47 protein-coding genes and 3 tRNA genes (2 of these 50 running past the window's edge) are annotated in these 57,671 nt (G+C 57.8%); 13 read left to right on the top strand and 37 right to left on the bottom strand.

Annotated elements, in window-relative coordinates; translation table 11 throughout:
• From tviB to ABNH18_RS02360, 6 genes are all read right to left on the bottom strand, one after another.
• Window positions 1-1,242, bottom strand: the 5' portion of a protein-coding gene (gene tviB / locus ABNH18_RS02385) for a Vi polysaccharide biosynthesis UDP-N-acetylglucosamine C-6 dehydrogenase TviB (RefSeq protein ID WP_349381277.1). The gene continues 33 nt to the left of window position 1, outside the view; 1,242 of the gene's 1,275 nt are visible here — the first part of the coding sequence; it begins with the start codon at window positions 1,240-1,242; its stop codon lies off the left edge, out of view.
• Between the two features lie 485 nt (window positions 1,243-1,727).
• Window positions 1,728-3,944 (bottom strand): polysaccharide biosynthesis tyrosine autokinase, encoded by a 2,217-nt coding sequence (locus ABNH18_RS02380; RefSeq protein ID WP_349381276.1) that lies wholly within the window; start codon window positions 3,942-3,944, stop codon window positions 1,728-1,730.
• 127 nt (window positions 3,945-4,071) lie between these two features.
• Entirely contained in the window at window positions 4,072-4,500 is a 429-nt protein-coding gene (locus tag ABNH18_RS02375) for an arsenate reductase/protein-tyrosine-phosphatase family protein (protein WP_349381275.1), read from the bottom strand.
• A gap of 2 nt (window positions 4,501-4,502) precedes the next feature.
• Window positions 4,503-5,630 carry a polysaccharide export protein gene (locus tag ABNH18_RS02370; RefSeq protein WP_349381274.1) on the bottom strand — a complete coding sequence of 376 codons (1,128 nt, stop codon included), beginning with the start codon at window positions 5,628-5,630 and terminating at the stop codon, window positions 4,503-4,505.
• A 20-nt stretch (window positions 5,631-5,650) separates the two neighbouring features.
• Window positions 5,651-7,120: a capsule assembly Wzi family protein gene (locus tag ABNH18_RS02365; protein WP_349381273.1), complete on the bottom strand. Its 1,470-nt coding sequence runs from the start codon at window positions 7,118-7,120 to the stop codon at window positions 5,651-5,653.
• A 426-nt stretch (window positions 7,121-7,546) separates the two neighbouring features.
• Entirely contained in the window at window positions 7,547-8,182 is a 636-nt protein-coding gene (locus ABNH18_RS02360; protein ID WP_349381272.1) for an SDR family oxidoreductase, read from the bottom strand.
• Between the two features lie 296 nt (window positions 8,183-8,478).
• Between ABNH18_RS02360 and ABNH18_RS02355 the strand changes: the two genes are divergently transcribed.
• The gene (locus ABNH18_RS02355) at window positions 8,479-8,997 is read left to right on the top strand and encodes a lipocalin family protein (protein ID WP_349381271.1); all 519 of its coding nucleotides are present in this window, start codon (window positions 8,479-8,481) and stop codon (window positions 8,995-8,997) included.
• 148 nt (window positions 8,998-9,145) lie between these two features.
• On the opposite strand, the gene ABNH18_RS02350 is transcribed toward ABNH18_RS02355, so the two are convergent.
• The 15 genes from ABNH18_RS02350 to ABNH18_RS02280 all read right to left on the bottom strand — a co-directional run bounded on the left by ABNH18_RS02350 (window position 9,146) and on the right by ABNH18_RS02280 (window position 34,856).
• Window positions 9,146-10,195: a BamA/TamA family outer membrane protein gene (locus ABNH18_RS02350; protein WP_349381270.1), complete on the bottom strand. Its 1,050-nt coding sequence runs from the start codon at window positions 10,193-10,195 to the stop codon at window positions 9,146-9,148.
• Window positions 10,196-10,266: 71 nt separating this feature from the next.
• Window positions 10,267-10,518, bottom strand: a complete 252-nt coding sequence (locus tag ABNH18_RS02345; protein WP_349381269.1) for a hypothetical protein — start codon at window positions 10,516-10,518, stop codon at window positions 10,267-10,269.
• Window positions 10,519-10,759: 241 nt separating this feature from the next.
• The gene (gene pbpC, locus ABNH18_RS02340) at window positions 10,760-13,081 is read right to left on the bottom strand and encodes a penicillin-binding protein 1C (protein ID WP_349381268.1); all 2,322 of its coding nucleotides are present in this window, start codon (window positions 13,079-13,081) and stop codon (window positions 10,760-10,762) included.
• Window positions 13,082-13,180: 99 nt separating this feature from the next.
• Entirely contained in the window at window positions 13,181-13,675 is a 495-nt protein-coding gene (locus ABNH18_RS02335) for an REP-associated tyrosine transposase (RefSeq protein WP_349381267.1), read from the bottom strand.
• 363 nt (window positions 13,676-14,038) lie between these two features.
• Entirely contained in the window at window positions 14,039-19,621 is a 5,583-nt protein-coding gene (locus tag ABNH18_RS02330) for an alpha-2-macroglobulin family protein (RefSeq protein ID WP_349381266.1), read from the bottom strand.
• Window positions 19,622-20,985: 1,364 nt separating this feature from the next.
• Entirely contained in the window at window positions 20,986-22,356 is a 1,371-nt protein-coding gene (pelG, locus tag ABNH18_RS02325) for an exopolysaccharide Pel transporter PelG (protein WP_349381265.1), read from the bottom strand.
• Entirely contained in the window at window positions 22,356-23,924 is a 1,569-nt protein-coding gene (pelF, locus tag ABNH18_RS02320; RefSeq protein ID WP_349381264.1) for a GT4 family glycosyltransferase PelF, read from the bottom strand. Before pelF ends, pelG begins: the two co-directional genes overlap by 1 nt.
• A complete protein-coding gene (locus ABNH18_RS02315; RefSeq protein ID WP_349381263.1) occupies window positions 23,902-24,912 on the bottom strand; it encodes a hypothetical protein in 1,011 nt (336 codons plus the stop codon). Before ABNH18_RS02315 ends, pelF begins: the two co-directional genes overlap by 23 nt.
• Window positions 24,905-26,239 (bottom strand): PelD GGDEF domain-containing protein, encoded by a 1,335-nt coding sequence (locus ABNH18_RS02310; RefSeq protein WP_349381262.1) that lies wholly within the window; start codon window positions 26,237-26,239, stop codon window positions 24,905-24,907. Before ABNH18_RS02310 ends, ABNH18_RS02315 begins: the two co-directional genes overlap by 8 nt.
• A complete protein-coding gene (locus tag ABNH18_RS02305; RefSeq protein WP_349381261.1) occupies window positions 26,239-26,763 on the bottom strand; it encodes a hypothetical protein in 525 nt (174 codons plus the stop codon). Before ABNH18_RS02305 ends, ABNH18_RS02310 begins: the two co-directional genes overlap by 1 nt.
• 11 nt (window positions 26,764-26,774) lie before the next feature.
• The gene (locus ABNH18_RS02300; RefSeq protein ID WP_349381260.1) at window positions 26,775-29,567 is read right to left on the bottom strand and encodes a tetratricopeptide repeat protein; all 2,793 of its coding nucleotides are present in this window, start codon (window positions 29,565-29,567) and stop codon (window positions 26,775-26,777) included.
• Window positions 29,564-30,442, bottom strand: coding sequence for a tetratricopeptide repeat protein (locus ABNH18_RS02295; protein ID WP_349381259.1), 879 nt, complete (start codon window positions 30,440-30,442; stop codon window positions 29,564-29,566). The genes ABNH18_RS02300 and ABNH18_RS02295 overlap by 4 nt, the downstream gene beginning before the upstream one ends.
• Window positions 30,405-33,065, bottom strand: a complete 2,661-nt coding sequence (locus ABNH18_RS02290; RefSeq protein WP_349381258.1) for an endo alpha-1,4 polygalactosaminidase — start codon at window positions 33,063-33,065, stop codon at window positions 30,405-30,407. Before ABNH18_RS02290 ends, ABNH18_RS02295 begins: the two co-directional genes overlap by 38 nt.
• Before the next feature lie 264 nt (window positions 33,066-33,329).
• Window positions 33,330-33,890 carry an HNH endonuclease gene (locus ABNH18_RS02285; RefSeq protein ID WP_349381257.1) on the bottom strand — a complete coding sequence of 187 codons (561 nt, stop codon included), beginning with the start codon at window positions 33,888-33,890 and terminating at the stop codon, window positions 33,330-33,332.
• 315 nt (window positions 33,891-34,205) lie between these two features.
• A complete protein-coding gene (locus ABNH18_RS02280; protein WP_349381256.1) occupies window positions 34,206-34,856 on the bottom strand; it encodes a DUF3047 domain-containing protein in 651 nt (216 codons plus the stop codon).
• Window positions 34,857-34,911: 55 nt separating this feature from the next.
• Here ABNH18_RS02280 and ABNH18_RS02275 point away from each other — a divergent pair, with 55 nt between their 5' ends.
• Together ABNH18_RS02275 and ABNH18_RS02270 are read left to right on the top strand one after the other, a co-directional pair.
• Window positions 34,912-36,507 (top strand): GMC family oxidoreductase, encoded by a 1,596-nt coding sequence (locus ABNH18_RS02275; RefSeq protein ID WP_349381255.1) that lies wholly within the window; start codon window positions 34,912-34,914, stop codon window positions 36,505-36,507.
• 230 nt (window positions 36,508-36,737) lie between these two features.
• Window positions 36,738-38,384 (top strand): beta-helix domain-containing protein, encoded by a 1,647-nt coding sequence (locus ABNH18_RS02270; protein WP_349381254.1) that lies wholly within the window; start codon window positions 36,738-36,740, stop codon window positions 38,382-38,384.
• Window positions 38,385-38,604: 220 nt separating this feature from the next.
• On the opposite strand, the gene ABNH18_RS02265 is transcribed toward ABNH18_RS02270, so the two are convergent.
• Entirely contained in the window at window positions 38,605-40,140 is a 1,536-nt protein-coding gene (locus tag ABNH18_RS02265; protein WP_349381253.1) for an adenylate/guanylate cyclase domain-containing protein, read from the bottom strand.
• A gap of 179 nt (window positions 40,141-40,319) precedes the next feature.
• Between ABNH18_RS02265 and ABNH18_RS02260 the strand changes: the two genes are divergently transcribed.
• From ABNH18_RS02260 to ABNH18_RS02240, 5 genes are all read left to right on the top strand, one after another.
• Window positions 40,320-40,877, top strand: coding sequence for a nitroreductase family protein (locus tag ABNH18_RS02260; protein ID WP_349381252.1), 558 nt, complete (start codon window positions 40,320-40,322; stop codon window positions 40,875-40,877).
• Window positions 40,874-41,326, top strand: coding sequence for a YiiD C-terminal domain-containing protein (locus ABNH18_RS02255; RefSeq protein ID WP_349381251.1), 453 nt, complete (start codon window positions 40,874-40,876; stop codon window positions 41,324-41,326). Before ABNH18_RS02260 ends, ABNH18_RS02255 begins: the two co-directional genes overlap by 4 nt.
• Window positions 41,323-41,769, top strand: a complete 447-nt coding sequence (locus ABNH18_RS02250) for an MAPEG family protein (protein WP_349381250.1) — start codon at window positions 41,323-41,325, stop codon at window positions 41,767-41,769. The genes ABNH18_RS02255 and ABNH18_RS02250 overlap by 4 nt, the downstream gene beginning before the upstream one ends.
• Before the next feature lie 91 nt (window positions 41,770-41,860).
• Window positions 41,861-41,948 (top strand) — tRNA-Ser (locus ABNH18_RS02245).
• Between the two features lie 250 nt (window positions 41,949-42,198).
• A complete protein-coding gene (locus tag ABNH18_RS02240; protein ID WP_349381249.1) occupies window positions 42,199-43,680 on the top strand; it encodes an AbgT family transporter in 1,482 nt (493 codons plus the stop codon).
• 135 nt (window positions 43,681-43,815) lie between these two features.
• On the opposite strand, the gene ABNH18_RS02235 is transcribed toward ABNH18_RS02240, so the two are convergent.
• From ABNH18_RS02235 to ABNH18_RS02205, 7 genes are all read right to left on the bottom strand, one after another.
• A complete protein-coding gene (locus ABNH18_RS02235; RefSeq protein ID WP_349381248.1) occupies window positions 43,816-44,184 on the bottom strand; it encodes a DUF4870 domain-containing protein in 369 nt (122 codons plus the stop codon).
• Window positions 44,185-44,238: 54 nt separating this feature from the next.
• On the bottom strand, window positions 44,239-45,063 hold the full coding sequence (queF, locus tag ABNH18_RS02230; protein ID WP_349381247.1) for an NADPH-dependent 7-cyano-7-deazaguanine reductase QueF: 825 nt from the start codon (window positions 45,061-45,063) through the stop codon (window positions 44,239-44,241).
• 65 nt (window positions 45,064-45,128) lie between these two features.
• A complete protein-coding gene (locus tag ABNH18_RS02225) occupies window positions 45,129-45,902 on the bottom strand; it encodes an ABC transporter permease (protein ID WP_349381246.1) in 774 nt (257 codons plus the stop codon).
• Window positions 45,899-46,831 (bottom strand): ABC transporter ATP-binding protein, encoded by a 933-nt coding sequence (locus tag ABNH18_RS02220; RefSeq protein WP_349381245.1) that lies wholly within the window; start codon window positions 46,829-46,831, stop codon window positions 45,899-45,901. The genes ABNH18_RS02225 and ABNH18_RS02220 overlap by 4 nt, the downstream gene beginning before the upstream one ends.
• 51 nt (window positions 46,832-46,882) lie before the next feature.
• Window positions 46,883-47,554 carry a histidine phosphatase family protein gene (locus ABNH18_RS02215; RefSeq protein WP_349381244.1) on the bottom strand — a complete coding sequence of 224 codons (672 nt, stop codon included), beginning with the start codon at window positions 47,552-47,554 and terminating at the stop codon, window positions 46,883-46,885.
• A 161-nt stretch (window positions 47,555-47,715) separates the two neighbouring features.
• Window positions 47,716-47,791 (bottom strand) — tRNA-Gly (locus tag ABNH18_RS02210).
• 34 nt (window positions 47,792-47,825) lie between these two features.
• A tRNA-Glu gene (locus tag ABNH18_RS02205) sits at window positions 47,826-47,901 on the bottom strand.
• A gap of 185 nt (window positions 47,902-48,086) precedes the next feature.
• Here ABNH18_RS02205 and ABNH18_RS02200 point away from each other — a divergent pair.
• Window positions 48,087-48,746 carry a glutathione S-transferase family protein gene (locus ABNH18_RS02200; protein WP_349381243.1) on the top strand — a complete coding sequence of 220 codons (660 nt, stop codon included), beginning with the start codon at window positions 48,087-48,089 and terminating at the stop codon, window positions 48,744-48,746.
• 134 nt (window positions 48,747-48,880) lie between these two features.
• Here the strand turns inward: ABNH18_RS02200 and ABNH18_RS02195 are convergent, their stop codons facing one another.
• The 8 genes from ABNH18_RS02195 to ccmA all read right to left on the bottom strand — a co-directional run bounded on the left by ABNH18_RS02195 (window position 48,881) and on the right by ccmA (window position 55,433).
• A complete protein-coding gene (locus ABNH18_RS02195; protein WP_349381242.1) occupies window positions 48,881-49,387 on the bottom strand; it encodes a GDYXXLXY domain-containing protein in 507 nt (168 codons plus the stop codon).
• Window positions 49,384-50,727: a DUF2157 domain-containing protein gene (locus tag ABNH18_RS02190; protein ID WP_349381241.1), complete on the bottom strand. Its 1,344-nt coding sequence runs from the start codon at window positions 50,725-50,727 to the stop codon at window positions 49,384-49,386. Before ABNH18_RS02190 ends, ABNH18_RS02195 begins: the two co-directional genes overlap by 4 nt.
• Window positions 50,728-50,917: 190 nt before the next feature.
• Window positions 50,918-52,405 (bottom strand): RimK family ATP-grasp domain-containing protein, encoded by a 1,488-nt coding sequence (locus ABNH18_RS02185; RefSeq protein WP_349381240.1) that lies wholly within the window; start codon window positions 52,403-52,405, stop codon window positions 50,918-50,920.
• Window positions 52,406-52,576: 171 nt separating this feature from the next.
• Window positions 52,577-53,065 carry a cytochrome c maturation protein CcmE gene (gene ccmE, locus ABNH18_RS02180; RefSeq protein WP_349381344.1) on the bottom strand — a complete coding sequence of 163 codons (489 nt, stop codon included), beginning with the start codon at window positions 53,063-53,065 and terminating at the stop codon, window positions 52,577-52,579.
• Window positions 53,049-53,303 (bottom strand): heme exporter protein CcmD, encoded by a 255-nt coding sequence (ccmD, locus tag ABNH18_RS02175; protein WP_349381239.1) that lies wholly within the window; start codon window positions 53,301-53,303, stop codon window positions 53,049-53,051. The genes ccmE and ccmD overlap by 17 nt, the downstream gene beginning before the upstream one ends.
• Window position 53,304: 1 nt before the next feature.
• Complete coding sequence (gene ccmC / locus ABNH18_RS02170) at window positions 53,305-54,063, bottom strand: heme ABC transporter permease CcmC (RefSeq protein ID WP_349381238.1); 759 nt, start codon at window positions 54,061-54,063, stop codon at window positions 53,305-53,307.
• 51 nt (window positions 54,064-54,114) lie between these two features.
• Complete coding sequence (ccmB, locus tag ABNH18_RS02165; protein ID WP_349381237.1) at window positions 54,115-54,783, bottom strand: heme exporter protein CcmB; 669 nt, start codon at window positions 54,781-54,783, stop codon at window positions 54,115-54,117.
• On the bottom strand, window positions 54,780-55,433 hold the full coding sequence (ccmA, locus tag ABNH18_RS02160) for a cytochrome c biogenesis heme-transporting ATPase CcmA (RefSeq protein ID WP_349381236.1): 654 nt from the start codon (window positions 55,431-55,433) through the stop codon (window positions 54,780-54,782). The genes ccmB and ccmA overlap by 4 nt, the downstream gene beginning before the upstream one ends.
• A 109-nt stretch (window positions 55,434-55,542) precedes the next feature.
• On the opposite strand from ccmA, the gene ABNH18_RS02155 reads away from it, so the two are divergent.
• The 4 genes from ABNH18_RS02155 to ABNH18_RS02140 form a co-directional block, all read left to right on the top strand.
• Window positions 55,543-56,115: a lipocalin family protein gene (locus ABNH18_RS02155; protein ID WP_349381235.1), complete on the top strand. Its 573-nt coding sequence runs from the start codon at window positions 55,543-55,545 to the stop codon at window positions 56,113-56,115.
• Window positions 56,115-56,573 (top strand): DUF4279 domain-containing protein, encoded by a 459-nt coding sequence (locus ABNH18_RS02150; protein ID WP_349381234.1) that lies wholly within the window; start codon window positions 56,115-56,117, stop codon window positions 56,571-56,573. The genes ABNH18_RS02155 and ABNH18_RS02150 overlap by 1 nt, the downstream gene beginning before the upstream one ends.
• Window positions 56,557-57,024: a CYTH domain-containing protein gene (locus ABNH18_RS02145; RefSeq protein ID WP_349381233.1), complete on the top strand. Its 468-nt coding sequence runs from the start codon at window positions 56,557-56,559 to the stop codon at window positions 57,022-57,024. Before ABNH18_RS02150 ends, ABNH18_RS02145 begins: the two co-directional genes overlap by 17 nt.
• A 63-nt stretch (window positions 57,025-57,087) precedes the next feature.
• Window positions 57,088-57,671 carry the 5' portion of a hypothetical protein gene (locus ABNH18_RS02140; protein WP_349381232.1) on the top strand. It continues 40 nt past the right edge of the window, so only the first 584 of its 624 coding nucleotides appear in the window; its start codon is at window positions 57,088-57,090; its stop codon lies off the right edge, out of view.

The following is a 57,671-nucleotide window of genomic DNA, read 5'->3' as shown; positions in this document are numbered from 1 at the left end:
GATGTATTTCAGATCATAGAGGACGTGCTCTGCTTTGCCGAAGCCGCGGATGTCCGCGACGCCCATGGCTTTGAACTGGTTGTGGCCGACGGCGAGGATAATAGCGTCGTAGGCGCCCTGCTCAGGCTCTGCAATGGGGCTGATGCCGTATTCGTGTTCGGACTCTGCCGCATTGATCCAGGGGTCGTGAACATCGACTTGTATATTGTAATCCTGCAGTTCCCTGACCACATCGACCACGCGGGTGTTGCGCAGGTCCGGGCAGTTTTCCTTGAAGGTGAGGCCCATGACCAGCACCCGAGCACCGTTGACTTGGATACAGCGATTCAGCATGGCTTTAACCAGTTCGCTGGCCACGTGGCTGCCCATGCCATCGTTGATACGACGACCGGAGAGGATGATTTCCGGGTGATAGCCGATTGCCTGGGCTTTGTGGGTGAGGTAGTACGGGTCTACACCAATACAGTGCCCGCCTACCAGGCCGGGCCGGAATGGAAGGAAATTCCATTTGGTGCCTGCGGCCTGGAGCACTTCTTCCGTATCGATGCCCATGCGACTGAAGATCATGGAGAGTTCGTTGATCAGGGCGATGTTCAGGTCGCGTTGGGTATTTTCGATGACCTTGGCGGCCTCTGCCACACGGATACAGGAGGCCTTGTGGGTGCCGGCGGTGATGATGGAGCTATAGAGCTGGTCGATCAGGTTAGCGATTTCGGGAGTGGAGCCTGAAGTCACTTTGGTGATGGTGGTAACTCGGTGTTCCTTGTCGCCGGGGTTAATCCGTTCCGGGCTGTAGCCGGCGAAAAAATCCTTATTAAACGCGAGGCCGGAAACGGCTTCGAGCACCGGAACACAGTCTTCTTCAGTGGCGCCAGGGTAGACGGTGGATTCATAGATGACGATGTCGCCCTTTTTCAAGGTCTTGCCGATGGTTTCAGAGGCCTTGATCAGGGGAGTGAGATCCGGGCGTTTGTGCTCATCGATGGGGGTGGGCACGGTGACGATATACACGTTGCAGGCTTTCAGAGCTTTCGGATCGGCACTGAAGGTAAGTTGCTCTGCGCTAGCCAGCTCTGCATCGTCCACTTCCAGGGTGGTATCGTGGCCGTTATTGAGGGCATCGATGCGCGGCTGGTTGATGTCGAAGCCAACCACCGGGCGGTGTTTCCCAAATTCCACCGCTAGCGGTAATCCCACATAACCCAGGCCAACAACGGCCAGTTTGATGTTTTCCAGTTCCATTTGGTCTCTCTTTACCTGATCTTTTTGCCCGCTGCCGGTGCCAATTTGCTGTTCAGTGTTCGTCACGGCCCTTGGGGCCATTACCGGGTTCGCGCCGCCAGCGACGCTCCTACGGAAAACCATCGCTTGCAGGCAAGCTCCCACAGTGAACCTTGCTGTTTGTCTTTGTGGGAGCGGTGGTTCCACCGCGATTTCCCTAGTGTTCTGCCATTTCGCGGTCGAACTACCGCTGTTACACAACATTGCCCTTCGGGTCTCTGCCTGCGGTGTTTCGCACCTCGAGAGGTGTTATTCGCTCCGCTCACCCCTTCGGGGCCGCACTTCGTGCGTTCCTTCGCTGCGCTCTGGTCCTACGTGGCGCACCGGATGTCATTGCCCGTTGCATCCCTCGTGGATCGCGCCGCCAGCGACGCTCCTACAGCGAGGCGAGTGCTGTTTTATCTTCCCTTGCTGCTTGTAGCTTGTGGCTTGTAGCTGCCTTTCGCTTAATCTGTGCTTTTCCCGTATTCGTAGGCGTAGTAGCCGTACTCATTGGTTGCGCGGCGTTCCATGCAGTTGAGGATGGCGCCTTTGATTTCCACCTTGTTCTGGGCGAAACGGGTGAGCGCTGCGTCCACTTCCTTGACTGAGTTTACGCCGAAACGCGTAACCAGCAGGCTGCTGCCGGCCAGCTGGCCGACGATGGCGGCATCGGTGACGGCCAGGATTGGCGGGGTATCCACCAAGATCAGGTCATAGTCATCACTGAGTGAATCCACTAGCGCCTTGAACCGCTCGTGCATGAGCAGCTCAGAGGGGTTCGGCGGGGCCTTGCCGCGGGCAATAAAGTCCAGCTTATCAATGCCAGATGACTGGATGATGTCTTCCCTGCTGCTTTGACCGGAGAGATACGCCGACAAACCCGGTTGACTGTCGGACTGGAAGTAACGGTGCAGATGGCCTTTGCGCATGTCCGCATCAATCACCAGCACCCGCTGACCAGTTTGTGCCAGCACTGCGCCCAGATTGGCAGAGATAAAGGACTTGCCCACTGCCGGGCCAGGGCCAGTGATCATCAACACCTTGTTGTCGGCATCCATCGTCGCAAAGTGCAGGCTGGTGCGCAGGCTGCGCAGGGCTTCGATGGCCAGATCGTTGGGATCATCCAGGGCCAGCAGAGGTATGGACGCTGCCTCAGATTGTATTTTCCGGGTTCTTCGCTGCTTGATGTTGACCAGCTTGTTGGCTTTGACCTGTTTCTCGGACAGCGGAACCGTGGCGTAGACCGCCACCCCCTGCTCTTCCAGTTTGTCTGGAGACTCAATACCTTTATTTAGTAGTGCCCTTAGCAGGACAATACCCGCCGCCCCCATGCCACCCAACATCATGGCAATGACTGCAATCAGCGCCTTCTTCGGCTTGATGGGAGCCGGTTGCACCAGGGCCTTGTCGATGATGCGCACACTGCCCACGGTGCCCGCCTTGAGAATGCGCAGCTCCTGGGTCTTGTTGAGCAGGCCCACATAGATCTGCTGGGTGACTTGAACATCCCGAGTCAGGCGAAGGATTTCCTGCTGGGTTTCCGGGAGCTCCTTGATTTGGCTATCCAGTTTTCTTTTCTGCTCTATCAAAAATGCCTTTTGGCGAAGCAGACTCTGATAGGAAGGATGCTCCCGTGTAAAACGGGTGGCAATTTCACCCTCTTTGGCTTTCAGTTCATTGATTCTCGCCTCAATGGAAACACTTTGCTGCAGCACGGATTGGGTTTCCATACTCAAATCCACGGATTCGCTTTGCAAACGATAGGCGTTGAGTTTCTCTTCAAATTCGGTGAGCTTGTCCTTGATCTTGGGCAGCTGCTCAGCGAGGAATTCCAGGCTGTTTTCCGCTTCAGCGGAACGCCTCTCGACATTTTGCAGCAAATACACTTCGCTGATGGCATCCAACGTGGTTTTAATGCGCTCTTTGTTGGGGCCAGTCATGACCAGACTGAGCATACCAGACTCACCGACCCGTTTAATTTCCAGCGCCCCCCGGAGCTGGTTAATCGCTACCACATCCTGCTTACGAATAAGCTTTAAGGGTTCATTGCCATACTCCCATTCCCCCAGGACAAGGCGAATTCTTCCTTCTTCACTTTCCAGTGGCTGCCCGCCGGGGGCCGTTGCAACAAGATCTTCACCTAAGTAAAGCGCAGGCTGCCCCTTGAGCTCAGTGAGGAGGAATTCTCTTCCTTCCAGCTCTTCAGGAACGGAAAAGTTCACAACACTGACAAACGTTTCGCTGTCTCTGTAACCCGCAAAGAGAGGACGAGGAAGAAATGCTGGCGCAGGATCTGGCGCGGTGAAACGACCAATGTAGGGTTTGCGATCAGGAGCTACAACAATGTTCATTTTCAATTGTTCAATGACATCGCCCAGCACCATTCTGGATCGTAAAATCTCAATTTCAGCACTGGCAGATTCTTCCTTGGAAAAAACCTTGTTCAACTCAGTCAAACCAGGAACACCGCCCTTTTTTTCAATCTGCAGCAGGGTGTCGCCTTGATAGATCGGAGTGGCAAACATGCCATAGAACGCTCCCAACACCAGCGCCAAAAGCGCGGTGCCGATAATCAGCCACTTGTTGTCCAGCAGCAGGCCGAAAAAGTAGCCGAAATCTATGTCATCATCGGTGGCTTGGGGCTGCTGGTAGCGCTGTACGGTAGTGCTGTTGTCTGCCATTCGTTATTTGTCCGTTGTGGTTATAACTGTAGGTGTTCCGCTTGAGGGACGAAGGGTTTTCTCTTTTTCTCTCTATAAATGACCCTCCGGCCAACGCCTTTGGAGGTTCGTGCCTCAAGCGGCGCTCCTACAGTTTTTTTGTCCATGCCCTGGTGGCCGCTTCCATCATCGGATAGATCCGTTCGTACGCACCCCGGCCACGTTTGTAGGGATCGGGAATGTCATGTTTGCCATTCCAGTGGGTCAGCAGGAAGGTCTTACCACTGGCTTCCGGAAACTTCTGGCATAGCCGATCTTTCTGGCGACCCTCCATGACCAGGATCAGATCACTGTCGCGACACATTTCGCTGGTGAGTTTGCGGGCCACATGCTCACCACAACGGAGACCATTCTGTTCGGCCACCGCTCGGGCTGTAGGTTCCATATCCTGGCCTTCCAAGCCAACCAATCCCGCCGACGATATGGTCAAGCTGGGTTTGTGCAGCCTGAGCATCGTTTCTACTGTGGGGCTGCGACAGATGTTGCCGTCGCAAATCACAAGGATTCTCTCAAACATAGTTAATCCGCCAGTGATTCCTCAGTACGCGCCCCAAGATACAGCGCGCTTACGGAGGGCAGGATCAGGCTAAGCACTCTGTTCCATTTGGCCAATGGCGCCGCAGTAACATAAACAATATCCCGTTCCTGCAACGTAAAACTGTCCGCCAGCACCAAAGCCGCGGCATCCTTTGCGTTCAGCTGGTAAATATCAATACCATGATCCGCTGCCACCGGAGCCTTACGGAAAACGAAGACGCCGGACGCATCCGACTGGCGCTGATTCAGGCCGCCGTTCTCTGCCAAGGCTTCCGCCAGCGTTATACCATTGCGCCCCATCCGCAAAGAGGTAGCTTCACCCACCTCCCCCAGTACGAACACCTTGGCATCTGTCACCGGGTTTACGTTGATAACATCATTGGGCTGCAACAGAACATTTTGACTGGTATTGCCATATTGATAGATATCACGCAATGAAAGACGGTAGTCTTTGCCATTGCGGGTAAGAACGACGCTACTCCAATCGGCAGCCTCGGTAAGACCTCCGGCCGCACCGACCGCATCTATCAGCCGAGTCGGCACGTTTGTTACAGGAAACAGGCCCGGTTCATCGACTTCACCGGTGACATAGATTTTCTTGTGCCGAAAGGCCGCGACCGACACATCGACTTGTGGATCTTCGATGTATTTAGAGAGTCGCTGGGTAAGCATGTCTCGTATTTCCGTTACCCTTTGCCCTTTGACACTCACAATACCGACATACGGATAGAAGATAGTGCCGTCGTTGTGAACCCAGTTGCCTGATTCTGCTGAGCTGCGCAGAGATCCCGCAGGAATAGTCAGCTCGGGATGATCCCAAACGGTAATTTGCAGCACATCCCCTGGGCCGACCAAATAGTGGTAGTCCTCATCGGACAGATCAATCGCTTCTGGGACCCCCCTGTCGACAGGATGTATATCCTGTTTTTTCAAAATGGCGGTCCCAATAGAATGCACTTTCACCACATCGGGCAAGGGCTCGCCTTTGGGCGAGTCATCGTCATCAATAAACCAGCCAGGCGTGGGAGAATGGTAGGACCCGGGGACAACAGTACAGCCTGCCAACATGGCAAGCAGGCTGACAGCCAGACATTTCCCGAAATGATTCATAGATACCTGCATATGCTGTGTTACCAGTTCACGTGGCGGGTCCACTGAAGGCCGGCGGTGAACCGCTCCCGCTCTTCGTATGTCACTACGGGTTCATCCGTAGCAGAAAGTAGCCAGTTCAGGCGGCCACCCAGGAAAGGGTGGCCAATGCGCAGCTCGGCCAGGGTGATGTCTTGCTCGTCAACGGCTTGAAGAATAGCGTCACCGTCTTCGGTGATGACCGCGCGTGTCCCACCTTCTTCATTTAAGGTCGCTTGCGAAAGGCTGAGCGCGACCGCCACGTCGTGGCGGAAAAACTGCTGAATGCCGAGGGTGATGGCCTGGGCGTCGCCTTCCCAGGTGCTGGCCAAGTTGCGGCCATGGTAGCGGAAACCACTCTTATAAGTGCCATGCTCGTACATGACATTGTGGCGGCGGTCACTAAACCAGCTGCCGGCAACCGTATCGGTGGCTTCGACAAAGAAACGCTGGGAGCCCTTACCCCAGCCGGTGACCACATCGACGCCAGCCAACGATGATAATTTGGAGGGCAAGCCCCCGGCTTCGTCTTCACCCATGAACTGCCCATAGATACCGAGAGGGACATTGCCGGGATTCAGAGACAGGCGAAAATCCATACCCGCGATTTGATTACTGGGGTCTTGGCCTTCCTCTAGCCCGGATGTTTCACCATTATCGCGGCCTATCAAGGCGTTCCATAAGGCGTCGAAGTCCTGCGGGCGCCCTTCACCGCCCCATTGCGCCAGACGCGACAGGCCGATTTGCAGGGAATCCAGCGGCTTGAAGACAAAACGTGCGCCGAGCAGGCGGGCATCGGGCACGGCACGGTCTTGCTCCAGCTGACCGGCGATCAGCTGCAAATCCCAGGGGCCAATCCAGCTGAGCCAAGGGCTTTCCGGTGCCAGCGGCATTTGCCTGGACAGCCACAGGCCGGGAACCGGGCGGGCGTTGTTGGACAGGGCCAGCGAGCTTTGCCAGCCCGGCCCCCACCAGCGATCAATGGCACCAACGCCCAGCTGCCAGTTGCCGATGATGCCGGCCAGGTAGGTGTCGTCCAGGCGCACATATTGGCTGTCGCGCTCACCATCCACATAGCCAATGGTCAGCTGCCCGGCCCAGCGCTCGCCCATGCCGTAAAGTGCCACCTGGCTGCTGAATTCGTCTTCTACCTGGGTATCGAAGCTGGTGTAGAGCGGCTCCTGGTTGGCGCCACCGAGCTCAATAGAAACACCACGGGTGCTTTTCTGGGCCTGGTGGAGGGCGTTTTCGAGGAAGGCCGCGTGCTGGTTTTCGCAGCGTTTGGCCTCGGCCTCCGGGAGGCTATGGCGGGCCAGGCGATAGCTTTTCATCAGCGCGGCCCAGCTGATGGGCCAGCTCAGGGTCACACCGTCCAGGCAACCCTGGGACTGGAGCGCTTCGATATGATGGCGTGCAGACAGGTCCCCGGCAGGAACCCAGGGTGAGACGGCCTGTGCGCTGGCGGCGGACATGAAGGCAAAAGCTCCAAGACACCAACGGGCGAGCTGAGACAAAAACTGCACTTAGGACATCCTATCCATGTGTTCTGACAGCGAAGGGGCAAATCATGCTACTTTTTTTTGTCATCTATATGACAAGCAGCGGCATTTTACAGCTTTTTCCCCTAATGCGAATGGGTTTCAGCAGTAACTCTACGTAATTCATACGTATTGGTGAGGCAGGCCTTTTAATACCTAGGGTTAAGGTGAGGAAAGGCGCAGGGCTTTTGTCTGACAATCGGGGAAGAGGAGGGAAAGGGGAAGAACTTCGCGCCTGAATGTCGGATTACGCCTTTCAGGCTAATTCGACCTACTCGAAAGGCTGGGTTTTGTAGGTCGAATTTACCCGAGGGCACAGAGAGGCCGAAGGCCGTAATCCGACATTGCACTTGGCGGCCATCAGAGGCGTTGCAATGCATCGCGAATGGGCGTGTCACCAGTGATCAGGTCGAATTCCCGGTTTCGGATTTCCATTCGAGCGACTTCTGCCAGCACGTTCGCCACGTCTTCGCGGGAAATTTCCCCAAAGTCGTCCATTTTCTCTGCCAGCTTGATTTTGCCCAGCGGAGGCTCTTCGGTGAGCCGGCCGGGACGGACGATGACGTAACCCAACCCGCTATCGCGCAAGTGTTTGTCGGCGTTTCCTTTCGCTTCGAAATAGTGACGCATTTTGTCGGGACCACTGCTTGGGTCGTCTGCACGCATGGAACTGACCATGATAAAGCGGTCCGTCCCCTGCGCTTTTGCCTGATCCACCAGGGAAATGGCGCCATTCTGGTCCACGTCGACGGTTTTGTCCGGGCCCGTGTGAGGGCCAGAACCGGCAGTAAAAATAACGGTGTTTTGCCCTTTCAGGGCCTCGCTGCAATCGCCCTCCAGGTCGGCCACTACCACATCTGCGGCGCCCAGCTCCTTGAGTGACTGGGCTTGAGCTGCATCGCGCACCATGGCGGTGACGTGGATGTTGTCTGCTGCCAGATGTGAAATCAGCCGGCGACCAATTTTGCCGTTTGCGCCTGCGATAAGAACGTTCACGCGGGTCTCCTTTTCCGGTTCGGTATTAACAGGGGTTGTGATGACGTGGAGGACTTTCAAGGGTAACGGGTGTGTGTAGATCAGATTTACCCAAGGGCACAGAGAGCCTGAAAGGCGTAATCCGACATTCAACCTCTGGGACGGCAGCGACATTGAATGTCGGCTTACGGCTACGCCTAAGTCGACCTACAAAAGAACAAAATGGCGGAGTGTGCAGGCGACGGTAACGCGACTGGCGCCCAGCTTCACCTGGTGTTGCACCGGTTGATGCGATGCTCCGGGTTATGGAGAGACCTATGCGCCCAATATTGTTGATAGTGAGCCTGATTATGCTCAATGCCTGCCAGACCACGCCGACTGCCCCGATTGAGGTGGCTGACAACGTCGATCTGGACCGATTTATGGGCCAGTGGTATGTGATCGCCAACATCCCCACTTTCCCGGAAAAAGGCGCCTATAACGCCATAGAGACATACCGTCGTGTGGGCCCACAGGAGATCGCCACCACCTTTACCTTCCGTAAAGATGGCCCCGACGGTGACCTGAAGACGATGACGCCCACCGGCTTTGTCAGCGACGAAAATCCTGCCATCTGGAAGATGCGCTTTCTCTGGCCATTCAAGGCGGATTTCCGGGTGCTGTATGTGAGCGAGGATTACCAGACTACGATCATCGGTCGGCAGAAACGGGATTACTTGTGGATCATGGCGCGCAGTCCGCATATAGATGAGCAGACCTATGCGCACATGCTGGATATCGCCCAGGCGCGAGGATACTCGCTGGATAAGCTGCAGAAAGTGCCGCAGGTGTGGTGATGGCTATCGTCTGGGCTGATGTCGGATTACGCCTTTCAGGCTAATTAGACCTACCGGGAAGGGCCGCAGGTGTGGTGATTACTTTTGTAGGTCAGGTTAGCCTAAAGGCGTAACCTGACAGCCCCGGCCGGAAAGAAGCTAGCGGGCGCTAGAAGCTTTCCCCCAGCTGAATAAAGAAAACCGTATCGTCTTCCGTAAACGCCACATCCACGCCGATGTGCAGGGGCTTGTCGCGGGTGGTTTGCCAGCGCAGCCCGGTGCCGATGCTGTGGGCGGTTTCGCCATCAAAAATCTGCTTATCACCGTTATTGACCCAGCCATAGTCGTAGAACCCGACCCACACCCAGCGCGGCAAAATGGAATAGCGCCCTTCGATGCTAGCCTTCAAGGCATCGTCATCCATGTACTCCCCGCGATTGTAGCCACGCACACCCGGTGACGCCTGATTAAAGAACGGGGCCCGACCGGAGGTATTTTCCAGGGCGGCATTGGTGGCCAGCACAAAATCCGGAAGCAATTGCCGGTAGTGACTCAGGCTCAACCGGGTTTTGCCATAGTCAAAATCACTGCCCAAGGCGTCACTGAAATCGAAGTAGGTGGCGCTGAAATTGATACCTTGGGTGGGGAAATAATGGTTATCGCGGGAATCGTAGGTAAGCACCAGCCCCGCTCCACCCACGGCAATGCCTTTGCTCAGCCCCGGCAACACCGGGCGTAGCCGGTCAAATTCCATGGCCACATCACCTTCACCGTAGATCAGTGCCGGGCCCAGGAACCAGTGATCGGAATGCGGCAAACGCCATTGTGCCCGGGCAAAACCCATTGCCATGTCGATGGTGTAATCCAGCGGATTGTTAGCGAAAAAGCCCTCGCCTCCGGCACCGTAATATTTGAGTTTTAATGAACCGGTGCCGGCCGCCGCCGTTACCCGTAAGCGGTCATTAAACAAATAATCCTGATGGAAGGCGCCGACGACCCAGCTGTCCGTGTCGGTATACATCGCCCCAAGGCCACTGGTGGGATTAGGGCTACCGTTATCATCACGGGAGGGGTGCAAGTACAGGGTCGCCAGCTGCAGGCCGGTTCCCATGGTGGGGTTGGACACCGGGATCGGTGCCACGACCCAGTTGCCGGTTTCCAGGTTGGGGCCACTGGCGCCCTTCTCCACGTTGGAGACGAACGCATCGGTCTCGGTCACGGCGGCCCTGAGTGACGCAGGCAACAACAACACAACACACACTGCCGGCCAAAACAGGGGGAGCCTTGCTCTCATTTCGCCGCCGAGATCCGCATGAATGGGGTGCCGTTGAGCGTCGCAACGGGGGTTAACGGGCTTGCTCGATTAGCATCGATAACATCGTTAATACTGCTGTCGCCGGAGGACCGGACGATGCCATCCAGTGCCCTCGGCATACCGCCATCGGCAATGCGAATGGCTTGCCTCTCATCTCCGCATTGCCCGGCTTTGGCACCGCACAGGGCGCAGTAACCGTTACTGGTGTGAAAGTGCAGGTGCTTCACCTTTAGCCCCGCTCCCGTTCATTGTGCAAGGAGTCCTTGTTTATCAGATTAACGGCAAAAAGGCGCGGTGGATGTGTACAGCCATCTTGATTCACTGCGCCCGGATGGTTTGTCGGATTACGCCTTTCAGGCTAATTCGACCTACTTGAAAGGTGAGTTTAGTCGATCGAATTTACCCAAGGGCACAGAGAGGCCGAAGGCCGTAATCCGACAATAAACACAGATCAAAGCCATTTTTTCGTTACTTGCCCAGTACCTTGAAGCGCTGCTTGAGGCGAAAGCCCTGATCATCCACCAGCGTCAGGGTATGCCAGCCGGGCTCGGCGGTGAGTGCCCATTCGTGGAAATGCCCGGTCTCTCCCAGATAAGCAGAATCCAGATGCCAGTACAGCGTGGCGTCAGCCCGTTGATGGACTGCACGAAATACCGCCCGCCCCAACCGGCCATTCAGTTCCACCGGAATATAAATCGCCGTGCCAGCATGGGGGTAAATCAACGCCATGGGCGGTGTGCTATTCATGGCCCGCGCGCCCGCCAGGCAATCGTCGCGCCAGGTGGGTAGCGGCCGATAGTGCGGGTGGCGGCTCTGGTAGAACCAGGCTTGGCCCGGCGGCAGAACGAACCAGTCCTGGTGGCGCATGGCACTGACCGGTTCGCACTGGCTATGAACCCGCTGGCCGTTTTCATCCAGATGCACACGCACGTGATACGGGGTTACCGTTTCGAAGTGGCTATGCAATGGGGCCAGCCGCTCCACGGTGGGGCAGCGGCCGCCGGCCAGGTAGCCATCGTCGCTGCATACGCGCACGGTTTTCAGATCGGCCAGTGGCGGTTCTGGCCAAGCCGCCGGCCCCAGCAGGCTGAACACATCCAGCATTAGCGGCGCCGCCGTGGCGGCGCCGCCCAGGCTGGGGGCAGGTTCGCCGTTACCGTTGCCTGCCCACACGCCCACCGTGTAACGCCCGTTACTGCCGATGGCCCAGGCGTCACGCAGGCCATAGCTGGTGCCGGTCTTCCAGGCGATGGGCTGGCTGGAACTGAATAGCCGCCATTGGCGCGCGGTGCCGGGGCGCGCCACGTCACGCAGGGCATTCAGGGTCAGCCAGGCCGCCCCCGGGCTGAGCACAGGGGGCTCGGCTTCTCGCCCCGCCAGCGGCGGTTGCAGCGTCGCCACCGGGTAGGATGGCGCCTGCATGGCGCTGGCAAACAAACGCGCGTAAATGCCGGTGAGTTCATCAAGCGTGCCTTCTGCTCCGCCCAGCACCAGGGTCAGGCCATAATCTTCCGCACTGCGGAACAATGTTCCCATGCCCATACGCTGCAATTGGCTGTGAAAACGGCCGAGGCCGTATTCACGCAACATGCGCACGGCGGGAATATTCAGGGACTGACTAAGGGCCTGATGGGCCGGGACGGCGCCACGGTATTCGTGGTCGAAGTTTTCCGGGCTGAAGCCACCGTAGTTGGTGGGCAAATCGGGCACCAGGGTGTCTGGCAATAACAGGCCATCATCCAGCATTAATCCGTACAACAAGGGCTTGAGCACGCTACCCGTGGAGCGCGGCGCGCGGGCGATATCCACGGCAGCACCGTATTCGCGAGCGTCGCCGTGGGTCATGTTGCCCACATAGGCCCGGGTGGCCAGCTCGGTGTGGTCGATGACCACCACGGCCACGTTATGCACGCCCTCTCCCGCCAGCCGCTGGCCATGCTGGCGGGCCAGTTCGCGCACCCGGTGTTGCAGGTCGGCGTCCAGGGTGGTGTGGAACAAGTGTTGATCGCTGTTGGCGGTGAGTGACGTGAGCAGGTGATTGGCACTGCCGGGGAGTGGCCGCGGCGCATCGGGTAACGGTTCCAGCAAGGCCAATTTCAGGTCGGTGGCTGATAGTTCGCCCTGTTCGTGCAAATTTTCCAGCAGCGTATTGCGTTTGGTCAGCAGGCGTTCGCGGTTTCGGCCCGGGTGAATCAAGGCCGGGGCATTGGGCAGCACCGCCAGCAACGCCGCTTCCGCCCAGCTCAATGCCGCCGGTTCACGGCCGAAATACCGCCAGGCAGCGGCACGCAGCCCGACGATATTGCCGCCAAACGGGGCGCGGCTGGCGTACTGGATCAGCAAGTCGTTCTTACTGAACTGCCACTCCAGTTGCAGGGCGAGCAGCGCTTCGCGGGCTTTTTCCGGCAGCGTTCGGGGAGGATCATCACGCAGCAAGCGCGCCAACTGCATGGTGAGCGTGGAGCCACCACTGACCACCCGCCCGGCGCGGGCATTGAGCCAGGCGGCGCGAGCAATGGCCAGCGGGTCTATGCCGGGATGGGCGAAGAAACGTTTGTCTTCGTAGCTCAATAAGGCTTGGCGGTATTTGTCCGGCAGGGAGTCCACCGGCACGAAACGCCATTGTTCATCGGTGGCGATGCGGGCGCCGAGCAGGCGCTCGTTGCGATCCAGCATCAGCGTGGCGTAGGGGGTGTTCGTGAGCCGCTCTGGCAGGGGCGAGAACTGCAGTGCGGCGACGATCGGCACGGCGGTGATTAGCAGGGTCAGGAGGATGTGTCGCAGGCTCATTGTCGGGTTACGGCCTTCGGCCTAACACGACCTACCATCAGGCATGTAGGTCGAATTAGCCTGAAAGGCGTAATCCGACATTCGGCGCTCAAGTTGCTATTACTCGTTACCGGTATTGTCCGGCAACAAGGGGCTGCCTCCCCAATCAATCGGATACCGCCCACGGGCCACATCCCGGCGGAAACTGCTGTAGGGCCAATCGGCGGGTTGGAGGACGTAACCATGTTTTACCGGGTTGTAGTAGATGTAATCGGTATGGGCTTGCAGATCACTTTCATCTCGAAGGGTATGTTCCCAGAAGCGTTTTTGCCAGACGCGAGTGCTGATTTGGCAATGTTTAGTGACGGCACCTTTGATTAAACGCCAACGGGTTGAGAAATCATGATCTTCTCCCGGCAAGGTCCAGATGCAGTGGAGATGGTCCGGCAGGATAACGATGGCGTCGATGCGGAAAGGATGGCGTTTTTGTACGGTTTTAAAAGCGTGGCGTAGCGCGTTGATCGTGGTATCGGTGGTCAAAACCGGTTTGCGTTGATGGGTAACCACGGTGAAGAAATAACAACCTCCGGGGAGGTAATAGCGCCGGTAGTGCATGTGAGTCCCGTCTTTTCGGTACATGAATTGACGAGTATTGGCGCGATGAAGGAGGCAAACGAGAAGGGATGCGCGCAACCCAAGGTAAGCAATGCCCTCGCCGTGTACGTCGGATTAGCCTGCAAGGCGTAATCCGACATCGGGCATTTGCTGCGAGCGACGAGGCCGGATGTCGGGTTACGGCTACGCCTAACACGACCTACACATCGGGAAGCCCAGAAGCCCGTCGCGGCCTTTTCCCGTAGGTCGGCTTAGCCTGCAAGGCGTAAGCCGACATTGGGCATGTGCCGCGAGCGACGAGGCCGGATGTCGGGTTACGGCTACGCCTAACACGACCTACACATCGGAAGCGAGCATCAAGCCCTACTCCCGCGTCACTTCAATCCATTGGCCTTTGCTGCGGGACTGGCGGGAGCCGTCGTACATGGCTTGTACGTTCCAGGCGGGCAGGTAGAAGCGGCCGGCGAAGGAGGCGTTGAGCGCCACGCGCACGGTGAGGCTGTGTTTGCTGCCCGGTTTCAGGTCGAAGTAATGCATTACCCGGTCGTCGCGCAGATCCTGATACGTCACCCGTTCCTGATCATCCGCGCTGCCATCCAGTCGGCTGCTGTTGATCTGCCAGCCGGAGGGAAGGATCTGGGTCAGGGCCAGATTTTCCAGGGTGCGGTTACCGGTATTGGTGACGGTGACTTCGGCAACCAGATCCTGCCCCTGGGTCAGGCTGGCCGGGTTCACCGATTTACCGTCAACCAGGAAGCGCGCGGTAAGGCTGAGCCCTTCGCTGCTGACCTGTTCGTTACCCGGCGGCGGCGTGCCGGTGTTGCTCAGGGTGACGAACAGTTTGCGCTCGCTGTCGTTACGGACGCTGAAGGCTTGCGCGGATTCACTATGGCTCAGTGTCTGGCGGTAAACCGGCGAGGTGGCTGCTATTTCCTGCCAACCTTGTTTGCCTTCGCGCACAGCAAATTGATACCCCTGCTCATCGCTCTGGCTGCCCGCGTAGCGTGCCATGGCCATCAGCGACCAGGCGGTGGTCTGGGTGCTGTACCAGTTATCCGCAGATAGTTGGCTGGCGATATCTTGCGCCAGGGTCCAGGCTTCTGCGGTGTCGCCACGGGCATCGGCCACGGTGAGGCGAATAGCCTGATCGCGTAGCGAGGAGCCATAGGTGTAGCTGGCGCCATCGTATTCCAGATCGCTCGCGGCGGTGGCGGTGAGTTCCCCTGCCACATCACTCAGGCCCATTTGCTGGTAAGCCGCCGCCAGCAACCAGCGACCACTGTGGTAACTGGCACTGCGTGAGTAATCCGGCTTGGCCATCTGCAGCCGTTCGCGCAGCCGGTTCATGGCTCCAACTTGTGGTTTGCCGGCCAACGCCAGGGTGTACTGGCGATAGGCTTCCGCGCTCCACTGCCAGGGCCGGTCGCCCAGGCTTTGGCTGCGGCGAATTTGATAGCTGGTCCAATTTTCCAGCATGGCGGCAGGCACCGCGTAACCGAGCCGCTTGGCTTCCAGCAGAAAGTGGCCGGCGTAGCTGGTGCCCCAGTCGCTGGCATTGGCCAGGCCGGGCCAGTAACTAAAGCCACCATCGGCCAGCTGGAAACGCTTGAGACGCTCAATGCCTGCGGTCACGTTGTCCTGAACCTCCTGCTTTTGCTGCTCGTCCAGTTGTAGTAGCTGATTCAGGTACAACTGCGGCAGCACCGACGAAGTGGTCTGTTCGATGCAGCCGTGGGGATAGCGCAGCAGGTAGTCCAGCCGACGCTCCAGGCCCATGGCGGGCAAGGCGCTGACCACCACGGTGCTGCTGTTGGTCCCGGCCATACCGTGGGGCTGCGATTCCAGCGCCCAGATTTCACCGGCCGCCAGTACCTTACGGGTATCACGGGTGGTGGGCGGGTTCGCCGCGCGCACCGGCAGGTGCACGGTTTCCGAGGCGCGGTGTTTGCCCCCTTTCGCGGTGACGGTGATGTCGCCCGTGCCCACCTGCTCCTTGGCGGTGATTTTCAGCATGGCTATCTGATCGGACGGACCGGTAAAGGTCAGCGTGGCTTTGCCCTGCTCTACCTCGAACAGGTCCTCATCGGCGTCCACCGTCAGGGTGACTTTTTTCAGGCTGTCGTCGGTGACGAACACGGTCACCGGCAGCGACACGCTTTCCCCCGGACCCAGCACCCGCGGCAAGGTGCTCAGCACGGTGAGCGGCTGGGTGACGGTAATGTCCTGCTCGGCTTTGCCGTAGGCGCCGTTATCCCCGGCCACCACCATGGCCCGCACCTGCCCCATGTACGGCGGCAAGGTAATGTCGTGGTTGGCGGTTTCATTGGTATCCAGGGTGAACGGGCCCAGGAATTTCACCACCGGCGGGAAGCGCCGGCGCTGCTTTTCCCGACCATCGTCGGCGCCGTCGGAACCGCCCAGCGCCAGTAGCTGATCCAGTTCTGCCCCGTAGGCACCGACAACCATGTCGAACAGATCCCAGGTCAGTACGCCCAAAGCTTCGCGGCGATAAAAACTGTCGTGGGGGTCCGGGGTCTGGTAGTTGGTTAGGCCCAGCAGGCCTTCATCCACCAGCGCCAAGGTGTAAGTCATCGGTTTACCTTTCTGCTCGCTGACCTTCACGGTAAAGGTCTCTTCCGGTTTCACCTTTTCCGGGGCGCTCACTTGTGGGCTGAGACGCGTGTTCGGGTCATCCACCAGCAGCGGCACCAGGCCATAAAGGCGGATGGGCCGATCGTTGTTGCGGCCGCTGTGCGGTTGCAGCAGCGCCACGTGCACGTACACATTAGGCGCCATATTGGCGGTGATGGGGATATCCAGGGTCTGCGCTTCACCGTTGGCGGGTAACCAGTAGTGATCCAGTACCCGCGAGCCGGTTTCCAGGCTCACCAACAGGCGGCCTTTGGCCACCGCCGGCAGTTGAATATGGGCGGTGTCGCCAACGGCGTAGCGATCCTGATCCGCCGACAGCGACAAACGTGTGGCCGCATCCTGGCTGCCACTGGCTTGTTCCCAGCTCCAGCCCAGATACACGGTTTGTGCGGTGCAGTGGTCACTTTGTCGATCGCAGATGCGGATCAGATGGCGGCCCCAATCGTAGTCTTCACCGTTCAGGTTCCACTGGGCGCGGCCTTCTGCGTCGGTGGTGATCTGTGCCTCGGCCACGCGTTTGGTGTTGGGGTCACTGATGTAGTTGCTCAGATCGTCACCGGCTCGGTCCCACCACCATCGCCAATCAATCTGATAGACGCTGATATCCAAAGGCCGGCTGGCGTCGGGCTTGCCGTCGCTGTCCAGGCTGATCAAGTCGATGGCGTGCAGGCCCTCACGGGACAGTGCCCCGCCCCAGCCACTGCCTTCGGGAACACGCATGCCGACCCAATGCTTGAACGGGTACACCGGCACGCTGCGAATCTGGGTGCTGTAGTCACCGCTGTTTTCAAACACGCGCGTGGTCAGGGTGGCGCGCAACATGCCCGGGGTCTGCTCCACATTCACGGTGAGCGGCACGGTGGCGTTGCCCTTCGCATCCACATTGCCATCGAAGGCAGTGAAGGGTTCGCTGCTGAGCTTTCGGGTGGGGTCGTCGAAATGATAAGCGTCGTAACCACTGAAACGGGTGGTGCGCGCACTCACCCGCACTTTCATGTCGGCGTTCAAATTAGCGGCGGTGGCACCGTTAAGCCATTGGGTAAATAACCCAATGTCGGTGGCTTCGTTGGTGTACAGCGTCTCTGGCAGGTCCAATTCGATTTTTAATCGGTTGGGTTTGATCGCTTCCACCCGGATTGGAGTATCGAAATAACGCTGGCCCAACCGGGCCACAGCGCGCCAGTTACCAGTGGGCGCGTCTTCTTCCGTGTGTAGCGTAAAGGCATAAAAATCGCCCACGGGTTTGTCCAGCGTATAGCTTTTCACCTTGTTTCCACGGGGGTCGAACCAGTCCAGCGTCAGTGGGTGGCCCTCGGGGATGCTGTTGTCCTGGTCTTCCAGAATAAAGGTCAGGTGAATGTCATCACCCGGGCGCCACACATCCCGCTCGCCGTAGAAAAATCCTTTCAACCCATCGCGTACTTGCTGGCCACCGGTGTTGAACTGGTTAGTGGGCAGGGCCCGGTTGCGGGCCAGTTTCAGGTAACCGTTGTCCCGGTCTTTGACCGCTTCCAGGTAATAGGCGGAACCATCCAGTGTCAGGCTCGCCATGCCTTCGGCATCGGTGAGCCCCATGCCAACCTGCTGCAACTGGTAGTTGTAGGCCTTGAGCACCACGTCTTCGGCGGGGGTGTTGCTGTCCAGCTCGGTGGCCACCACCAGCAAAGTATCGTTCTGGCCACGCTTGGCGATCAGACCCAGGTTGGAAGCCAGGAACGCACGGGTGCTGCTGGCCAGGTCGTTGTACTCATAATAGCTGTCGGAACAGGGGTTCTCTTTTTCGTACCAACTCAGGTAGCCCCCATCGATGTAATAGTTCTCGTAGATATCGTTATGGCCGTCGTCTTGGCCCGGGCCTTCGTAACTGTCCGGCAATGTCGTTTTATTCTTGAGAGCACCATCAGGGCAACTGTAGCTAATGTCATCGCCATCAATAGCCAACGTTAAATGCACCAGGCCGTTGGGGTGTTTGGCCATCAACTCAGTGAGGTCCAACTGATAACGCTGCCAGCCATCGCCATTGCCCGGCAGGGTCAGGGTTTTCTGCCACAAATAACGCCCACTTCGAGAATCCATGTCGGCTTCATTCAGCTCGCTACCCTGCAGATAACGGCCTATGTTGTCATCGAATACCCGGAACGCCTGCACTTTCACCGAGCGTACACCCACGGCTTCAAACGGCACGCTGAGCTGTTTGCCATCGGGCAAAATGGTGCCATCACCCACAAAGCGCACGCCGGGCTTGTTGGTCATCAGGGTGATGGTTTTTTCCAGTTTCTCGGTCAGGCGGCCCTGGCTCGCAGAGCGCAGGCTCCCGTCGATCACCAGCTCCACGTCGTCTTCCAGGTCATCCTGCGGATAAATGCGCAGGGTGCTGCCATCCACTTCCACTCGCGGCGCGTTGCCATTCAACGTGACCAGGCCTTTCAAGTTCTGGGTGGCTTGCAGAGCTTCGGAGAAATTCACCTGAACGTGGGGTTGCGGGTAACTGACCGCCCGCACATTGGTCACCGCGAAGTTTTTCAGGGCCGGCACGGTGTAGTGGCGGATGCCGTTATTATTCACACCAAGTGACTTTGCATCCCAACGCAGCGACACATCACTGGCCTGTTGTTCGCGCGCAATCCCGGTGACGGAGAAAGCATGGCGCAGACCGGCGCTGTCATGCTGCCAGGCAATGGTCAGCGCATTGTCGTTTTGGCTGGCCGCCAGTACCGCCTCAATCTTTGCGTTATCCGCCAGATCGCGCGTTTCCAGGCTGCCGCTGAGCACCATCTCACTGCCATCGTCTGTGGGCAGCAGGGACTCCACCGTCAGGCTCAGTTGCTGGCGCAACACCTGCAGAGAGAACTCAGCAGGCGCAAACGCGTCATCCACATTGGCCAGGCCCTGGGCGTACAGCACCAGGGTCAGCGGTTCTCCGCCGGGCAACGGTTCTGATGGGCGAATTTCCAGCCGATCTTCTGCGGTGAATACCGCGGTGATAGTTCGCTCAGGCAACAGCCGGGCGACCCCGGACTGGGGTTTATCCAACTGGTCGGGAGTGGCCACCGGGTGGTTAAAGCGAACCACCAGCGGCGCGCGGGCACTGATGGTACCTGTCGGCAGGGCCGCCAAGTGAGTCTGCCAGCGCTCATCCAGAGGAGCGACATCAGGAGCATTTCGCTCTGCGGCGGTACCGCTACTCGCTTCCTCTCCCACGCGAGTGGTGTCATCCGTATCATCACAGGCTGCAACCAGCAGCACGGACCACAACATCAAGAGACGAAAAACCGACAAACCCCGACTTGGCATGACACCCTTCCCTGGCAAAATAGTTAACGTGGAAAACATACCACAGACGTGGGACATTCGTTCGGCAACAGTAGCAACTATCCAGCCGCGCCCCGACATTCTGCGTTGGCAGCTGACGGCAAGGCTGGAATGTCGGGTTACGGCTGCGCCTAACTCGACCTACGAAAGCTGGGGAAGCTGGGTGCAACAGGCCCTGGCCGACGCACAACGCCAGCACCGGTAACTGGCCAGTGCCTTGGCACAAAATAGAACAATGACTCACCCCAAAACCGCCTGTTTCCGCTCAGTGGCAAGCCCATTATTTTGCTAATAGCGGACTGCAAACCCAGCTAAACCGGGCGCTCAAGCTGCACGTCTCGCTCTGGCAGGAACGCCTGCGGCAATGCAATCTGATGCCTGGTGGCGGGCAAAAGCTGGACGATGGTGCAAATATTGACCTAGAAGGCTAAACAAAAAGTCTACAAAGCGAATGCTTGCGAGAACAGTTGTCCACATAATTCGGGGCGTCGGTGAGTCCCATTCACCGGCCGCGGAGTTTTCTCCGTGATAGCTCTCCCGAGCCAAAACTATTCACGGCGCCTTTTGGCGCCGTTTTTTTTTGCCGCTCTGCGGCCGCGACACGCTTTCCATAAAACCGCTGTAGGCGTACCTCTTGAGGTACGAACCCCAAAACCGGTCAGTCCGGTGGGTCGAATTAGCCTGAAAGGCGTAATCCGACATTGACCGTTTACCCCTACCAACAAAGCCATATGTCGGGTTACGGCTACGCCTAACACGACCTACAGACTCTTGAGGTACGAACCCCAAAACCGGTCAGCCCGGTAGGTCGAATTAGCCTGAAAGGCGTAATCCGACATCGACCGTTTACCCCTACCAACAAAGCCAGATTCGGGTTACGGCTACGCCTAACACGACCTACAAACTCTTGAGGTACGAACCCAAAACCGGTCAGCCCGGTAGGTCGAATTAGCCTGAAAGGCGTAATCCGACATCGACCGTTTACCCCTACCAACAAAGCCAGATGTCGGGTTACGGCTACGCCTAACACGACCTACAAACTCTTGAGGTACGAACCCCAAAACCGGTCAGCCCGGTAGGTCGAATTAGCCTGAAAGGCGTAATCCGACATTGACCGTTTACCGCTACCAACAAAGCCAGATGTCGGGTTACGGCTGCGCCTAACACGACCTACAAACTCTTGAGGTACGAACCCCAAAACCGGTCAGCCCGGTAGGTCGAATTAGCCTGAAAGGCGTAATCCGACATTGACCGTTTACCCCTACCAACAAGGCCAGGTGTCGGGTTACGGCTACGCCTAACACGACCTACAGACATGGAATTTAGCCAAGGGCATATCCCGCTAATCAGTTAAGCATAAAGGTGGAATATTCCAGCTCTGCCATTTTGCGGCTGACCAGCCACAGGCCCAGCAGCACACACACCGCCAACGCCAGCAGGAAGCCAAAACCGAAGAACTGGGGCCCCAAGTACAGGCTGATGCCGGTAAAGATCACGTTGAGCACAAAGAACAGCCCCGTTAGCAAGACCAGCATGCGACGCTGATCCAGGTAACAGAACACGTTGATGATGGCGAGGAACACCACCTGCAGGGCCGTCGCAACCAACTGCACTTTGAGCAATGGCAAGTACAGTTCTGAAATCCCCAGGGCGTTAAAGATCTGCGCGCCCGCTACCATGATCACCAGCGCCGAGATCGCCTGAATCTTGAGAATCTGGAAGATGCCCTGACGAATGACAAAGACCATCTGGTTACGCATGTCTTCGATGTACGAGAGCGAGCCCCCTTCACGAACGGCGTCATAGAAATTGGAATAATATTCGACGAAATCCGTTTCCATACGCACCAGAAACACGGCCATGCCGGGGATCAGCGACAGATAGGACAGAAATACCGGAATATCGTAGATCAGCGACGCCCGCAGCGGCCCAATCACATCGCTACCGGTACCGTCGTAAAACCAAAACATGGCTTTGTCGGCCCATACCCCGGCGTTATAGAAAAAACCCACCAGCATCAGGCTGGGATACAGGTATTTTTTGCCGAACATATCAAACGAGACGATGCTCTCGGCCGGGTAGCCCCGCACAATCAGTACCAGCATGCCCGCCAGCAGTGTGACTTGCCCAAGAAGAAAGCCCAACAACAGACCATCCAGGTCCAGAAACCGCAACATCAGGGCTCCCATCACTGTGATGGTGTAGCCCAGCGCGTAGAGCAGCAAAATCGCCTTGTACTGCTTCATACCAGACAGAAAAACCGTGGCAATCCAGATGTTACTCAGCACCACAAAACAGGCAATCAGCAGCACCCGGAACAGCACACTCTGCCCAGGAAACAGGAACATGGCCGCCGGTAACGCCAGTACACCGGCGATAATCGTCACCAGTACAGTGACGCCACCAAAGTTGGGCAAGATCAGATCTTCACGATTTTCAAACGAGCGGTCCGCACAGAAGCGGGTAAACGCCAGTTGCACGATGCCGGTCAGGATCAGGCTGATGGCAATCAGATAGGTCACCGTCACCTGGAACTGTGTGACCGAGGCATCCGGCACCACCATACCCAGGCTGAAAATACCGATAATCAGAATACCGATAATCGATAACACCCAGGGGCCGGAACTGATTACACCGGCATAGGCATAGGCCCGGATCAGACCAAGCAGGGTGTCCTTGCGCAGTAATCGACGCAGTTCAAAACCAATGCCGGCCATTAGTGGCTTCCCTCCCGGTATCGGTCGGTGCTTTCTTGCTGGCTGCCTGTAGCCGTGTCACTCACCAGCGATTGATACAAGTCGCGGTACGCGCCAAACATCATTTCCTGGGTGTACAGGTTCTCCACACGTCGAATGCCCGCCTGCTGCGCCTGCAGCCAGGCGTCCTTGTCTTTCAATAGCGCGGCCACGGCATTGCCCAACGCTTCCGGATCGGCAATACCCACCACTTCACCGGCTTTTCCATAGGCCTGATCATCTTCACCCAGGCCTTCAATCAACTGACGGCAGGAGCCCACATCGGTAGAAACCGCCGGCACACCAGCAGCAAAGCCCTCCAGCAACACCAACGGTAACGCCTCACTGATGGAGCTGAGCACGATCACGCCGACTTTCGGTAACAACTCATCAATTTTCTGGAAACCCAGAAACTTCACATTTTTTTCCAGCCCCAGGCTGGCCACCAGGCCGTGGCATTCCTTGGCGTATTCCTTGTCCTCGTCTTCCGGGCCGGCGATCCAGCCTTCGGCTTCCGGCAATACGTTGACCAAGGTGCGCATGGCGCGCAGGAAGGTTTTCACATCCTTGATGGGCACCACCCGGCCAATCAGGCAGGCCACCGGCGGAATCGCCTCACCGCGGGCAGCGCGGACTTTTTGCATCCGTGGCAGGTCGATGCCATTGGGAATATTCAGGGTGCGGTCCGGCGGCGCGCCATCTTCCATCTGCCGTTCGCGGTTGCGCTCGTAGAGCGCCACGATGCGGTCCGACGCCTGATAGCACTCACGGCCCAGCTCGGTGAAAAAATTCACCCATTTCTCGCGGAAATACGCCATTTCAGAATTGTTTTTTTCCACCAGGCCACGGTTATCGCTGATCCATTCGCTCTGGAACAGGTCGATCTTGCGCTCCTTGGTATAAATACCATGCTCGGACAGCAGCAACGGCTTGCCGGTACGGCGCTTGAGCATGGCACCGAGAAAACCCGCATAGCCGGTGGAGATGGTGTGATACATCTTTGCCGGCAGCAGATTGTCGGCAATATCATTAAGCACCCAGATGGGCGAATGCATGATGCGAATGGTCCAGAAATAATCCACAAAGGACGGATCCCGGCTGAAGTCGCGATACGCTTCAGCGATGTAATCCCAGCTGGCCCGGCTGTGCAGGAAGGACTGTTCGGAATAATCCTCACCTTCCCCCAGATGGGTAACGATGCGGCTAAACAACTCGCTACGTTCTCTGGAGTGAATGCCTTCTTTCACCATTTCATGGAAACGGCGCAGGTCGGCATAGGCCTTGCGATTGCCCTTTAAGGAACGTTTTTGCTCCCCACGCTGAAAGTTGTGCAGGTAATGCACCTCCAGGTGCACCACGTTATCCGGCAGCTCGTACTTCATCTCGCCGTAGTCTTCCGGGCGACTACCCACAAAACAGCAGGCAAAGGTATATTCGGGAAAACCCCGAATGATCTGGTTTACCCAACTGGACACGCCGCCACTCACATAGGGGAAAGTGCCTTCCAGTAATAAACAGATATCGGCGCTATCCGCCCGTGGCAGGCTCATAGGCCCTCCAGAATTCAACGGATTTATTGAGTTGGGTGAACTGGCTGTCATCGGTAATTTCGCGCATCAACAGCCGCACCAACGGTATTTGCCGGCGCTGCAGGGCAATCTCGGCAAGCCAGGGGTTCACTTTCGCTGCAGACAACCCCAGGCGACGGGCAAAGGTCATGGATTGGTGTGCTTCTCCCATTTCTCCCTGAGTTAGCTGAATGCGACCGCGCAACAACCACAAACCCGCATCTTCCGGCGCTTCCATCAAGCCCATATCGGCATAGAATGCCGCCCGTTCCAAGGTCAGGGTACGGATATCCCCGCGTACCAGATCCTGATAGTTGAGCTCCCAATACAGTTCGGACAGGCGACGGGCCAAACGGTAACGGCGCGATTCCTTGGCCCGCTCCAACAAGTGCAAGGCCCGTTCGATACCCCGGGTGATTTCCTTTTCTTTCTGATCGAGAATCCCGTAAGCCAGCAGCCGCAAGTCTTCAAAGGAATCGCCCAACGTATGGCGCAACAGGTTGCCGGTTACCTTGGCGGGCATATCCTTGAGCACCAGCATCCCCTGCACTCGCAAGGCATTAGGCGCCTTTGACGTGGTCAGCAGGCTTTTCAGGTCGATTTGTCGAAAGCCGGCCGTGCTGTTGACCTGGACCGGGGTAAAATAAGGCTGATCCACCAGCCCGAAAGGCTTGTCTCGAAACAACGCCGGCAGCCAGATACCCAAGGCGACCCCACCCAGAATGGTGATTAGCCCCACCGCCGGAATAAAAAACGCAAAGGAAAAAATCAGCACCCAGGAAAGAATTTTTGGTGTTCTGAAACGTGGCGGCAACAGCCCCCAGGCCACAACAGACAACAGCGCCGACGCTAGCCCGTGAGAGAGCAGATACAGCACGAACAGGGACAGGTCTGCCTGTCTGCTCAACAGCAACAGCAGGGAGGCGATCTCCGCACTGATCGCATAGATAAGCAGCTTGAGGCTAGACACTCGACGCCTCCAGAAGCTCGGCCACCTGCTCCATCCCTTCACGTTGATCCAGGTGACGATAATAAAACTGCACCCCGGCTTGACGCAGGCTCATGAATGCATACTCCTCTGCCAGCCATTTCTCGGTGCGCAGTACAAAGCCTTCCAGGCTGGATTCCCCGGTCATCGGCATCATGATCATCAACACGTTATCGTTGACCCACCAGGCCAAATCCAGGCTGCGCAAGCCGCGGGCCAGCGCGTCCAGAATCAGGCCTGCCTGCTCACTGTCGTCAGCGACAAACAGCGTCAGCGATGTGTCCACCCGGCCACCCTCTCGCAAGCGCACCAGTGCCGCCAGTTCACTGGCGATCCGGAACGGCATGGTCGGCCAACGATCCAGCATGTCATCGACTTCATCGCCGGCGTGCACCACGTCCGCATAGAAGTTGAGCAGCACGGACAGCAATTGCAGGTTTTCATAATTGATGGACAGAAACGGCAAGCGTTCAATCACCATCACCCCGATGAGCGCGCCGCCGCTGTTGATGATCGGTGCCGCAACCAGGTATTGGCCGTGGTAATTACTGTCATGGTCGTGTTGCTGGATATGGGCCAGCAGCTGGTTCTCCAGTGCATGCTGGAGCAAAGCATTGTTGCGCTCCAGTGGACGCATTTCACCCAGTTGGGCAGCGGGCTCATCGTCTATTTGGCCATCCACCACCCGATAAAGCGCGGCACGCTGCAGCTGGCAATATTCGGCCAACATGTGAATCAGATCATCCGCCGCCGGAAGACGCACCTTGTCACTTTCATCCAGAGTCAGATCACGTAACCGCACCAACGCATCGCGCACGGTATACGGCTTGATCAGCAGGTTCTCTTCCAACCGGTCATGGGAGAGGCGCAGCAGCACATAGCGCTGCGTCAGGTTCTGCAAGCGCTCCAGTGCATAACTGGCCGCACTCTCCGCCCGCATCAACTTCACGCGCCACATATCTGCGAACTCGCCGCAGACAAGAATAATCACGAAACCACCGAGCATGGTGGCCTCAGGAAAGCTCAGCCCGGCATAAAAACCGAAAAACTTGAGAGCAAACCAGCTGCCCACCAGGCACAGCATGCCGAACACGCCAAGCAAACTGCCATAACGCAGCGCCAGCAATATAGGCACCAGCAACACCCACCGGAACGTACCGACAAGGGTCAACGGATCCTCATGACGCAACCAAAGGCCGATACCTACAGCCAGGGCCATCAGGATTACTGATTCGCACATCGACCACAGCACCCTTGGCTGGGGCATAAATAGCGGCGCCAGCTTGCCGTTGCTGATCCGCTCAAGCATTACTGCACCACCGGGGCGAGCAATTTGTCGATGACCTTCTGTCCGGTTTCACTCAGTGAGTCACGCGCCCAGCCCGCCCGGGAACCGGTGCCACTGTAAACAATGCGGCCTTCCGGCAATTCGCGGATTTCAATCATGACACCCACCGCGGGCTCACCATCGACACCGGTTTTATAGCGCCACTCGTGAACCACTCCGCTGACCACATATTGGGCTGATTGTGACGCAACCCACTGGTTCATTTTCTTGCGATTGGCCGCCGAGGTGCCTTCAAACAACACCCCTTCGTTATCGCTTTCCGGGTAGCGAGTTACGGTGTCCACGCCATGGCGGTACAGCACGGATTCCACAATCGCCGCCGCTCGCAAACCCGCCTGGGGGGTCGCGGTACGGTTAACCATCGGCAGAACCAGCCAGTTGCCCTCGCCGGACAATTCCACATCCTGGCTGCTGCGAACATGGGTACACCCGGCCAGCACGGTGGCTAACAGCAAGGATCCCAGTAGCGGAATGCTCAGTCTCATTGGATTCACTCCTAGTAATAAACTCTATATTGCAGCCCGAAGCGGTAGCTGTCTTCACCACTACCCCCACTATTGAGCTGTTGTTCTGCATACAGCTTCCATTCATCCCGGCCGATCAGCGGCCCCTCCACCCCGAAGCGGCCGGTAAAACCCGCCCCCGAGAGGCTGTTATGGCTGTAACCGATTTCTGCCCAACCCTGTAAACGGTGCGGGCGAATATGCACATCCGGCTGGCCCAGCAAGAGCACCACTTCTGACTCGTGGTAATCCTCCGGGAGTGGCAAGGTCTGTGCACCGGGCGGCAGCAAGGCACGCACTTCCGCCATACTGTCTTCACCGGCAGTAAAGTCCGCCTGGGTATGCCTCACCCGTACCCCGGGAGAGAAGCGTGACAACCAGGGACGCCACGTGCTCTGAGCATTGATAATGCTACCGCTACCCAGATCACTATCATTGAGATCCTGATAATCATAGTTAGCCCAATCCACACTGCTTTGCCAGGTCGAGGATGGCGTCCAGTTCAGCAGCCACTGGCTGCCCGTGCGCGACGCACCGAGAATCAGCAGGGACGACTCATCCGCCGGCATCCGCCATTGGTAATTCAGGCTACCGGACCAGTATCGGGTCCAGTTGGCGCCCAGTTCCAGGTCCGCCATGGTTTCGCTGTTGCCCAACAGGTCACGCTGGCCCAGCTCCAGGCGGCTACGGAACCGTTCGCGCTGGTAAGCCAACGCCATCGACAGGCGCTGCTCGTCATCACTAATCTGCAGCAGTTCATCATCATTGCTGCTGAAATTGCGCTGACGGGCCTCCACCGACAATTGGGTAAAGTCACTGAGCGGCTGGTACTGCACAAACTGCAGGTCCTGAATATCCAGCGCCCCCAGACGGCGCTGCTCAATATGGACCTGTGAGGAACGGGCCGTGGGCAACAGCAGACTTTCCTGCAAGTTATTGCTGCCGGCCAGTTCCGGTGACCCAGACTGGATGGCCATAAAAGTATTGGCGGCGCGACGCGGCTCATCCAAGCGCACCTGAGCTTCCAGCTGCTCGGACAACGTAAGCTGGCCCTGATACTGCTCACGGATCTGCGCCACCGCGTCCAGGTCATCCTGCACCAATGCAAAAGCCAGTGCCGAACCGGCTTTGAGCGCCCCTTCCGCCTGCTGTTTACGCAAATACCAGCTCTGGGCCAGTAAAGGCTCTGACTGCCCGATCGCCCATTGCGCCAACCACTCGGCCCGGGCCACCGGGTCACTGTCCATGCCTTGGGTTTGCGCACGGGCCAGCTTCAGCGACGTATCGCCATCGTCAAATAGCAGACTCAGCGTCAATTGCATATCCCGGTAAATGGCCTGCTTTTGCGGCTCGACCGTCAAGGGCAATTGCTCCTTCAGGTGCCGCAGCACCGGCCAGGCCTGACCGTTGCGGCCGGTGGCAATCAACGCCTGGGCGTAATACCACTGGCGTTCCCAGTTCTGGCGGGCGGTTTTCAACAATTCGGTTTCATAGCGCAGCGCCTGCTGCGCATTACCCAGCGCCATATGCGACGCCGACAGCACTTCCCAGTAGCGCCGATCCGAACGGGTTGCGCCTTCCCAGGTAACCAAAGCCTGTCGCAGCTCCCGGTCCTGGCCGGTGGCGATCAGCAGCCACATCCAGCTAATCCGGGTTTCCCGATCAGTGCCATTCAAGGCCAGCGCTTTCTGCAACCAGCGCTGCGCGGCTTGCGGGTCGCCGCGACGCAATTGCAGGTTGGCATAGAAACGCAGAAATTCCGGATTCTGTATCAGGGTTTGCCATTGCTCGTCACTCAAGCCCGCCAGGAAGGCGTCAATGGCCTGATCATCACGGCGAGATTCCAGCTGGTACAACGCCCCCAGAGCAAATTGCGGATTACGGTTTTTCTGCCAGGCCCGGTCCATCAGTGACGCCACGCGATCCGGGCGGTAATAACGGGCTAGCGTGATGTAATGGTACAAATCGGTAATCTGATCGTCGTTGTGGTCCACCAGCTGCTGGTAACGGTCCAGGGCCAGGTCCCACTCACTCAACTCTCCGGCCATCACCGCGATGCGGCGGGACAACGCCGGCGAATATGGCAAACCACTGGCGTCGCGGTTCAGATCCTGCAGGGCTTTCTCGCGCTGGCCATCCAACCAGAACAGGTCCGCCGCCTGGGCGGCCATGGCTTCTTCCGGACCAAAGCGGTCCATGTACTCGCGGGAATAACGCGCGGCCCGCACATCGTCGCCCTGGTTCAAGGCGAGCCGCTGCATTTCTCGCAATGCCGCTTTACTGGGGTAACGCCGGCGCCAGTCTGCGAAGAAACGCAGGCCCTCATCCGGCTGGCCTAACAGCTCATACTGCTCACTGATGGTGGCAATAATATCCGCATCGTAGGGGGATGCGCTCAACAGCGCTTTGTTGGCGCGCAGCGCCAGGCGATTGCTGTAGGTCAGCGGCGCCAACACCAGAACCTGCTTCCAGGCTTCCGTATCATTACTGCGCAGGGCCACCTGTCGCCAGGCTTTCAGGGACGTTTCCGGATCGCCCTGCCAGCGAGAGACCTGTGCCAGGCGACGCCACCAGCGTTCATCATCCGGGCGCCAGTAAAGCGCGTTTTCTGCCACCTGGCGGGCGCGAATCAAATTACCCGAGCCTACGAACACTTGATAGCTACGGTCGTAGTATCGCTCTACATAGGGTGACGGCGTATCCGCATGGGCGAGCGGCACCGCAGACAGCGCGAGCGAGAAAATGGCTATATGGAGCCATCGTCGCATTAGTGGACGGCAGCTCATCGGCTTCCCTCCAGTGCCGGCAGGTCCAGCAACAACACCGCATAGTGCTCGGCCAGGGGCATGTTGCCGCCGGCCTGCGCCAGGGCCATCAAGCGGTACAACACGTCCTTATCGTTATAGAAGGCGCGCTCGCGGTTCTGAGCCAGACGCAATGCCTTACGATGCAGGCTACCTGATTGCAGTGCATTGAGTGCAGCGAGGAAATAGCGTTTACGCACCGTGTAGTTTCCACGCGAATCCATAGCCGCAATGTACGCATCCGCAGATTCAGAATAACGCCCATGAGCAAGCAACACTTTCGCCGCTTTTACGTGCCACTGGCTGGGGTTAGCCGCACTGTTTGCCAACCGGCGATACGCTTGCACCGCCAGGTCCACGCTGCCCATAGCCAACGCCATTTCGGCGAAACGAATACGTTCTTCACTGTTCAGGGCGGCCCAGTCAATCGCCCGTAAACGGGTCAGGGTTTCATGCTCAAGCATGGTGCCGCCGCGATTATCCGGCTCAATGGCCATCAAACGGGTAAAATCCCGGCGCAATTCCAGCCAGGCAATCTGGGTGTCATAGCGACCATTGCTGTCGCGGGTTACCACGCTCAGCTGTTCATCCGCGGCCACAAAGTTACCTTGCAGAATCAGTTCCCGCGCCATCAACAGACGCAGCTCGTAATCATCCGGCTTGGCTTTCAGCCAGGCTTGCATATAACTGAACGTCACCGCGTCCAGCCGCGCGCTGCGCAGTGACGAGGACAGATCCCGCGGGAATACCATCCAGCAGACCACGCCGATGAGAATCAGAAAGGCAAATAATTCCGGTAGACCGACAACCCGCAACCGTTCAGTGCGGACATTGTAGCCGTAGCTCGTTGAGCTCACGCGCCGCACTCCTGTAGTGATATAGCCGGCCTTCCCTGCCGACGGGTTTCAGTGTTTGTCCCTGATGAGACAGCGTACACCCGCGAGCATTGCCCAAGGTAAACTCCAGCGGCGCCATGGCCGCCAGGGAAAAACGCAGCCGGCGCCCATCGCGGGAAAAAGCCGTCAGCCGGCCATTCGCCTGCTGCAAATAGGGCACCCGGTTGTCCTTATCGCTGGATGCCTGGCCTCGCCAATGGGCGCCAGCACCGCTCAAATGCACATAGCGCCCCGGTTTGTCATCGCGGTATCCAGCGACACCGGTACTGTCTGGTAACGCAGGAAAGGCCAACTCGTCCGGCAAACGTAACGTACGTAGCTGGCCATTGCCCTGAATCCACCATTGATCGCCCCGGCGGGCAATCACCATGTCATTGAAGTCCAGCACCTTGCGGCTATAGTCCGACGCAAACAGCGGGAAATACGGCTGATCACTGGCCCACTGATATACCCGCCGCAATGATTCCAGTGACGCATTCTTGCTGGCGATATAGGTGTGGTAGTAAATATCCACGGGCTTGAAGCGATGAGGGCTTTCGGTCAGCTTGAAGGTTTCGATGACTCGCTCAAAACCATAGAAAGGGCCGGTCCATTCATTGGTATAGATATTTTCATTCTGGTTCGGCGCGTAGACCTGGTATTCATCCCCTTTCGGGATACCAATGCCCTTCACCAGTGTCCAGGTGGGCGCACTGTTGGTAATGGTCGTATCGCTACCGTTCATGTTCAACAGGCCGCCTTCGCGGGCCGCTTTCAGCGCTTCGGGCGTAGGAATGGTGTCACCGCTCCACAGCACCATGCGGGTCTTCTTGCCCGGCGGCAACAGCTCGCGCTCAATATAGTTTGCCGAGCCCACCACTTCCCGCACCGGGTCCATGCGGTAATCCGGTATCGGCAACCGCAGCTGGCCCTCCGGCCCGTACAGCTCGCCCGGATTTTCCTGAGCGTCATACCAGAAGAAAGGGTGTGAATAGGTGTGCGTCGCGGCTTCCACATGGGGCAGTGCAAACATGGCCCGGGCAATGCGCTGCAGCTCCGGAGCCATTTTCGGGTACAACCCATCGCTAGCCACTTCCCCTTCGATCACGGAAATGGTGGTGGGAATATCAAACTTCTCGAGAATTTCATCCAGCAGAACCAGGGCATCCGCCTGCCCCCGGTACCCTTCTACTTCGGCCAAACTGGGGAAGCCATCGCCATCCATGTGCGCAAACAGCAGCCGGCGTCCGTTCTCGGTGGTCACGTCTGGAATAGGCATGACCGGCAATTGCAGTGCTTCACGGGTGAAACTGAGCGGGTTCAACACCCAACGGTCCATGCCATCGCCCTCTACACCGGGCAACACGGAGCGAATCAGAAAAGGCTGGAAGGCATAACCGCCCCAGGGGGTTGTCGCCGCGGGGGTAAACGTCTGGTTCTCGCTGCGTAATTTCAGCCAGGGCGTCGCGTTGTCGTTATCCAGCGGCGAAGATAACTCCAGCAGTTTCGGCAGCGGGACCTCAAAGCCCATATCCGGGTGCTGAGACACAATCTGCGGGGGGCTCGCTGGGGTATTACGTGATTCAAAACCGAAATCTTGAGCATGAGGGCCCTGAGGATCCACAGCGGGATAACCCAGCATCAAAATAGGCACGCCAGCCTCTTTCTGCTGAGTCAGCCAATCCTCGAAACCATCGCTGGCCACTTCCGAATCTTCCAGCCAAATCACAATGCCCGCATAACGACCGGCCAACGTGCCGGCCGGCATGGGCGCATCAATCGCACGGATATCCGGCACCAGGCCCTGAAACTGCAGTGGCATCAGCCCGTAGCGCACCGCATCGGTCAACTCCCAGGTGCGTTCCTCGCTGCCGCCATACACCAGCAACACCTCACGCGGCATGATTTCCAGTTCACCCACGCCCATCATGTCCAGCGCCGGATTAGTGACCCAGGGAATCACGTTGTGCCGGGCAATGTCGCTGGCTATTTTGCGCGCCTGATCCCGTTCCGCAGGCGGCGCATAATCGATAGCGATAGTGCTGACGCCATAACGCTCACGGACCTGCTTGAATTGATTCAGCAGCCATTCCCGGTCCGACTCAGGGACCGCCGTATATTGGTCTTTACCCGGCAGCCAGCGCTGATAGAGAGATTCTGCCGCAACCGCGTCCACCCGCGCCTGCACCAGTGGCATCAGTTCGAAACCACGGTTAAAGATAAAGCCCGCTTGCGGATGACGCTCGGCAATGGCGTTAATCAATGCGGCCAGCCCCTCGCGCTGACGCTTTCTCGCGGTCTCGTCTTCCGCCACCAGCTGATAGCTGTCCAGCGTGTCGAGGAAAAACCCCCGGTAACCCTGCTTCCACAGCGGCTCAATCACCGCATCAATAAAATAACGGCGCAACTCAGCGGACGATTGGTCAAGAATGAACGAGCCCCAATCCGGGTTTTTGCCCAACAACCAGGCTTTGTCCAGGCCGGCAAAATAGTGCCGCTGAGCAAGCACTTCACCCAAACTCACATAGGCATAGAACGAATCGTCCCGATTAGCCTCCGGCACGCCGCTGGCCTGGTCTGGCTCCACCACAGGAAAGTCGTACACGGCTAAGGAAGACCATGGAATATCAGGGCCGTAGTAAAAGGCGGCGGTTTTGGATTCAGATCGACTCTCTACCGCGGCCGCAGCGGCGGTAGCAATAAAAAAGCAGAGCAAAAAGATAATGTAGCGAATGGACTGTCCCCTGGGCGATAACGTGCTTGATCCCAGTCTATCTGAATCTATATCAAGGCAAAGTGAAAAATAGTGAATGCAACTTGTGCGAGATCAATAAACCCAATTTAGCCCTGCGCATTTTTACATTCTGTTTTACAAAAGCCGGCTTTCTTTACCAAACTGGCTACGCAGGAACGCCATTTGGTCGCCGCGAATACGGTGGCTATTAATCAGGGCCAAGTATTCGGCCATGTTGGGCACATACGGCAGCGCCAGCAATTCCATCTCGATATCATCCAGGCTATGGCTGCCCTTGCGCTGATTGCAGCGCCGGCAGGCCGATACCACATTCAGCCAGCGGTCCCTGCCACCGCGCGAGGTAGGCACGATGTGGTCGCGGGTGAGCACGTTTTCAGGGAACGGCTTGCCGCAATACAGGCACAGGTGCTGGTCGCGCCGGAACAACGCCCGGTTCGTCAATGGCGGGGCCAGGCGTTTGTGGTTGTGGGTCATGCCATCGCAGGCAATGATCGAATGCAGCGACAGGCAAGAACGGGTGCCGGTGAGGCGGCTGGTGCCACCGTGCAGCCGGTAAACCACATCCCCCAGCGTCCAGGTCACTAACCCTCGCGCATAAAGGGTGGCAGCCATTTGCCAGTCGAGCCACTCGACCGGTGTACCGGCTTTATCCAATCGCAAAATACGTTCACTCATGGGCAACCTCAGCAATGTGATCAGGCCAGATATAAACGGAAGTAGTGACGATTCTGCGACACAAGAGTCGACAGCAAGGGAAGGAACAGGGAGAGGCAGGGGCACCGTCCGGTAGATACCGGCGGAGAAAAGTGAATGGCCTGTGGCTGTGCATGAACACGATGGCAGCGCCTTTATCCGGTTATCTCTGATTAACCCTGCCTCGACAGGCTAATCACAGACACCGGATTGAATAAATAATAAACAGCTCGCGGTGATTGCCGCAACTGTCTTTACACTCCTTTATCCACCTTTGTTTGTCGTTTATCCGTTTCTTCACTCTCGCTGATCCGGCGCATCGGCTCGAAACACGGGCAAACGATAACAGCTCGACACCCGGGTGCCGGTATTATCGCCATCCGTCATGATGGCCACAGCATCCACTGTATCCACCTCAATGCCATGGAAGCGCTTAAAGTCTGCCTGCACATTGCGCGTGAATCGGTGCCAGGCGCCGGTGCCACCCGGCCCCTGCACCACCACCATCTCGGCCTGGCTGGCGAACGGGTTGGGCCAATGGGCGCCGGGCTCAGCATCACGGGACCAGACATAGTTGATGGCCCGCGTCCGCCAAGGCAGCCCGCCTTTTTTCACCACGTACACGCGCGCCTGAAAATCGTCCCCCCCTTTACTTTGCTCCGGGGAATCAGACCAGCGCGGCGTGACCTCGCCCCGCCATTGCCAGGTAAGCCATGGTGTCTGATTAAGGTCCACCTCTTGTTCGCGCACTAGCCCGGAAGCCGTACCCTGCGCAAGAGCATGCCAGCAACCATCCACTTGCCGGTACTTTGTATGCCCCTCGAATACCACTTCCCGCCAACCCTGCGGCGCTGCCGAAACGGCCAGAGCAGGCATTAGAACCAAAGACAGCATCAGCCAAGGTGGTATACATTGGACTCGCCGGTCACAAACAAACCTCGTTTTCATGGCCCGAATTCCTAAAATACGCTGTTTACTGTGCCATTAGCCGAAGGCAGACACCATGCAGTTTGATTACATCATTGTCGGCGCCGGTTCTGCCGGCTGCGTACTCGCCAACCGCCTTTCCGAGAATCCGAATAATCGCGTATGCCTGCTCGAAGCCGGCCCCGCCGATAACAGCCTGTTCATTCGGCTTCCTGCGGGCATCATTCTGATGATGCGTTCCAACGCGCGTAACTGGCGCTACTACACCGTACCGCAGAAGGCCCTGAATAATCGCCAGCTCTATATTCCTCGCGGGAAGACCCTGGGCGGCTCCTCCGCCGTCAACGCCATGTGCTATACCCGTGGCCACCAATCGGACTACGACCACTGGGCGGCCCTGGGCAACAAGGGCTGGGGCTTTGACGACGTACTCCCTGTTTTCAAACGCTCTGAGCATTATGAAGGTGGCGAAGGCCCCTTCCATGGCACCGGCGGCAAGCTGAACATTGCCGACCTGCGTTTCACCCACCCGGTGAGCAGTGCGTTCATCAAGGCCGGTGTGGAAGCCGGCCACCCCGCCACTGACGACTTCAACAATGATGTCCAGGAAGGCGTGGGCATGTACAAGGTTAACCAGAAGGACGGTGAGCGCTGCGGGGTGTCAAAGGCCTATCTGCACCCGGTGATGGACCGCCCCAACCTGACCGTATTCACCAATGCGCTGGTCAATCGCATCCTGTTCGAAGGCAAGCGTGCCATCGGTGTGGAAGTAGAACACAACGGCCAGATTCGCACCCTGAAAGCCGATAACGAAGTCATTCTGTCCGGTGGCGCCATCAATTCGCCGCAAGTGCTGAAGCTGTCCGGCGTGGGCCCGGCTGCCGAGCTGGCCGAACACAACATCCCGCTGGTTCATGACCTGCCCGGTGTCGGCGAAAACCTGCAGGATCACCCGGATGCCCTAGTGGTACACAAGAGCCTGCGCAAGGACACCCTTAGCCTGGCGCCCGGTGCGCTACTCACCACCGGCTTGAAAGGCATCTTCAATTTCTTCTACCGCCGTAATGGTCAGCTCACCTCCAATGTGGCGGAAGCAGGCGGCTTTATTAAATCCCGCCCGGAAGAAACGATTCCTGACCTGCAACTGCACCTGACTGCTGCCAAGCTGGACAACCACGGCCTGAATACCCTGTTCAGCATGGGCTATGGCTACTCCGGTCACGTTTGTATCCTGCGCCCAAAAAGCCGCGGCAACATCACCCTGCGTGATGCCAACCCACGCTCACCGGCCCTGATCGATCCCCACTTCCTGGAGCACCCGGACGACATGGAAGGCATGGTTCGTGGCGTGAAGGCACTGCGCACGATCATGGCCCAACAAGCTCTGAATGACTGGCGCGGTGAAGAAATCTTCCCGGGCAAGGACACGCAGAGTGATGAAGAAATCCGCGATTTCCTGCGCCAAAAGTGCGACAACATCTATCACCCCGTGGGCACCTGCAAAATGGGCAGTGATGACATGGCGGTAGTAGACGCGGAACTGCGCGTACACGGACTGGAAGGCCTGCGGGTTATCGATGCCTCCATCATGCCGACCTTGATTGGCGGCAACACCAATGCACCAACGGTGATGATTGCCGAGAAAGGGGCGGACGCCATTTTGGGGAAATAAAAGCAGCTGCAAGCAGCAAGCCTCAAGCTACAACGCGGGTTGGAAGCGGTGCCACACGGTGACCGCCCGGCCCGCGAAAAACCAGTTCAAAGTGAAAAGTTGAAAAGGAAAACCCGGGAACGTTCCCCGCGTCCCTATCCAAGCTTGTAGCTTGTTTCACCCTACTGTCATATTTATTTTACACACTGCCCCCCTTCTGGTGATTGCGTGATATCCGTTTGGGGGGATGTATGGTCGATGCAGTTTCATCACCGCGTGCACAATTGGTCGAATTGTTGTGGCAGCTTAAACAAAACTTTGATCAGGAAAATGACAGCAGTCTGCGGTTTGTTCATTTCAACACGCTGTTGAACGACCCGGTCTACCGAGCGGAAATCATTACCCGCGCCATTCAAAGTGACAACCGAAAAATCCGGGCACTGGGGCTGAAACTCCAGGAGGCCAACCGGGACGGTGTGTTGCTCCACAAACGCCCCTCTGCCAGCTTGCCGACCACACTCACCAACCCGGATATTGCGGAAACCCTGGGCAGCCGACACACAACCACCGGCCAACCGTCAGGCATGTATGCCTGGCTGGGACTGGCCCTCGCGGTACTGTGCATCACGGGATATTTTGCCTATAACCCGGTACGCCAGTTAATTGCCGGTCAGCAGACCATCAAAGGCTCTCTGTTTGGGCAGAACACCTGGCATGCCGGCACCACCTGGGTACTGGATGGCATTGTCTATGTGGAAGCCGGCGGCAGCCTGACCATCGAGCCAGGCACTCGTATTGAAGGCAAACCCGGATCCGCCCTGGTCATTACCCGCGACGCGACCCTGTTCTCCCGTGGCCAGGAAACCGCTCCCATTGTCTTCACCAGCACCCAGCCTGAGGGCACCCGTACCGCCGGTGACTGGGGTGGAGTGGTGATGCTCGGCAGCGCACCGGTCAACGTGGCCAACGCACACATTGAAGGCATCCCCGACGGCGATACCCGCGGCGCGTTCGGTGGCAGCGATGCGGACAGCTCCTGCGGTGTGATGGAATACACCCGTGTCGAATTTGCTGGCTTCGAGGTCTACGCCAACAATGAGCTGAACGGCCTGACCCTGGGCGGCTGTGGCAGCAACACTATTGTTCGCAATGTGCAGGTACACCGTGCGCTGGACGATGGCATCGAAGTGTTCGGGGGCACAGTGGATCTCAAACACATCATTATCACCGGTGCGGCGGATGACTCACTGGACTGGGATATGGGATGGCGCGGGCGGGTACAGTTCCTGGTGGTGCAGCAGCATGCCAACGTGGGTGACAACGCGTTTGAAGGCGACAACCTTAAGGCCAACCCGGATGCCACGCCCATTTCTGCACCAGTCATGTATAACGTGACCCTGATCAGCCCGCGCAGCCATGAAAAATACCACCGTGCGATGACCCTCAAAGTCGGCACTGGTGGGCATTTCAATAACATGATTATTGATGGTTTCTCCGGCGAGACCATCGACCTGAAAGGCGGCGAGACCGTGCGCCGTATTGAGGAAGGCGAACTCACGTTCAACAGCCTGATGGTGCACAAAATTGGCAGCCGGGGCCTGACGTTCTTCGACGCAGAAAACATGGACAATGATGATGACAACGGTTTCGACGAGCGTCGTTATTTCCAGAACCGTTCCGTGGGCGCCCAATTTGGCACCGACCCGCTGCTTACCCGCGATGCCACCAGCACCAGCCACCCGGATTTTGCGCCCACCTCACGCTCTCCGGCCCGCAATGGCGCCACGGCCATTCCGCAGGGAGAGTTCTGGGATGAAGCAGCGGATTACCTCGGCGCCATGCGCCCAGGCAGCGCGCAAACCTGGGCAGACAACTGGGCGGCGTTTCCGCTTAATTAGTACATCAGTTGAATGTCGGCTTACGGCTACGCCTAAGCCGACCTACGGCACCAAGGAGATAAAAGCAGCGACAAGCTTCAAGCCACACGCTGCAACGCGGGTTGGCGGCGCGGCCACACGGCGACCGCCCTGCCCGCGAAAGATCCGTTGAAAGTTCAAAGTGAAAAGTTGAAAAGGGAAACCGAGGAACTTTCCTGGTTTTCCTTTTCAAGCTTGTAGCTCAGACTCGCACCTCGGTCTGCACTTTTTTCGCGGCGCGGCCCATCATATCTATGACCTTTTCACGATCCCGCTTTTTCAGGGTGTCGCTTTTCACATGCAGGCTAAAGCCTTCCGCTTCATAGTCTACGGCCACCGGCTTATCCTGTTTCAGGTCCGTGGCCGAGCGAGCCAAGGTGCGTAAAATCGTGTTCTTGTCGAAATTACGGATGCGCTCCAGATCAATGTGGATGCCAAAGCCATCGGTTTGCGCTGACACATAACGGTTCTTTGCCCCCGCATCCCGTTTGGCACCCAACGCCTCGAACACCGGTATCGGCCGGTTAAATCCCTTCACCTGAATATCGCCCATGCTGCGGCATTGAATCCGATTATTCACCAACGCCTGGGTCGCCTCCGAGATCAGCACCCCGCCCGGTCGGCAGGCAGACTCCAGTCGGCTGGCCAGGTTCACATCCGTGCCCAGAATGGTGTAATCCATGCGCGAATCGGTGCCGAAGTTCCCCACCGTGGCATAACCTGTGTTGATGCCAATACGGATTTCCAGCTTGTGGTCGATACCTTCGCGCTGCCAGCGCTGGCGCAACAGTTTCATTTGTTCCTGCATCTCGATGGCCATCAACACACACCGGTACGCATCTTCCTGGGCGCCTTCACTTTTCGGGTCACCAAAAAACACCATGACCGCATCGCCAATAAATTTGTCGATGGTGCCGCCGTGGCGCAGGGCAATACGGGTCATCTCGCTCAGGTAGGTGTTGAGCATCTTGGTAAGCGTGGCCAACGACAACTCTTCGGAAATGGCGCTAAAACCCTTGATGTCGGAAAAGAATACCGTCAGCCGTTTGCGCCGGGTTTCCAGTTTGGCGTCGCGCTTGCCGGAAAAAAGGGACCCCCACACCTGGGGCGGCAGGTACTTGGCCAGTTTGCGGGACATGTCCACCGCCTGCTTCTGCTGGCGCCTCACCAGCTCCTGGGCCTGTTTCAAATAGCGCGCCTGTAGGTGAGCAAACGCAGACGAAGCGCCCACATAAATGCCCAACCCAAGCATGGAAATAACCGACAACAGCACCGGCGTCTGTTCCGGCTCCAGCACCTGGAAGCCCAGCGCCCAGCCCATCAGCAGGGCACCAACCCCGGTCATCAACACATTCAGCAGCCAGGGTTTGAGCCCCCCACTGCTAACGGAATTGGCATGCACGATAATCAGCAGCACCATGGCCGGAACCAGCGAAAAATGCAGCAAGGCGCAGACCAGCCCAATCACCATGGCGTCAGCCTGCATCAACAACTGGTGAACGGTTTTGGTCGGCCGGTCCTGCTTTTCGAACAGGAACAACACCCCCTGGGCGGACATGGGATAGATGAGCAGTCCCGCCACCCCCAGCATGTATAGCTCGGGAAACAGGTTCAGCTTCAGGCCCGCCATCAGAATCATGGCGGCCACCAGAAAAGCCAATAGCCGGATATAGTTTGCCTGACGGCGCGCCCGCTCCATGGGGCCCAGCTGGGGGCGGCGAGCTTTCTTTTTCGTCATGGAGGTCATGTGAACGGTTTCACGCGATTTCTGCGAAGCTTAGCGGTTTCCCTTCTAAGAAAAAAGACTGGGATGACTAAAGGTCCACTATTCGCGGCCACCGGAAAACAGGCACACCCTGCAACTGGGACTCATCTGCAATTCGGGCTACCATGGCGCCGTTGTAATAGGAGCCCTGAATGGACACCCTCACCGCCCTGACCACCCGTGTATCTGCACCACGCCTGCAAGCCCCGGGCCCCAGCGACGAGCAGATCGATATACTGCTGCGTGCCGCCATCCGCGCTCCGGATCACGGCCTGCTGCGGCCCTGGCGTTTTATCGTGCTGCAGGATCGCCAGCTTGAACAACTGGGTGACATCATGGTGGCCAATTTGCTGGAACAGCAGCCCGACGCTGACCGCCGCAGCCAAGACAAGGCCCGCAGCAAAGCCCTGCGTGCGCCCACCATTATCGTTGCGGTGGCAGAAGTCACCGAAGATCACAAGGTTCCCGTCTGGGAACAGGTACTGGCAGTGGGCGCCGCCGTTCAAAACATGATGCTAGCGGCCTACGAACTGGGCATCGGCGCCATGTGGCGCACCGGTGCACTGGCCAACTCTAATCTGGCAAAACAACAGCTGGGCTTCGCCGACAAGGACCAGGTGGTCGCCTATCTGTACCTTGGCACGCCGGCCAGTGGCCTTAAATCCCTGCCAGACGACAGCCCGGCCGATTTCATCCGCGAATTGCCATGATGGATCTGGCCGCGCTTGCAGACCAGGTACGTGATGCCATTCCTCTCACCCGGCATCTGGATTTTCAGCTTGAGGCATTCGATGGTCAGGCGCTGACGGTGAGCGCCCCACTCGCCCCGAACCACAACGACAAGGGCACCTTTTTTGCCGGCAGCCAATCGGCCCTGCTAACCCTGGCCGGCTGGAGCCTTACCACCTTGCTGGCGCGGCAGGCAGGTGCAACGGCCGATGTGGTTGCCGTTGAAACCGGGCTGAAATACCTGTTGCCTCTGGATAGCGGCATGCATATCACCGCCACCGCCAGTGCCGACGACATCAACCGCTTCGAGCAACGCCTGCAGCGCCGGGGAAAAGCCACCCTTGCGATTTTGGCTCAGGGAGCCAGTGCCAATGGCACTCTGGTCTGCGAGTATCGAGGTCTTTATCTTGCGAGGATCGGACTTCCATGACTGCTGACATCACCATTATTAACACTCACCTTTACTTGCTTGCCTACGCGGGCTGGGCATTGTTTCTGCTGATCCTGCTGATCAGCGCCCGCTCTCTGGCCGTATTGAGCGGCAAAAGCAAAGCCGACGGGTTTCCGCCTTACCACTACAACCCGGCTTGCCCCCTCAACCGGCTGCACCGCGCTTACCTGAACACCCTGGAATTGCTTGGCGTTATCATTGTCGTGGTGGCCACCGCACTGTGGCTCGGCAACACCGCACTCAGCGATACCCTCCTGCCCTGGATCGTCGCCGCCCGCGTAGCTCAAAGCATCATCCATCTGGTTGGCGTAAACCATTGGCTGGTACAGATCCGCTTCGGCTTCTTCCTGGTTCAGGTGGCTCTGGTCAGCTGGTTGGCCGTGGATCAGGCTTGCTCCCTGCTTTCACTGCTCAAACCCTGAGCAACCGGCGGCGGGACGCTTGCCTCCCGCCGCGCCCTCCGGTACTCTACGCGCCCTCAAGAGTTGCCCAGTGCGCTGTTGACGACAATCTGGTGAGGTGTCCGAGTGGCCGAAGGAGCACGCCTGGAAAGTGTGTATACCGCAAGGTATCGAGGGTTCGAATCCCTCCCTCACCGCCAAATATAAAAGCCCCGCAAACGCGGGGCTTTTTTTGTGCCGCTTTTGCTGCCTCTATGTCTGCTACACGGATCACGCGACAAATAACACGCTACAAAGCGTGCCCCCAACCCTGCGGCTCAAGACCCAGGTGGTAGCTCCCGGATGATAATGTCAGGCGCCGGGCATCAAGCGCCTGGCTTTCCACCACCACTTGCCCGGGATTGATCCCAATCGCTAAAGTAGTGGGTTCATTCTGAGGGGGATACATCCATGACCCGTACCCATGGCTGGCTGGCTCGACTGGAGCAACTGGGCAATCGACTACCCCACCCCACTTTGCTGTTTGTCTGGTTCTGCTTGCTGCTGATCCCCCTCACTGCCGCGCTGGGGGCGCTGGGCGTAACCGCGGTTCACCCACTCACCGATGAAACCATTACCGCCCGCTCATTACTGGATGCGGACGGGCTGCGTTATCTCTTCACCACCCTGGTAGGCAACTTCACCAGCTTTGCGCCACTGGGGGTGGTACTGGTCGCCATGCTGGGCTTAGGTGTGGCAGAACAATCCGGGCTACTTTCCGTGAGCCTGGCCAGCTTGGTTCGGCGCGCCTCCGGTAGCACCCTGGTGTTCACGGTTGCCTTTGCCGGGGTACTCTCCAGCCTGACCGTGGACGCCGGCTATGTGGTACTCATACCGTTGGCTGGATTGGTCTTTCAACTGGCTGGGCGCTCTCCTATCGCCGGCATCGCCACCGCCTTTGCGGCCGTCTCCGGCGGTTTCAGCGCCAACCTGTTGGTCGGCCCGGTGGACGCCACCCTGGCCGGGCTGTCCACTGAGGCAGCACAGATCATCGCCCCGGAGAGCACTGTAGATGCCACCGGCAATTACTGGTTTATCATCGCCTCCACTTTTCTGGTCACCGGGCTGGTGACGCTGGTTACCCGTAAGCTGACCGAACCCCGGCTGGCGCATTCAGCGATGCCTGCAAGCACCTCACTGGACGTGCCCCAAACTCACACCCGCGCCATGCGGTGGACCGGCCTCACGCTGGTGGTGCTACTCGCCGGCCTGGCGCTACTGGTACTGCCAGGCAATGCGCCGTTGCGCCACCCGGATACCGGCAGCGTGCTGGGTTCGCCATTCATTCATGGCCTGGTGGTCATCGTGGCCTTGATTGCGGGGATCTGCGGGGCGGTGTACGGCCGGGTCAGCGGGCAATTTCGCAACAGTGGTGACATCATTACTGCTATGGAAACCACCATGGCCTCCATGGCCGGGTACCTGGTGCTGATGTTCTTCGCCGCCCAATTTGTCGCCTGGTTCAACTACAGCCAACTGGGCCTGCTGCTGGCAGTGAAAGGCGCAGCCTGGCTTGGCGCCCTGACGGTACCGAAAGTGGTGTTGTTGCTGCTGTTTGTCGTGCTTACCGCGTTAATCAACCTGATGATCGGCAGCGCCTCGGCCAAGTGGTCGATCCTGGCACCGGTCTTCATTCCCATGCTGATGCTGCTGGGCATTTCCCCCGAAGCCAGCCAAGCGGCCTACCGGGTCGGCGATTCCAGCACCAATATCATCACGCCGCTGATGCCCTACTTCGTACTGGTACTGGGCTTCGCCAGGCGCTATCAACCGGAAACGGGCATCGGCACCTTGATTGCCCTAATGCTGCCCTACAGCCTGACACTGCTGCTGGGCTGGTCGGTGCTGTTAGGCGTGTGGATAGGGTTTGGCTGGCCACTGGGACCCGGCTGAGTGAAAAGTTTAAACGCGATTACTGTTCTCTCGGATCAGAACGCAAAGAGGCCGCGTCCAAGCCATGGACGCGGCCTCTAAAGTTGCAGACAGCTAAAGCTGTTTACTCGCGTTTTAACTTTTCACTTTCAACTGCTACTTAATCAACCGAATCGTCAGCGGGTAACGGTAGTATTCACCGCCGTTGGCTTTTACCGCCGCCACAATGGTCATTACCAGCCAAAAGATCCCGATGACAGGCAACAGGAAAGCGCCGATCACCACGAAGGTGAGCAGAAAGGCGACAAAGCCGGCGATGGAGATGGTGATATTGAAGTTCACGGCTTCCTTGCCCTGGTCATCCACAAAGGCGCTGTCGTCTTTCTTGATCAGCCACATTACCAGCGGGCCAAGAATGTTGCCGAACGGCAGCGCCATACCCACAAACGCCAACAGGTGGCATGCCAGGCCCAGGCTGCGCTCTTCCTGTTTCGCCAGACCATTGCTGTTGTTCTCTTCACTCATTCAGACATTCCTTTTTCAAAAATAAAAACCGGTGGCATACGTTTCACAACGCACTTACTGGCGAATGGTACGGCGGTTGGGCAGGGCTTGTTCGCTGTTGGAGCGGAACGGGTTGATATCGATGCCCCCCCGACGGGTAAAGCGGCCGTACACACTCAGGTGACGGGGCGAACACTGGGCCATCAGATCCACAAAAATCTGTTCGATGATCTGTTCGTGAAACCCCTGGTGATTACGCAGCGACACCACATAACGCAAAAAGCTGGCCGGGCTAATGGCGCGGCCGGTGTAGCGAATCACCACGGTGGCCCAGTCGGGCTGATCCGTGACCGGACAATGACTGCGCAGCAGGTGAGAATAGAGCTGGCCGGTTTGCTCTGAGCCCTGATCGCACAGCAGCAGCTCCGGGCGGTACTCATAATGCTCGAAGGACAGGTCGATGTTGTCCACGCAATCACCGCGATCTTCCCACACGGGAAAACCGGCGGACTCTTGCAGTGAATGCAACAGCACTTCGATATCGCCACCCACAGTGTGAGCCACATCTTTCTCAATGGCGGCGCGCACCGCATCGCGGCTTTCAAAGCGGGTATTGGCAAACGAATTCAGGTAAAGCTTGAGCGATTTCGACTCGACAATATTGGGGGTGGTACAGGGGACGCGCAGTTCGCACATGGCCACGATGGGCTTGCCCTTCTCGTTGAGCCAGGACAATTCATACGCATTCCAGATATCGGTACCGTGGAAAGGCAGCGTGGTGTCTTCCAGCTCCAGGGACTCGCGGGCATCCCAGCGCGGTACCGGACACAACAGCGAAGGCATGTACTCGTCAACATACTCGCTGGAACGACCCAGCGGCGTTTCCTTCAGATAGCTCATGATAACCTCTTGGCACTCCCGTCCATGGGACTGACTTTAATCATAGCCGGATTTAACCGGTTTCGTTAGTGCCGAATACCGGTACCGCGGTGCAGCAACCACAGCGCAAATAAGTAGAAAGCGATCACAAACGCCAGAATGACGCCCAACGAGGCATACACATTCACATCGCTCACGCCCAGCACGCCGTACCGGAAGGCATTCACCATATACACAATAGGGTTCGCCAGGCTCACGGTGCGCCAGAACTCCGGCAACAGATCAATGGAATAAAACACCCCGCCCAAGTAGGTCAGCGGCGTCAGGATAAAAGTGGGCACAATGGCGATGTCATCAAACTTGGTGGCAAAGGTGGCGTTGATGAAGCCGCCCAGCGCAAATAACGCCGCCGTGAGCACCACCACCGTGACAGTGATTACCACGTGCTGCATGGACAAGTGCGTAAAGAACAGGCTTAGCAAGCTGACGATCAGCCCCACCAGCATGCCGCGCACCATACCACCAACAATGTAGCCATTGAGAATCACGTGAGACGGCATCGGCGAGACAAGCATTTCCTCGATGGAATGCTGAAACTTGGTGGAAAAAAACGAGCTGACCACGTTGCCATAGCTGTTCTGGATCACACTCATCATGATCAGCCCCGGCACGATGTACTGCATGTAATCGAAGCCGCCCATTTCACCGATGCGGCTGCCGATAAGGTTGCCGAAAATCACGAAATACAGCGTCATGGTAATCGCCGGCGGCAACAGGGTCTGCGGCCAGATACGGGTAAAGCGGCGGATTTCCTTTGTCACCAGAGTCAGAAACGCCACCCATTGCTCGCGTGCACTCATGATGCCTGCTCCCCCGGCAAATTCTGCTCGACCAGTCGCACAAACAATTCCTCCAGCCGATTCGCCTTGTTGCGCATGCTCATCACTTCAAAATTCAACCGCGCCAGTTCCGCAAACAAGGTATTGAGGCTTTCGCTTTTCGGCACCGCCACTTCCAGGGTCTTGGCATCGCGAAGCCATACCTCGAAACCTTCCAGCTGCGGTGCTTCCGTCACTGGCCGAGCCAGATCAAGAATGAAGGTCTCCACCTGCAGCTGTTCCAGCAGGGATTTCATGTCGGTATTTTCCGCGATCATGCCGTGATCAATAATGGCGATATGCCGACACAGGGACTCCGCCTCTTCCAGATAGTGAGTGGTCAAAATGATGGTTATGCCCTGCTCATTCAGGTTGGTGAGAAAATCCCACATGGAGCGACGCAGCTCGATGTCCACACCCGCGGTAGGCTCATCCAGAATCAGCAATTCAGGCTCATGGACCAGGGCACGGGCGATCATTAATCGGCGTTTCATGCCACCGGACAAGGTCCGCGACTGCTGATCCCGCTTGTCCCACAGGCCCAGCTGGCGCAGGTATTTCTCCGCCCGTTCGCGGGCCTGCGGTGCGGGAATACCGTAGAAGCCGGCCTGGGTCACCACGATATCGAACACTTTCTCGAACTGGTTGAAATTGAATTCCTGGGGCACCACACCAATCTGCTTCTTGGCCAGAGACCGCTGGGTATCCAGGGAATAGCCAAAAATGCTGACATCCCCGCCCGTCTTGTTTACCAGCGAACTGATCACGCCAATGGTGGTGGATTTGCCGGCGCCGTTGGGGCCCAGCAAGGCAAAGAAGTCGCCCTTCTTTACCTCCAGATCAATGCCACGCAGCGCCTGCACGCCATTGGCATAGGTTTTGGTCAGATTGCGAATTGTCAGCGCGGACAAGGCACACCTCGTCTGAAGTCGGTAAACGGAGAAAAAAGGCAGTCAGGGCGTTCAATCGCCCAAAGTACGGTGGCCATGATCGCCCCGCCATATCCAGTGAAGCTGGCCACCACTGAACCACAGCCACAGCCCCTCCATCATCCAGGGCCAGTCATCCTCGGTAATCCGCCGGTGCCCATGGAGTTCGGCTACCAACACGGCAAGGATGGTGTCGTGGGTCACGTGCACATTCAGGTGGCCCGGCGCCGGTTCACGCTCGCTCAGGTAGCGCGCCAGCTTGGCGCGGCCTTCAGCCGGCGACAGCATCCCGTCAAAGGGTTGCTGCAAATGTTGATTGAGAAATTTGAACGCGCCCATTTTCAAAAACGTGGGCCCGACTTCGTTCAGGTCTTCTACGTAACAGCCGGGCTCCACCAGGGTGGTGTCGGTGGTAATCTCGGGAATCGTCTTAAGCAAACCGGCTTTGCAGGCGCCTTCGGCCATGGCCTTGGCGGTATTCACACAACGCCCCACCGGGCTGGAGAAAAAAGCATCCACCGGACGCGCCAGCTGACCACCCCATTCTCTGGCCATATCGATGCCTTCCGGCGTCAGGGGCAGGCGGTAATCCGCAAAACCGTTTTTGGCTAGTTCGCGCACGGAGTGCCGCGTCAGCAAATGAACGGGTTTATCCTGCGGTAACAGGTTGAGGGCTTCCAGCAATCGCGGGTGTAGGCGCGCCATAGTCTCTTCACTTTGGGTCAAGCCTTAGTGTACGGAGCACCGAAGCGAAAGCAAACTGTGGGCGGAATTTCGGACGACGAAGGGTCAAGCGTGCCGCGTGTTGCCTGTTGCGGCCGCAAAACCGCAATAAAAAAGGGACCCGATTGGGTCCCTTTCTTATTTGGAGCGGGAAACGAGATTCGAACTCGCGACCCCGACCTTGGCAAGGTCGTGCTCTACCAGCTGAGCTATTCCCGCTTAACTACTTGCCAGCTAATCGCTAGCGAATTAGTGGCGTCCCCTAGGGGAGTCGAACCCCTGTTACCGCCGTGAAAGGGCGGTGTCCTGGGCCACTAGACGAAGGGGACCCGGGCTTGACTTGGTACGTCAAAGCGGCGCGTAGAATAGGTATCTGAGGGGCTATCGTCAAGGAAAAATTTTGTCGCAGACCGCCATTGACCCGAAAAAGTCATGCTGCTCTAGTAATGACGCGCTATAACCATGCCGATTCCATCAAATCGGCGAAAAAACACTCACCTATCGGGAGAAACGCATGTCCATCAAGCTGTACGGGGCCGCCCTGTCACCTTTCGTCCGCAAGACCCGGGTTGCCCTGGCACTGAAAGGCATTGAATTCGAATCCGTTCATGTCGACCCCAACAATCCGCCAGAAGACTACGACAAAATCAGCCCCATGAAGCGCATCCCCGCGCTGGAAGTGAATGGGCAATTCCTGGCTGACTCAGCGGCGATTTGTGCCTGGATGGAAAAGACCCACCCGGAACCGGCTCTCTACCCCAGCGACGCCATGGAAATGGGCCAGACCATCTGGTTTGAGCGTTTCATCGATTACGATCTGGCCATGCGCTGCACCTTTGCAGTGTTCCGTAACCGCGTGGTCATGCGCCTGCTCGGCAAGGAATGTGATGAAGAGAAAGTCCAGCATGCCCTGACTACCACTATCCCGCCGCTATTCGCTTATCTGGAAAAGACCCTGGACGGTCGCGAATTTTTGGTCGGCGACAGCATGACCATTGCCGATATTGCTCTGGCCAGCCAGATGGTGAACTTCCGCCATGGCGACGAACAGGTAGACGCAGCCACCTACCCGAACCTGGCCGCACACATTGTGCGCATGCACGCCCTGGCACCCTTCGCCCAAACCATCGAAAAAGAATCCGGCTTTATCCAGAAGGTCATGGGCGGACAGTAACAGCGCCAGTGATATACCTGCATGGGCAGCCAGGCAGGAGGCATTAACAAAGAGGCCGCACCCAGATATTGGGTGCGGCCTCTTTGCTTTTAAACGACTATGTGCGGATGCGCGTAGCTGTCCACTTTCAACTGTCAGTTATCAACGGCCTTTGCCTCCACCGTCACCAAGGCCGCTTTGCCGTTGGGTGCCACACGCACCACTGCGACCGCGTTATCGCGCAGCTGTCTTTCCAGCGCCAGAGCTTTCTCTTTAGGCGCGAACAACGCCTCGATGCCATACTTCACGGTATTGCCTGCGCTCCAAGGCTGGCCCGACACTCGGCCACGCAGGTACAACCCAATTTCCGGCTCAGAGGCCTGGGGCTCACCGCCCCGCCACAGCGCTTCGTCCGGCTGCTTTTCCAGAGGCAAATACACCACATCGCCCGGCCGCAAACCGGGTATTTCCACGTTATTGAAAGCATAACCCAGGCGGGCATAATTGCCGCGAAACAGATCTCGCGGATCCACCGGCTGGGTTTCCAGTCGAATTTCTTCACCGAACCACAGCGGGTAGACCCCACCGAGGAACACCCCCGCCATCACCGCAACCTGTAATCCAAGGGCCACCATCAGCCCCATCACATGACAGCGCTTCATGATTGCCCCTCCCCGGTGATAGTTGCCTTGCTTGCCGCCTGCTGGTTCTGTTGTCGGCGCCAGAAGCGGGCAGCGCCGTATAGCACAACTGCGGCCACCAGAAACATGGCCGCGGCCCCCAGATAGTCCCCGAACAGATCCAGATAACGCATCAACGCCAGCAGCAACATCAACACAATGCCGCTATAGAAGTATTGGGTCAGCCCGCGCTTGAGACCTTCCTGAATCAACACAATCGCGGACAACAACGCCAGCAGATTCACCGCCACTGCAAACAACCATGCAGCGCCCCCAAACGCCGCTTCAGTGCCCCCAAAGCCATGAAGGCCCAGCAGCAAAAAGGGCAACAGCATCACCAGCAAACGGGGGCCACTGGACCCCAAACGACGAACGACCACCCACACAGACGCCAACATCGCCGCCAGCAACCCGGCCCACAACCCCGGATCGGCCAGCCCGACCAACTCATGCAGATACCCTTCGGACAACTCCCTGAATGAAAACATCAGCAGCAACAGTAAATAGCCACGCAGTGACCACAGACCCACCAGACTGCCTGAGCGCCGTAGATAATGAGACTCGCTTTGCGCCGCCCAGTGACTGAATGCATACAGTAACGACAGCAATCCCATGTTCAGGGACAGGTGACCGGCTTCAAAATCCGGGCCCCAGCCGTCACCGTACACCCAACCGAGCAGCAAATTCAGCCAGCTCACCAATACCGCAATGACGACCAGCAACAAGCCTCCGGAATACGCCCGCAGGGCAATGGCACCCGCCACGCCCAGAAACAGCACCATGGCCCAAGGCGGCGTGTATTGCCCTTGCGTGCCCATCCACAAAAACGCCACCACCAGCATCAGCAAGGCCAGTAACCGGCTGCGCACTAACCAAGCCATGGGGGCCACGCCCACAGCCCAGTAGAACAGGCCATCCGGGAAGTGTTCACCCAAGTGATAAATCTGCGCGATCAGCATAATGGAAGCGCCATAGCTGATGCCGCCCAGAAACAACCAGCCGCTACCCTCCCCCTGCTTCACATAACCGCGGATACCGATCAAGTTCAGCGTAATGGTGGTGGCGATCAGCCCCAGCATGCGCACCGCACGGGGAATCTCTTGCCAGTTGGCAGACACCAGCAACAGCATGGCCAGGCCCACGAACAGCAGCGCCACAGTGACCAGCACCTTGTAAGCCAGCGAGCTATCCGCATCGTCGTCCAAGCGGGTGTCATAGCGAGCCAGAATCCGGTTACCCTGTTCCTCGCTGATATCCCCGTCGGCCACCCACTGGCGGCATTCGCTGCGCAGCTCGCGCCGTAATAAACCAAGAAGTTGCATGCAGAATCCCTGTGCTTTTTCCCGATCAGACAGCAAGGCGGACGCAAAGGCAATCCATGCGGGTAACCGGGGATGTCACGGAGTGTTCAACAGGAAAGCGCCGGACGAGCCTCAAAGGGACGGCGAGTCACGAAAATCGCTAACCAAATGGACTTTTCGCGACTCGTACCTCGCTTCTCGTCACTGACTCTCACACCGGCAGCCCGATGCGCTTGGCTTCCAGACGTCGCAGGAATTCCAGCATCACCTGGCGATACAGATCTTCGCCCAGCCAGGCATCTTCCACCCCGGCATCGATATTGGGGTTGTCGTTCACTTCAATGACGACCACATCGTCGCCGGATTGCTTCAGGTCCACGCCATACAAACCGTTGCCCATCAGCCGGGCGGCTTTCAAGGCAGCTTTCAGCACCTTGGGCGGCACCTCTTGCACTGGCAACGTCCGGCTATTGCCGGATGCCGTTTTACCGCTGCTCTGATGATGGTAAATCTGCCAGTGCCCCTTGCTCATGAAATACTGGCAAGCAAACAACGGGCGGTGGTTCAGCACGCCGATGCGCCAATCGTAATCGGTGTACATGAACGCCTGCGCCAACACCACGGAGGACTGTTTCAGGTAACCACGCAACGCCTCAGCCAGCGCTTCGCGAGTAGCCACCTTGCTGATCCCCCGGGAAAAACTGCCATCCGGAATTTTCAGCACCATGGGCAGTTTCAGTTCCTCAACCAGCTGGTCAATCTGGGCGTCATCGTCGCTGAACACAAACGCAGTCGGCGGCACAGGAACGTTATTCGCGTGCATCAACTCCGCCAAATATATCTTGTTCGTGCAGCGCAGAATCGAACCCGGGTCGTCGATCACCACCATGCCTTCCTGCTCCGCCTTGCGGGCAAACTGGTAGGTGTGGTGATCCAGCGCAGTGGTCTCACGGATAAACAGGCCATCGTATTCGCCAAGACGCGTATAGGCATCGCGACCTACCAGGTCGACCTTGATACCCAATTGCCGGCCAGCACGAACAAACCGCTTCAGGGCCGTCTTGTTGCTCGGCGGCAACGCCTCTTCCTCATTGACCAGCATGGCCAGCTCGTAGCGGTCGCCACGACGCCGACGGGGGTTGCGCCACACCCGGGCATTGAACTGCTCCAGAGCGCGGGCAAACGCATCCTCCTCTGCCCCTTTCAGCTGTTTCAGGGTCAGTGGTTTCAACGCCTCGATAGCCCACTGCTCACGGCGGCGGAAATCCACCTTCAGCAACGGACATGGCAGCTGGTCGAAAATCTGTCGGCCCAGGTCGGCCAGGCCTTCCTGTTCGGTGTGGCCGAAAAACAGCAGCAGACTGAAATGATCGCCACTGCCGCCCTTGCGTTTCATGGCCTTGTCCAGAGCCGCTTCGAACTGACCAAAATGCAGGCCATAAAGCGCCTTGCGGCTCAGGTCATTCACCGTGCGCACGGAAGGCAGCACGCGCTGCCCCCGAGCCTCCGCCAGCAGCGAGCAATAATAGCCAGGGCTCAGGTATTTATAGCTGCGGCACAGGTTGATCACCTGCACTTTTTTGTCGGTACAGACAGGCTGCTGCGCTTGCAGGTAATCCTTGGCAGAAAGGAGATGACGGGCGGGATAGTAGGCGGCCCAGTCGGCGGGATCGTCTACCAGAATGATGACCTGACTCATGAAAAGCCCTGAACAAAGTCGGCGCCCGAAGCGGGGCCGGATAAGCGCAAATGTAGGGCCGGAGCTGGGTTGTCAGCAAGAAAAAATCAAGGGGATTAATACAAGAATGACGAACGGCCGTGACGACCGTTCGTTGCCGGATTTCACTGTGTGAAACCCGGCTTGGTTTCGCTAATACCCGGCAGGTGCGTAGCCTTTATCATTGCCCTTGGCGTCAGCCTTGCTGGCACCGGGGTGGCCGGCTTTTTCCAGCGCATCCTGCACTTCTGGTGGCATGTAGGTTTCGTCGTGTTTGGCCAGCACTTCCTCGGCTTCAAACCGGCTCCGGCTCACCAGGGTGCCATTGGCCACAATGCCCTGCCCTTCGCGGAACAGGTCCGGCAGGATGCCCTGATAATGCACCGTGAAGCGCCCCTTGCCATCGGTGAGCCCGAACGTAACGTCCAGGGTATCCGGGTTGCGAATTACCGTGCCAGGCTCCACCAGACCACCCACGCGCATCTGCGCATCCAATGGCGCTTCTCCGGCAGCAATTTGCTGGGGGGTATAGAACAGGTTGATGTTCTGACGCAGCGCATAAAACATCAGGCCGCAGGCGATACCCAGCCCGACCAGAACGGCAAGTACCACCAAAAGACGCTGCTTACGTACCGGATTCATCATCTACCTCAGGTTTCTGCTCTGTGTGTTGCTGGCGACGCTGCTTTTCTTGAGCCTGCTCTTTGGCAAGAGCCTCAAGACGCAATTGCCGCGCCAACGTTTGGCGCACCTGTCCCTGCCCGCGCATCGCCAGCACCATGCTGGCACCAATCAGGAGCGCGCTGATTCCGTAGGCGCTCCAGACATAAAAACCGTGTTTTCCCATGGCCAGAAAATCGGCAAGGCTATCAAAATACACGTTAATGCCCTCCCTCTTTCACCAACTTTCGTACCCACTTGCTGCGCCGCTCACGCCACACCACTTCGGTGCGCGCACGCATCAATACATTGACCGCATACAACAACCAGGTCCCCAGCATGCTGATCAATAGCGGGTATTTCATGGCCGGGTTGATGGTGGATTCGCCCACCAGTTTCAGGGTGGAGCCTTGGTGCAGGGTCTGCACCCATTCCACCGAATATTTCACGATGATCACATTGATCACCCCCACCATAGCCAAAAGCCCCGCGGCACGGGCCGCCTGACGCGGGTCGCGGATCACGTTCTGCAGGGCAATCACGCCCACATACATGAACAGCAGAATCAGCATGGAGGTCATGCGGGCATCCCACTGCCAGTAGGTGCCCCAGGTGGGCTTACCCCACAGCGCCCCAGTGGCCAGGGAAATGGCCGCCAACGCCGCGCCGAAAGGGGCGATGGCTTTCATCATCACTTCCGCCATCTTCATGCGCCAGACCACCGCCACCAAGCCTGCCACGCCCATGGCCATGTAGCCCATCAGCGCACCACTGGACGCAGGCACATGAATAAAGATGATCCGGTAACTGTTGCCCTGCTGGTAGTCACTGGGAGCAAATGCCAGCCCCCAGACAATACCCACGGTAAACACCAGCAACGCAATAGGCGTCAGCCACGGCAATAGCGCAGAACTGAACCTATAGAAATAGCGCGGCGAACCGAGCATGTGGTACCAGCGCTTTATCGTTTGCCAAACCATTGCGTCACCTACCATCAATACAAGCCGCGTTCCCACCGGGGAAAGCGGCGCTTAATTCCCTGAACTGATCTTCAAACCGGCGGCCACCGCCAGCGGGCCCAGACTCACCGTTAGTGCCAGCAAGGCCCCGAGGATCGCCAAAATGCCATTCACCGCGCCACCATCCACCGCTGCACTGACCGCCCCGGCACCAAAAATCAGCACCGGAATGTACAGGGGCAACACCAACACCGCCAACAGAATACCGCCGCGATTCAACCCCACCGTCAGTGCCGCACCGATGGCGCCGATAATGGTCAGCGCTGGAGTCCCCAGCAACAAGCTCAGCATCACCGTACCCAGCACGCCATTAGGCAGCTGCAACATGTGCGCCAACACCGGAGAAATTAGCACCAAGGGCAGGCCTGTCAGCAACCAGTGCGCCAGCAGCTTGGCACTCACCGGCACCACCGCCATCACCGGCGCGGTAAGTAACAATTCCAGCACCCCGCTTTCCTGATCACGGCGGAACAACCCATCCAACGACAGCATTACCGCCAGCAACGCCGCCACCCAAAGTACGCCGGGAGCCACCAGCACCAGCAGTTCCGGTTTCGGCGAAATTGCCAGCGGGAACAGGCTGATCACCATGACGAAGAAAAACAGCGGGTTAATAATTTCTGCCGGGCTGCGCCACAGCACCAATAATTCCCGGAACAGGGCCGCACGAAACACGCTCATGCCAACACCCCCTCCTGAACATAGGCCTGCCCTTGGTCCAAATGCAGCCGCCGCACGCCATCGCCAACTTGATGGTGGGAGGTATAAATCACCAAGGCGCCAGCCTCAGCCGCCTGCTGGATCTGTTGATCCAGTGCCGCCACACCGTCCTGGTCAATGGCGGTATAGGGCTCATCGAGCACCCACACCGCCTTGTGCTCCAGCCACAGGCGGGCCAGCGCAATGCGACGCTTTTGCCCGGCGGACAGGTGCGCCGCCGGCACGTCTTCAAAACCGCGCAACCCCACCGCTGCCAGCGCCACCATGGGATCACCGCCTTGCTGGCTTAGCGCACCGGCGTACCGCAGGTTTTCCAGCGGGCTCAGCTCTTCACGCACCCCTGGCTGGTGGCCCAGGTATAGTAATTCCTGTTGCCATTGAGGCTGCCACCATTGGCGTACGCCGTCGTAGAAGCCATGCAGCCCCACCAGAATGCGTAACAACGTGGTTTTGCCGGCCCCGTTAGCACCGGTAATCTGCCAGATTTCACCGGCCGACGCGGTCAAGCTCAGGCCACTGAACAGCAGCCGATCATCGCGTTCACAGCTAAGCTGTTCGAGCACGAGTCGGGTAGCAGGCTTGGCGTCAGAATGGGTGGATGGCTGGCTCAAATCGGGCTCCCTGAAACAGCGCCAGAGTATAGCACGACAGTTCAAAACGGGCTTGATCACCGGCAAGAAGCCGATAGCCTGTAAAGGTAGCCGCATAGAGGAGAGATTTATGTTCATAAGCAGCATTGCACGCGCCACCCGACTGCTGGCCATCGCACTGATCGGTGGGCTACTTTCGGCCTGTGGCGGCGACAAACCCCTGGCCACCGTGGACCAGGTGGACCTGCAGCGCTACACCGGCACTTGGCATGAAATCGCCCGTCTACCCCAGTGGTTTCAGCGCGGCTGCTACGATTCCACCGCCACCTACACCCTGAATGACGACGGCACCATGAAGGTGGTAAACCGCTGCCAGCGCGAAGACGACGAGCCCAGTGAAGCCCAGGGCACCGCTCGGGTCGTCCCCGACTCCAGCAACGCCAAGCTGAAAGTGCGCTTTGATAACTGGGTTTCAAAACTGATCCCTACTATCACCGAGGGCAATTACTGGATTCTGGCTCTCGATAAGGACTACCAGACCGTGGTGATCGGCGAGCCCAGCCGTGAATATCTGTGGATACTGGCGCGCCAGCCGGAACTCAACGATGACCAGTACCAGGCACTGGTGCAGGTGGCCGACGACAAGGGGTTCCCCGTAGATCAGTTGCTGCGCAACCGCAACCTGCGCCCGGAGCCTCAATAATGGAGCACCACGTCTATTTTGCCGTGTTCGGCTTCGACCACGATCCTCGCCAGCTGGATCTGCTACTGGGCCAAAGCGCTGACGATTACTGGCACGAAGGCGACAGCTACAGCGATGCTGTCCCCGAGGCCCTGCGCCAGGAAAACCGCTGGATTCTCTCCAGCCAGCTGGACCACACCGCCAGCCACCGGGACCATTTTGAAAAGCTGCTCTACAAACTGCAGCGTCTGGCGCCACAGCTGACGGCCCTGGATAACCCTGACCCCGATAACCCGGCTCCAGATAACACCGTGTGGGAAAAGCATTACCGTTACGGCATCGGTGTGTCACAGTACTTCTTTATGGACGACCCCACGTTTTATCTGCCTGCCGAGATTATCGACGGCTACCAGGCACTGGGTTTTGATATCAGCTTTGATCAACTGGGAATTGACGGCAGCCATGGCAACGGAAATTGAACGCAAGTTTCAGGTCAACGACCTGACCATTACCGATACTCTGGCCGGGGAACGGCTTACCCAGGGCTATCTGAGCCATGACAAGAACGCCACCGTGCGTATTCGCACCACCGGCGACACCGCCTGGCTGACCATCAAAGGTAAAACCGTGGGCGCTACCCGCAGCGAATTCGAATACGCCATCCCGTTAGCAGACGCCCAGCAGATGCTCACGGAGCTGTGCGGTGCCGGCGTCATCGACAAGACCCGTTACCGCCTGCCGCAAGGAGAGCTGTGCTGGGAAATCGACGTGTTTCACGGTGACAACGATGGTCTGGTGGTGGCGGAAATCGAACTACCCAGCGAAGCAACGCCCTTTGACAAACCGGCCTGGCTGGGGGAAGAAGTCACCGGGGACGCCCGCTATTACAACAGTGCATTAAGCACCACACCCTATAAAAACTGGCGATAAACACTCTTTCCAGAAAAAGCACAGACGCACACACGACAGCACAAAAGCTCGGGGGAGCAGCGAATGGAATCCAACCTGTATCAGGCGCCGGCCAGTGAAATCATTACACCCGAATCAGAAAATTCCGGGCTGGCGCTTTACGTTATCGCTCCCTGGAAATTCACTCTGCTTTTTTGGGCCACCCTGGGCATCTATGACGTCTACTGGAATTTCAAGAACTGGCAGAGCCAGAAAGACATCCGGCAGAAAGAAATACAACCGGTTGGACGTGCCTTGTTCAGCATTTTTTTCTTCGCCTCATTGCTGAAAACCATCAACAGCGAAAACGAAGGCAAGGCCAAACCGTTGCCCGTCGCCCTGATGGCCACCCTCTATATACTCTCCTACCTGATCAGCACCGTATCCGACCGGGCGGCTGCCAACATGGACACCTTTGGTGTTCTCGATCTGGTTTCACTCGCCCTCTTACCCATTAGCTGGGCAGTGATGCTCAAGGCGCAAAAAGCCATCAACCTGTCCCAGGGAGATGAACACGGCCTTCTGAATAACCGGCTGACGCTGGCCAACGGTATCTGGATCCTGCTGGGCGCGGCCCTGTGGGGGCTTATCCTGCTGGGTCTTGCCAGCGGCTATTTTCCCGAGCAAAC

The sequence above is a fragment of the Alcanivorax sp. genome (assembly GCF_040118815.1).
Classification (GTDB): Bacteria; Pseudomonadota; Gammaproteobacteria; order Pseudomonadales; family Alcanivoracaceae; genus Alcanivorax.
The sequence above is the reverse complement of the archived record's forward strand: the minus strand, read 5'-3'. Positions and strand labels throughout refer to the sequence as shown.

Excerpts from the sequence above, each read along its gene's own strand:
- ABNH18_RS02380 (WP_349381276.1), bottom strand. The coding sequence starts at position 3,944 with ATGGCAGACAACAGCACTACCGTACAGCGCTACCAGCAGCCCCAAGCC.
- ABNH18_RS02375 (WP_349381275.1), bottom strand. The coding sequence starts at position 4,500 with ATGTTTGAGAGAATCCTTGTGATTTGCGACGGCAACATCTGTCGCAGC.
- ABNH18_RS02370 (WP_349381274.1), bottom strand. The coding sequence starts at position 5,630 with ATGAATCATTTCGGGAAATGTCTGGCTGTCAGCCTGCTTGCCATGTTG.
- ABNH18_RS02365 (WP_349381273.1), bottom strand. The coding sequence starts at position 7,120 with ATGTCCGCCGCCAGCGCACAGGCCGTCTCACCCTGGGTTCCTGCCGGG.
- ABNH18_RS02355 (WP_349381271.1), top strand. The coding sequence starts at position 8,479 with ATGCGCCCAATATTGTTGATAGTGAGCCTGATTATGCTCAATGCCTGC.
- pbpC (WP_349381268.1), bottom strand. The coding sequence starts at position 13,081 with ATGAGCCTGCGACACATCCTCCTGACCCTGCTAATCACCGCCGTGCCG.
- ABNH18_RS02335 (WP_349381267.1), bottom strand. The coding sequence starts at position 13,675 with ATGCACTACCGGCGCTATTACCTCCCCGGAGGTTGTTATTTCTTCACC.
- ABNH18_RS02330 (WP_349381266.1), bottom strand. The coding sequence starts at position 19,621 with ATGCCAAGTCGGGGTTTGTCGGTTTTTCGTCTCTTGATGTTGTGGTCC.
- pelG (WP_349381265.1), bottom strand. The coding sequence starts at position 22,356 with ATGGCCGGCATTGGTTTTGAACTGCGTCGATTACTGCGCAAGGACACC.
- pelF (WP_349381264.1), bottom strand. The coding sequence starts at position 23,924 with ATGAGCCTGCCACGGGCGGATAGCGCCGATATCTGTTTATTACTGGAA.
- ABNH18_RS02310 (WP_349381262.1), bottom strand. The coding sequence starts at position 26,239 with ATGCTTGAGCGGATCAGCAACGGCAAGCTGGCGCCGCTATTTATGCCC.
- ABNH18_RS02305 (WP_349381261.1), bottom strand. The coding sequence starts at position 26,763 with ATGAGACTGAGCATTCCGCTACTGGGATCCTTGCTGTTAGCCACCGTG.
- ABNH18_RS02300 (WP_349381260.1), bottom strand. The coding sequence starts at position 29,567 with ATGAGCTGCCGTCCACTAATGCGACGATGGCTCCATATAGCCATTTTC.
- ABNH18_RS02285 (WP_349381257.1), bottom strand. The coding sequence starts at position 33,890 with ATGAGTGAACGTATTTTGCGATTGGATAAAGCCGGTACACCGGTCGAG.
- ABNH18_RS02280 (WP_349381256.1), bottom strand. The coding sequence starts at position 34,856 with ATGAAAACGAGGTTTGTTTGTGACCGGCGAGTCCAATGTATACCACCT.
- ABNH18_RS02275 (WP_349381255.1), top strand. The coding sequence starts at position 34,912 with ATGCAGTTTGATTACATCATTGTCGGCGCCGGTTCTGCCGGCTGCGTA.
- ABNH18_RS02270 (WP_349381254.1), top strand. The coding sequence starts at position 36,738 with ATGGTCGATGCAGTTTCATCACCGCGTGCACAATTGGTCGAATTGTTG.
- ABNH18_RS02265 (WP_349381253.1), bottom strand. The coding sequence starts at position 40,140 with ATGACGAAAAAGAAAGCTCGCCGCCCCCAGCTGGGCCCCATGGAGCGG.
- ABNH18_RS02260 (WP_349381252.1), top strand. The coding sequence starts at position 40,320 with ATGGACACCCTCACCGCCCTGACCACCCGTGTATCTGCACCACGCCTG.
- ABNH18_RS02255 (WP_349381251.1), top strand. The coding sequence starts at position 40,874 with ATGATGGATCTGGCCGCGCTTGCAGACCAGGTACGTGATGCCATTCCT.
- ABNH18_RS02250 (WP_349381250.1), top strand. The coding sequence starts at position 41,323 with ATGACTGCTGACATCACCATTATTAACACTCACCTTTACTTGCTTGCC.
- ABNH18_RS02240 (WP_349381249.1), top strand. The coding sequence starts at position 42,199 with ATGACCCGTACCCATGGCTGGCTGGCTCGACTGGAGCAACTGGGCAAT.
- ABNH18_RS02235 (WP_349381248.1), bottom strand. The coding sequence starts at position 44,184 with ATGAGTGAAGAGAACAACAGCAATGGTCTGGCGAAACAGGAAGAGCGC.
- queF (WP_349381247.1), bottom strand. The coding sequence starts at position 45,063 with ATGAGCTATCTGAAGGAAACGCCGCTGGGTCGTTCCAGCGAGTATGTT.
- ABNH18_RS02225 (WP_349381246.1), bottom strand. The coding sequence starts at position 45,902 with ATGAGTGCACGCGAGCAATGGGTGGCGTTTCTGACTCTGGTGACAAAG.
- ABNH18_RS02215 (WP_349381244.1), bottom strand. The coding sequence starts at position 47,554 with ATGGCGCGCCTACACCCGCGATTGCTGGAAGCCCTCAACCTGTTACCG.
- ABNH18_RS02200 (WP_349381243.1), top strand. The coding sequence starts at position 48,087 with ATGTCCATCAAGCTGTACGGGGCCGCCCTGTCACCTTTCGTCCGCAAG.
- ABNH18_RS02195 (WP_349381242.1), bottom strand. The coding sequence starts at position 49,387 with ATGAAGCGCTGTCATGTGATGGGGCTGATGGTGGCCCTTGGATTACAG.
- ABNH18_RS02190 (WP_349381241.1), bottom strand. The coding sequence starts at position 50,727 with ATGCAACTTCTTGGTTTATTACGGCGCGAGCTGCGCAGCGAATGCCGC.
- ABNH18_RS02185 (WP_349381240.1), bottom strand. The coding sequence starts at position 52,405 with ATGAGTCAGGTCATCATTCTGGTAGACGATCCCGCCGACTGGGCCGCC.
- ccmE (WP_349381344.1), bottom strand. The coding sequence starts at position 53,065 with ATGAATCCGGTACGTAAGCAGCGTCTTTTGGTGGTACTTGCCGTTCTG.
- ccmC (WP_349381238.1), bottom strand. The coding sequence starts at position 54,063 with ATGGTTTGGCAAACGATAAAGCGCTGGTACCACATGCTCGGTTCGCCG.
- ccmB (WP_349381237.1), bottom strand. The coding sequence starts at position 54,783 with ATGAGCGTGTTTCGTGCGGCCCTGTTCCGGGAATTATTGGTGCTGTGG.
- ABNH18_RS02155 (WP_349381235.1), top strand. The coding sequence starts at position 55,543 with ATGTTCATAAGCAGCATTGCACGCGCCACCCGACTGCTGGCCATCGCA.
- ABNH18_RS02150 (WP_349381234.1), top strand. The coding sequence starts at position 56,115 with ATGGAGCACCACGTCTATTTTGCCGTGTTCGGCTTCGACCACGATCCT.
- ABNH18_RS02145 (WP_349381233.1), top strand. The coding sequence starts at position 56,557 with ATGGCAACGGAAATTGAACGCAAGTTTCAGGTCAACGACCTGACCATT.